This is a genomic window from Bordetella tumbae, from assembly GCF_965139195.1.
Taxonomy (GTDB): Bacteria; Pseudomonadota; Gammaproteobacteria; order Burkholderiales; family Burkholderiaceae_B; genus Bordetella_A; species Bordetella_A tumbae.
In genome coordinates, this window is record NZ_CBCSJH010000029.1 from 4,663 (window position 1) to 61,519 (window position 56,857).

General features: G+C 61.1%; 51 protein-coding genes and 1 tRNA gene (1 of these 52 cut by a window edge). 29 read left to right on the plus strand and 23 right to left on the minus strand.

Annotated features, from left to right (window positions below; translation table 11 throughout):
- Nucleotides 1–2 precede the first annotated feature (2 nt).
- Nucleotides 3–78: transfer RNA gene (locus ACNA0J_RS22465), tRNA-Ala, on the minus strand.
- Between the two features lie 245 nt (nt 79–323).
- Entirely contained in the window at nt 324–833 is a 510-nt protein-coding gene (locus ACNA0J_RS22470) for a MarR family winged helix-turn-helix transcriptional regulator (protein WP_415821087.1), read from the minus strand.
- A 400-nt stretch (nt 834–1,233) separates the two neighbouring features.
- Here ACNA0J_RS22470 and ACNA0J_RS22475 point away from each other — a divergent pair, with 400 nt between their 5' ends.
- The 11 genes from ACNA0J_RS22475 to ACNA0J_RS22525 all read left to right on the plus strand — a co-directional run bounded on the left by ACNA0J_RS22475 (nt 1,234) and on the right by ACNA0J_RS22525 (nt 12,827).
- The gene (locus ACNA0J_RS22475; RefSeq protein ID WP_415821088.1) at nt 1,234–2,490 is read left to right on the plus strand and encodes an amidohydrolase/deacetylase family metallohydrolase; all 1,257 of its coding nucleotides are present in this window, start codon (nt 1,234–1,236) and stop codon (nt 2,488–2,490) included.
- A gap of 8 nt (nt 2,491–2,498) precedes the next feature.
- Nucleotides 2,499–4,877 carry a xanthine dehydrogenase family protein molybdopterin-binding subunit gene (locus ACNA0J_RS22480; RefSeq protein WP_415821089.1) on the plus strand — a complete coding sequence of 793 codons (2,379 nt, stop codon included), beginning with the start codon at nt 2,499–2,501 and terminating at the stop codon, nt 4,875–4,877.
- Nucleotides 4,874–5,689, plus strand: coding sequence for an FAD binding domain-containing protein (locus tag ACNA0J_RS22485; RefSeq protein ID WP_415821090.1), 816 nt, complete (start codon nt 4,874–4,876; stop codon nt 5,687–5,689). The genes ACNA0J_RS22480 and ACNA0J_RS22485 overlap by 4 nt, the downstream gene beginning before the upstream one ends.
- The gene (locus ACNA0J_RS22490; RefSeq protein WP_415821091.1) at nt 5,686–6,207 is read left to right on the plus strand and encodes a (2Fe-2S)-binding protein; all 522 of its coding nucleotides are present in this window, start codon (nt 5,686–5,688) and stop codon (nt 6,205–6,207) included. Before ACNA0J_RS22485 ends, ACNA0J_RS22490 begins: the two co-directional genes overlap by 4 nt.
- A complete protein-coding gene (locus ACNA0J_RS22495; protein WP_415821092.1) occupies nt 6,197–6,925 on the plus strand; it encodes an SRPBCC family protein in 729 nt (242 codons plus the stop codon). Before ACNA0J_RS22490 ends, ACNA0J_RS22495 begins: the two co-directional genes overlap by 11 nt.
- The gene (locus ACNA0J_RS22500; protein WP_415821093.1) at nt 6,922–8,061 is read left to right on the plus strand and encodes an oxamate carbamoyltransferase subunit AllG family protein; all 1,140 of its coding nucleotides are present in this window, start codon (nt 6,922–6,924) and stop codon (nt 8,059–8,061) included. Before ACNA0J_RS22495 ends, ACNA0J_RS22500 begins: the two co-directional genes overlap by 4 nt.
- Nucleotides 8,062–8,120: 59 nt before the next feature.
- On the plus strand, nt 8,121–9,272 hold the full coding sequence (locus ACNA0J_RS22505) for an ABC transporter substrate-binding protein (RefSeq protein WP_415821094.1): 1,152 nt from the start codon (nt 8,121–8,123) through the stop codon (nt 9,270–9,272).
- A gap of 80 nt (nt 9,273–9,352) precedes the next feature.
- Nucleotides 9,353–10,213: a branched-chain amino acid ABC transporter permease gene (locus ACNA0J_RS22510; protein ID WP_415808824.1), complete on the plus strand. Its 861-nt coding sequence runs from the start codon at nt 9,353–9,355 to the stop codon at nt 10,211–10,213.
- A 1-nt stretch (nt 10,214) separates the two neighbouring features.
- A complete protein-coding gene (locus tag ACNA0J_RS22515) occupies nt 10,215–11,279 on the plus strand; it encodes a branched-chain amino acid ABC transporter permease (protein ID WP_415821095.1) in 1,065 nt (354 codons plus the stop codon).
- On the plus strand, nt 11,276–12,136 hold the full coding sequence (locus ACNA0J_RS22520) for an ABC transporter ATP-binding protein (RefSeq protein WP_415821096.1): 861 nt from the start codon (nt 11,276–11,278) through the stop codon (nt 12,134–12,136). Before ACNA0J_RS22515 ends, ACNA0J_RS22520 begins: the two co-directional genes overlap by 4 nt.
- Nucleotides 12,123–12,827 carry an ABC transporter ATP-binding protein gene (locus ACNA0J_RS22525; RefSeq protein ID WP_415821097.1) on the plus strand — a complete coding sequence of 235 codons (705 nt, stop codon included), beginning with the start codon at nt 12,123–12,125 and terminating at the stop codon, nt 12,825–12,827. Before ACNA0J_RS22520 ends, ACNA0J_RS22525 begins: the two co-directional genes overlap by 14 nt.
- 35 nt (nt 12,828–12,862) lie before the next feature.
- Here the strand turns inward: ACNA0J_RS22525 and lnt are convergent, their stop codons facing one another.
- From lnt to miaB, 5 genes are all read right to left on the minus strand, one after another.
- Nucleotides 12,863–14,497, minus strand: coding sequence for an apolipoprotein N-acyltransferase (lnt, locus tag ACNA0J_RS22530; protein WP_415821098.1), 1,635 nt, complete (start codon nt 14,495–14,497; stop codon nt 12,863–12,865).
- A gap of 120 nt (nt 14,498–14,617) precedes the next feature.
- The gene (locus tag ACNA0J_RS22535) at nt 14,618–15,520 is read right to left on the minus strand and encodes an HlyC/CorC family transporter (RefSeq protein ID WP_415821099.1); all 903 of its coding nucleotides are present in this window, start codon (nt 15,518–15,520) and stop codon (nt 14,618–14,620) included.
- Between the two features lie 149 nt (nt 15,521–15,669).
- The gene (gene ybeY / locus ACNA0J_RS22540; protein ID WP_415821145.1) at nt 15,670–16,152 is read right to left on the minus strand and encodes an rRNA maturation RNase YbeY; all 483 of its coding nucleotides are present in this window, start codon (nt 16,150–16,152) and stop codon (nt 15,670–15,672) included.
- A gap of 134 nt (nt 16,153–16,286) precedes the next feature.
- A complete protein-coding gene (locus ACNA0J_RS22545; protein ID WP_415821100.1) occupies nt 16,287–17,312 on the minus strand; it encodes a PhoH family protein in 1,026 nt (341 codons plus the stop codon).
- Between the two features lie 8 nt (nt 17,313–17,320).
- Nucleotides 17,321–18,820, minus strand: a complete 1,500-nt coding sequence (gene miaB / locus ACNA0J_RS22550; protein ID WP_415821101.1) for a tRNA (N6-isopentenyl adenosine(37)-C2)-methylthiotransferase MiaB — start codon at nt 18,818–18,820, stop codon at nt 17,321–17,323.
- A gap of 169 nt (nt 18,821–18,989) precedes the next feature.
- On the opposite strand from miaB, the gene ACNA0J_RS22555 reads away from it, so the two are divergent.
- From ACNA0J_RS22555 to ACNA0J_RS22570, 4 genes are all read left to right on the plus strand, one after another.
- Complete coding sequence (locus ACNA0J_RS22555; protein WP_415821102.1) at nt 18,990–19,769, plus strand: phosphatase PAP2 family protein; 780 nt, start codon at nt 18,990–18,992, stop codon at nt 19,767–19,769.
- Nucleotides 19,770–20,032: 263 nt separating this feature from the next.
- Nucleotides 20,033–20,731 carry a gluconate 2-dehydrogenase subunit 3 family protein gene (locus tag ACNA0J_RS22560; protein WP_415821103.1) on the plus strand — a complete coding sequence of 233 codons (699 nt, stop codon included), beginning with the start codon at nt 20,033–20,035 and terminating at the stop codon, nt 20,729–20,731.
- A gap of 3 nt (nt 20,732–20,734) precedes the next feature.
- Nucleotides 20,735–22,504, plus strand: a complete 1,770-nt coding sequence (locus ACNA0J_RS22565; RefSeq protein ID WP_415821104.1) for a GMC family oxidoreductase — start codon at nt 20,735–20,737, stop codon at nt 22,502–22,504.
- Nucleotides 22,505–22,514: 10 nt separating this feature from the next.
- Nucleotides 22,515–23,873, plus strand: a complete 1,359-nt coding sequence (locus tag ACNA0J_RS22570; RefSeq protein WP_415821105.1) for a c-type cytochrome — start codon at nt 22,515–22,517, stop codon at nt 23,871–23,873.
- A 466-nt stretch (nt 23,874–24,339) separates the two neighbouring features.
- On the opposite strand, the gene secF is transcribed toward ACNA0J_RS22570, so the two are convergent.
- The 5 genes from secF to queA form a co-directional block, all read right to left on the minus strand.
- Nucleotides 24,340–25,272: a protein translocase subunit SecF gene (gene secF / locus ACNA0J_RS22575; protein WP_415821106.1), complete on the minus strand. Its 933-nt coding sequence runs from the start codon at nt 25,270–25,272 to the stop codon at nt 24,340–24,342.
- Nucleotides 25,273–25,322: 50 nt separating this feature from the next.
- A complete protein-coding gene (gene secD, locus ACNA0J_RS22580; RefSeq protein ID WP_415821107.1) occupies nt 25,323–27,203 on the minus strand; it encodes a protein translocase subunit SecD in 1,881 nt (626 codons plus the stop codon).
- A 138-nt stretch (nt 27,204–27,341) separates the two neighbouring features.
- A complete protein-coding gene (gene yajC / locus ACNA0J_RS22585; protein ID WP_415808678.1) occupies nt 27,342–27,683 on the minus strand; it encodes a preprotein translocase subunit YajC in 342 nt (113 codons plus the stop codon).
- Between the two features lie 228 nt (nt 27,684–27,911).
- Nucleotides 27,912–29,048 (minus strand): tRNA guanosine(34) transglycosylase Tgt, encoded by a 1,137-nt coding sequence (gene tgt, locus ACNA0J_RS22590; RefSeq protein WP_415821108.1) that lies wholly within the window; start codon nt 29,046–29,048, stop codon nt 27,912–27,914.
- 2 nt (nt 29,049–29,050) lie between these two features.
- On the minus strand, nt 29,051–30,103 hold the full coding sequence (queA, locus tag ACNA0J_RS22595) for a tRNA preQ1(34) S-adenosylmethionine ribosyltransferase-isomerase QueA (RefSeq protein WP_415821109.1): 1,053 nt from the start codon (nt 30,101–30,103) through the stop codon (nt 29,051–29,053).
- A gap of 316 nt (nt 30,104–30,419) precedes the next feature.
- Here queA and dacB point away from each other — a divergent pair, with 316 nt between their 5' ends.
- Both dacB and upp read left to right on the plus strand, forming a co-directional pair.
- On the plus strand, nt 30,420–31,865 hold the full coding sequence (gene dacB, locus ACNA0J_RS22600) for a D-alanyl-D-alanine carboxypeptidase/D-alanyl-D-alanine endopeptidase (RefSeq protein WP_460490286.1): 1,446 nt from the start codon (nt 30,420–30,422) through the stop codon (nt 31,863–31,865).
- A gap of 246 nt (nt 31,866–32,111) precedes the next feature.
- Entirely contained in the window at nt 32,112–32,750 is a 639-nt protein-coding gene (gene upp / locus ACNA0J_RS22605) for a uracil phosphoribosyltransferase (RefSeq protein ID WP_415821110.1), read from the plus strand.
- 225 nt (nt 32,751–32,975) lie between these two features.
- Here the strand turns inward: upp and cysG are convergent, their stop codons facing one another.
- Nucleotides 32,976–34,391, minus strand: a complete 1,416-nt coding sequence (cysG, locus tag ACNA0J_RS22610) for a siroheme synthase CysG (protein WP_415821111.1) — start codon at nt 34,389–34,391, stop codon at nt 32,976–32,978.
- 525 nt (nt 34,392–34,916) lie between these two features.
- On the opposite strand from cysG, the gene ACNA0J_RS22615 reads away from it, so the two are divergent.
- The 4 genes from ACNA0J_RS22615 (at nt 34,917) to ACNA0J_RS22630 (ending at nt 36,960) form a co-directional block, all read left to right on the plus strand.
- Nucleotides 34,917–35,582 (plus strand): hypothetical protein, encoded by a 666-nt coding sequence (locus ACNA0J_RS22615; RefSeq protein ID WP_415821148.1) that lies wholly within the window; start codon nt 34,917–34,919, stop codon nt 35,580–35,582.
- A gap of 128 nt (nt 35,583–35,710) precedes the next feature.
- Entirely contained in the window at nt 35,711–36,028 is a 318-nt protein-coding gene (locus tag ACNA0J_RS22620; RefSeq protein ID WP_415808683.1) for an ElaB/YgaM/YqjD family protein, read from the plus strand.
- Between the two features lie 38 nt (nt 36,029–36,066).
- On the plus strand, nt 36,067–36,546 hold the full coding sequence (locus ACNA0J_RS22625) for a phage holin family protein (RefSeq protein WP_415821112.1): 480 nt from the start codon (nt 36,067–36,069) through the stop codon (nt 36,544–36,546).
- Nucleotides 36,547–36,549: 3 nt separating this feature from the next.
- Nucleotides 36,550–36,960: a hypothetical protein gene (locus ACNA0J_RS22630; RefSeq protein ID WP_415821113.1), complete on the plus strand. Its 411-nt coding sequence runs from the start codon at nt 36,550–36,552 to the stop codon at nt 36,958–36,960.
- Between the two features lie 100 nt (nt 36,961–37,060).
- Here ACNA0J_RS22630 and ubiD read toward each other — a convergent pair whose 3' ends face one another.
- Nucleotides 37,061–38,605, minus strand: coding sequence for a 4-hydroxy-3-polyprenylbenzoate decarboxylase (gene ubiD, locus ACNA0J_RS22635; RefSeq protein WP_415821114.1), 1,545 nt, complete (start codon nt 38,603–38,605; stop codon nt 37,061–37,063).
- A gap of 85 nt (nt 38,606–38,690) precedes the next feature.
- Between ubiD and ACNA0J_RS22640 the strand changes: the two genes are divergently transcribed.
- Complete coding sequence (locus ACNA0J_RS22640; RefSeq protein ID WP_415821115.1) at nt 38,691–39,524, plus strand: transglycosylase SLT domain-containing protein; 834 nt, start codon at nt 38,691–38,693, stop codon at nt 39,522–39,524.
- A gap of 14 nt (nt 39,525–39,538) precedes the next feature.
- On the opposite strand, the gene ACNA0J_RS22645 is transcribed toward ACNA0J_RS22640, so the two are convergent.
- Nucleotides 39,539–40,519, minus strand: a complete 981-nt coding sequence (locus tag ACNA0J_RS22645; RefSeq protein ID WP_415821116.1) for a Bug family tripartite tricarboxylate transporter substrate binding protein — start codon at nt 40,517–40,519, stop codon at nt 39,539–39,541.
- A gap of 229 nt (nt 40,520–40,748) precedes the next feature.
- On the opposite strand from ACNA0J_RS22645, the gene ACNA0J_RS22650 reads away from it, so the two are divergent.
- Entirely contained in the window at nt 40,749–41,732 is a 984-nt protein-coding gene (locus ACNA0J_RS22650) for a tripartite tricarboxylate transporter substrate binding protein (protein ID WP_415821117.1), read from the plus strand.
- Between the two features lie 22 nt (nt 41,733–41,754).
- Nucleotides 41,755–42,564: an aspartate/glutamate racemase family protein gene (locus tag ACNA0J_RS22655; RefSeq protein ID WP_415821118.1), complete on the plus strand. Its 810-nt coding sequence runs from the start codon at nt 41,755–41,757 to the stop codon at nt 42,562–42,564.
- Here the strand turns inward: ACNA0J_RS22655 and ACNA0J_RS22660 are convergent.
- Complete coding sequence (locus ACNA0J_RS22660; RefSeq protein WP_415821119.1) at nt 42,512–43,465, minus strand: LysR family transcriptional regulator; 954 nt, start codon at nt 43,463–43,465, stop codon at nt 42,512–42,514. The genes ACNA0J_RS22655 and ACNA0J_RS22660 overlap by 53 nt on opposite strands.
- A gap of 136 nt (nt 43,466–43,601) precedes the next feature.
- On the opposite strand from ACNA0J_RS22660, the gene ACNA0J_RS22665 reads away from it, so the two are divergent.
- Genes ACNA0J_RS22665 through ACNA0J_RS22680 form a run of 4 tightly spaced genes read left to right on the plus strand, consistent with a single transcriptional unit; the run spans nt 43,602 to nt 47,824 of the window.
- Nucleotides 43,602–45,047: an FAD-dependent oxidoreductase gene (locus ACNA0J_RS22665; protein WP_415821121.1), complete on the plus strand. Its 1,446-nt coding sequence runs from the start codon at nt 43,602–43,604 to the stop codon at nt 45,045–45,047.
- Between the two features lie 8 nt (nt 45,048–45,055).
- Entirely contained in the window at nt 45,056–46,414 is a 1,359-nt protein-coding gene (locus ACNA0J_RS22670; protein ID WP_415821122.1) for an MmgE/PrpD family protein, read from the plus strand.
- 9 nt (nt 46,415–46,423) lie between these two features.
- Nucleotides 46,424–47,188, plus strand: a complete 765-nt coding sequence (locus ACNA0J_RS22675) for an SDR family NAD(P)-dependent oxidoreductase (protein WP_415821123.1) — start codon at nt 46,424–46,426, stop codon at nt 47,186–47,188.
- Nucleotides 47,189–47,221: 33 nt separating this feature from the next.
- Complete coding sequence (locus ACNA0J_RS22680; protein WP_415821124.1) at nt 47,222–47,824, plus strand: cysteine hydrolase family protein; 603 nt, start codon at nt 47,222–47,224, stop codon at nt 47,822–47,824.
- On the opposite strand, the gene ACNA0J_RS22685 is transcribed toward ACNA0J_RS22680, so the two are convergent.
- From ACNA0J_RS22685 to ACNA0J_RS22715, 7 genes are all read right to left on the minus strand, one after another.
- Complete coding sequence (locus tag ACNA0J_RS22685; protein WP_415821125.1) at nt 47,811–48,791, minus strand: Bug family tripartite tricarboxylate transporter substrate binding protein; 981 nt, start codon at nt 48,789–48,791, stop codon at nt 47,811–47,813. The genes ACNA0J_RS22680 and ACNA0J_RS22685 overlap by 14 nt on opposite strands.
- Before the next feature lie 16 nt (nt 48,792–48,807).
- On the minus strand, nt 48,808–49,803 hold the full coding sequence (locus ACNA0J_RS22690) for a Bug family tripartite tricarboxylate transporter substrate binding protein (RefSeq protein WP_415821126.1): 996 nt from the start codon (nt 49,801–49,803) through the stop codon (nt 48,808–48,810).
- A 40-nt stretch (nt 49,804–49,843) separates the two neighbouring features.
- Nucleotides 49,844–50,827, minus strand: a complete 984-nt coding sequence (locus ACNA0J_RS22695) for an electron transfer flavoprotein subunit alpha/FixB family protein (RefSeq protein WP_415821127.1) — start codon at nt 50,825–50,827, stop codon at nt 49,844–49,846.
- Nucleotides 50,820–51,629: a hypothetical protein gene (locus ACNA0J_RS22700; protein WP_415821128.1), complete on the minus strand. Its 810-nt coding sequence runs from the start codon at nt 51,627–51,629 to the stop codon at nt 50,820–50,822. The genes ACNA0J_RS22695 and ACNA0J_RS22700 overlap by 8 nt, the downstream gene beginning before the upstream one ends.
- Nucleotides 51,630–51,634: 5 nt before the next feature.
- Nucleotides 51,635–53,035 (minus strand): FAD-dependent oxidoreductase, encoded by a 1,401-nt coding sequence (locus ACNA0J_RS22705; protein ID WP_415821129.1) that lies wholly within the window; start codon nt 53,033–53,035, stop codon nt 51,635–51,637.
- A 7-nt stretch (nt 53,036–53,042) separates the two neighbouring features.
- Nucleotides 53,043–54,521 (minus strand): FAD-dependent tricarballylate dehydrogenase TcuA, encoded by a 1,479-nt coding sequence (gene tcuA, locus ACNA0J_RS22710; protein ID WP_415821130.1) that lies wholly within the window; start codon nt 54,519–54,521, stop codon nt 53,043–53,045.
- 277 nt (nt 54,522–54,798) lie between these two features.
- Complete coding sequence (locus tag ACNA0J_RS22715; protein ID WP_415821131.1) at nt 54,799–55,953, minus strand: pyridoxal phosphate-dependent aminotransferase; 1,155 nt, start codon at nt 55,951–55,953, stop codon at nt 54,799–54,801.
- A gap of 31 nt (nt 55,954–55,984) precedes the next feature.
- Here ACNA0J_RS22715 and ACNA0J_RS22720 point away from each other — a divergent pair, with 31 nt between their 5' ends.
- A protein-coding gene (locus tag ACNA0J_RS22720; RefSeq protein WP_415821132.1) for a hypothetical protein crosses the window boundary here: on the plus strand, nt 55,985–56,857 show its 5' portion. The gene runs 249 nt beyond the window's last position; the window shows 873 of its 1,122 coding nt (coding positions 1–873); its start codon is at nt 55,985–55,987; its stop codon lies off the right edge, out of view.

Below are 56,857 nucleotides of genomic sequence, written 5' to 3' on the forward strand. Positions count from 1 at the left end.
ACTGGTGGAGGTAAGCGGGATCGAACCGCTGACCTCTTGCATGCCATGCAAGCGCTCTCCCAGCTGAGCTATACCCCCGTTTCCCTAAGGCAAAATCTGCAATTTTTGGGGTTTTTATTCCCGTCGTTGCCGGTTTTGTTTAGTGCCGTTGGCGAAGAAACGAGATTATGCACGAGTTTTTTTGTGTGTGCAAGTCACAGTGCCGGCCCTGATGATCCCGCTCCGCGTCACGGCCGCAATCCCCGTTGTGGGAGAGTGTTTGGGCCCTCGGCCACCACGTGTTTGCGGCCGCGTGAGCTTTCCCTGTATGACGGGGCAGGCCTTTAGCGTACCCGCAGTGGCGCCACGGCATGCGAGTTATTGGCTTCTACCAATCGGACCATCTGCAGCATGAACAGATCTCGGGCCTCCTCGGGCAATTGTTCGATGGTGCGGTCATGGGCCCGTTGCACGGCGGGCTGCATGCGTTTGACGAGTGTGCGGCCTTCGCGCGTCAGACGGACCAGTTTTACACGGCCGTCTTGCGGCGATTGATGCCGTTCGATCAATCCGCGCGCCTCCAGTCTGGGCAGGACTTCGGCCACGCTGCTGCGTTCCAGTCCGATATCCAAGGCCAGGGAGTTCTGGTCCAGTTCGCCCCGCTCGCGTAATGCTGTCAGGAGGCTGTATTGCACCGGCGTGATGTTGAACGCGCTGGTTTCTTCGGAAAATAGCCAGCTGTGGATTTGATGCAGCCGGCGTATCAAGAAACCGGGACGGGTGTAGAGCAGCGTGCGGTTTTGGTAGGACTGCAGTTCTGCGCGCAGGGCGGCATTCTGATTGAGATCATTCATTACTGGACTGGGCGCATATGCGCCATGCGTCAACGGGCGAATTATTAGTGTAAGTGGTACACCACGTATTTGTCATTGGCTATGCAGAATACAAAGGGATATCAGCCTCTGTTTGGGTCTGTACCTTGCACCAATATAGGTGGTGTACCACGTAAATGCGCCATGCTGGTGCCAAATGTGGTGCCGCAGTAATGCGGTATAGGTCAGCGTCGGCGCTCCAAGTGCACCGCTCTGATAGGGGGAAACGCTTGATTAGGTGGTGCACCACATATTTTAATAAAAATATAGTTTTTTTATATCAATGACTTAAGAGGATTTCAGCTAGGCTGTTCGGCTGATTTGGCATGCATATTGCTTTGTTGTCTCTCGGGGCCGGACAGGTCAGATGGGAGAAACAGTCATGGTTACAACGGTATTGTTGGGCGGGCACATCATGGATCCCGCCAACGGTGTGGATCGCGTCGGCGATCTGGTGATACGGGATGGACGGGTTGCTGGCATAGACGTGCCCTATGGCGCCGATACGGCGACAGTGGACTGCCGGGGAGACCTGGTCTTGCCGGGGCTCATCGATACGCATGCGCATGTCTATCGGTATGTCACTGGCCGATTTGGGTTGGACGCAGACACGTGCGGAATTAAAAGCGGGGTCACCACCTTGATCGATCAGGGTGGCGCCAGTTGCATCACGATTCCGGGATTCAGGCATTACGTCGCCGAGCCGGCCACGTCGCGCGTGCTGTCCTTTATCTCGGCGTATCTGGTGGGCGGGCTGGAAGGGCACTATTACCCCGAGTTGTATCGTCCGTCCTGTCTGGATGTGGATGCGACGGTCAAGGCGGCGCTGGCCAACAAAGATCTGGTGCGCGGCGTCAAGGCTCATGCCGAACTAGGCGGATTTCAGCGCTGGGGCATGGATGTCATGCGCATTGCTGCGCAGATTGGCCGCGAGGCGGATTTGCCGGTGTATATCCATTTTGGACAGTTGTGGCCGTCGCCTGATTCGGGTCTGGATATTGATCCCGATTCGATCTTTCGTGATGTGCTGGAGCTGACCAAGCCCGGCGATGTGCTGGCGCATCCGTTCAGCAGACACCCGGGCGGATTTGTTGGTACGGATGGCAAAGTGCATCCTTTGCTGGGCGAAGCGGTGGCGCGCGGGATGAAGATTGATGTGGGCCACGGCTCGCATTTCAGTTTCGATATGGCGCGCCGCGTGTTGGAGGCGGGCTTTCTGCCGGACACGCTGGGTGCGGACATGCATGGCTATAACACCAAGGTGCCGCATCCTCCGGCCACGCCCGATATCCATCCGGACGAAGGCGACCACCTATTCACCAGCGCGATCCGGTTTTCGCTGGTGTCGACGATGACCAGCATGCTGGCGCTCGGCGTGCCGCTGGAGCAGGTTGTGCCGATGGTGACGAGCGAGGCCGCGAAACTGGCAGGCATGGAGGGCGAGATCGGCCATCTCGGTGTCGGGGCGGTGGCCGATGTGTCGGTCCTGTCCGATGAGCGGGGTAAGTGGACGCTGCGCGATAACGAAGGCAATCAGGCGGTGACCTCGCGCATGCTCAACCCGCGGTTTTGCCTGCGAGAGGGAGTGCGTCACGACGCCGACGCGCCTATCCTGCCTGTCCTGAAGGCCGCCGCCTGAGCCCCGCCATGACGCAGCAACATCCTCCAATCATCGGTCAAGGCATCGGTGCGCGCTTGACTCGCAAGGAAGACGAGCGCTTTCTGCGCGGCCAGGGGCAATACGTGGGCGATATGCGTATGCCGGGTGCGCTGGACGTGGCGTTTGTACGTTCGCCGCTGGCGCATGCGCGCGTAGGCCACATTGAAAAGCCGCAGGGATACGAGCATCTAGTCTATACGATGCAGGACATGGCGGGCGTAAAACCCATCCTGGCGGCGTCGCGTTTGCCGGGTTTTCGCACCTCGGTCCAGTATCCCTTGGCAATGGAAAAGGTGCGTCATGTAGGAGAAATGGTCGCCATGTGTGTGGCGCCGTCGCGAGCGCGTGCCGAGGATCTGGCTGCGCAGGTCTGGGTCGACTATGAAGAGCTGCCAGTCATTGCCGACATGCATGACGCCGCCAACGGCGTGGCACCGCAGCGCATCCATGATGAATGGGATGGCAATGTGTTTCTGGAAACTCGGGTTGAACGCGGCGACGGGCAAACCCAGCGTCCAGGGACGGTGACGGTATCACGCAAACTATCTACCTCTCGCCAATGCATGATGCCCATGGAAGGGCGCGGGGTCTTGTGCTGGTGGGATACGCGGATGGATCAACTCGTGATGGTGAGCGCTGCACAGCTGCCGCATATCAATCGCACCGGGCTGGCGGAATGCCTGGGCCTGGACGAAGGCCGCATTCGTGTGGTCTCCCCCGACGTGGGGGGAGGGTTTGGATACAAGGGCATTCTGCTGCCTGAAGAAATCTGCTGTGCGTGGCTGGCCATGCACCTGAAGCGTCCGGTGCGCTGGCTGGAGGATCGCCGCGAGCATTTGAGCGCCAACGCGAATTGCCGCGAACATGCTTATGACATCAGTGTCAGCGTGAATGCCGATGGACGTTTGCTCGGGATCGAGTGCGATGCGATTGTGGATTCGGGCGCCTATTCCTCGTATCCGTTTTCGGCCTGTCTGGAGGCCGCGCAGATCGGTTCGATCTTGCCAGGGCCATACCGCATGGATGATTTTCTGTGCCGTACCCGCTCTGCCGCGACGAACAAGCCTCCTATCCTGCCGTATCGCGGTGTGGCGCGCACCGGTGTGTGTTTTGCATTAGAAGTGATGATGGATATGGCGGCGCGTACGCTGGGTGTGGAGCCGTATGTATTGCGTCAGCAAAGCCTGGTGCGCCCGCAGGATATGCCGTACACCAACATCACGGGAAAGACGTTCGATTCCGGGGACTATCTGTCTTGTTTGAATCGTGCGGTGGAGGGCTTGAACTGGGCGCAGTGGCGCGCGCGCCAAGCGCAGTTGCAGCCCGCGGGCGCGCGTCCGCAACGCCGCATTGGTATCGGCCTGTCGATATTCTGCGAGCAGGGCGCGCACGGCACGTCGGTGTATCACGGCTGGGGTATTCCCATGGTGCCCGGATATGAGCAATGCCATGTGCGCCTGACACCGGACGGCATCCTGGAGGTCCAGATTGGCGTGCATTCGCATGGGCAGAGTCTGGAAACCACCATGGCGCAGATTGCGAACACGGTGCTGGGCATGGATGCGGCACATGTGCGCGTACTGCATGGGGATACGGCCACGTCACCGTATTCCACTGGCACCTGGGGATCCCGCTGTGCGGTGATGGCCGGAGGCGCTGTGGGAACGGCTTGCGAGGAACTCGGGGCGCGGATGAAACGCATCGCGGCCAGCCTGCTGGAGTGTTCTGAAAACGACCTGGTGTATGTGCAGGGTGGCATCGCGCTCAAGGATGGTTCGCAGCGCGTGAGTTACGCCCAGATTGGCCACACCTGGTATCGCGCGCCGCAGAAACTGCCGGCGGATGTGAATCCTGGCGGCCTGGCGCTCACAGCGGGCTATCGCATGCAACCGGATGGCGGCACGTTCAGCTACGCCTGTCATGCTTGTGCGGTCGAGGTCGATACGGCGACGGGCTTTGTCAAATTGCTGGATTACGTGGTGTGCGAAGACGGCGGCGTATTGCTCAATCCCATGGTGGTAGAAGGACAGCTACTGGGAGGGTTGGCGCAAGGTATCGGCACGGCGTTGTATGAGGAAATGCCGTTTGATGAACAGGACCAGCCGCTGGCATCGACGTTGGCGGATTACATCGTGCCTGGTGCGGGCGAAATGCCGCGGGTGCGTATCGATCATATGCAGACGCCGAGCCCGTTTTCCAAGTTCGGGCAAAAAGGGATAGGCGAGGGCGGCGCGATCGCACCGCCGGCCGCGATCGTGAATGCGATCAATGACGCGTTGGCCGATCTGGGGGCGGAGGTACTGTGCGTGCCTGCCAGCCCGCTTCGGGTGTTGGCCGCTATCGAACGGGCGGAGGCTGTGCGATGAAAGCAGTTGCCTACGAGTTGGAGCGCGTGAGCAGCGTGAATGAAGCCCTGTGTGCGCTGGCGCGCGACGAGTTCTATAAAGCCATCGCGGGCGGGCAGTCTTTGGGCGCCATGTTGAATCTGCGATTGGCCCAGCCTGAGCGCTTGATCGACCTGGACGCGATTGCCGAACTGCGCGCCAGCGCCGCGCAGGGGGATGAGCTCGTTTTGGGAGCGATGACGACCCACGCTGCGATCGAAGATGGCAAGGTTCCCGACGTGACACATGGCATGTTGGCTCATGTCGCTCATGGTATTGCCTATCGCGCTGTGCGCAATCGGGGCACGGTGGGGGGGAGCTTATGTCATGCGGATCCCGCTGCAGACTGGGTCAGTGCCATGGCGGTCATGGGCGCTATATGTGAGGTTGTGGGGCCGCAAGGTGCGCGCATGGTGCCTGCCGAGCTGTTTGTCCGGTCGGCCTTTGAACCCGATCTCAGTCCCGGGGAAATCCTGGCCCGGATTCGGGTGCCGCGACTCAGTACGAAAGCGCGCTGGTCCTATCGCAAGCATTGCCGCAAAACCGGTGAGTTCGCATTGGCGATCGTGACTGGTGTGGTGGACCCTGATCGAGGCATCGAGCGTTTGGTGTTGGGCGCGTTGGATGGGCCCGTAAAAGTCCACAGTGGTCCGGGTCTGTATGCACGTCTGGCTGACCCTGCGGTACGAGCAGCTTTGCTGGATGCGCCGGAGTCCGGTTTGTCGTATGAGCGTCGTGCCTGGCATGGCGATCTGTTGGCCAGTGTTGTGGCTGATTTGGGAGCAAAGCAATGACGGTGCCTCTCGATTTTCCCGAGGTGAACGAGGTTGATGTCGCGTTGACGGTCAATGGGGCGCGTTATCGCATTCATTGTGAACCGCGCACGCATCTGGCTGATGCGTTGCGCGAGCATTGCGGACTGACGGGCACGCATATCGGGTGTGAGCATGGGGTGTGCGGCGCCTGTACGGTGGACGTCGACGGTGCACCGCAGCGGTCCTGCCTGCAGTCCGCTGTGCGTTTCGAAGGCAAGCACGTCACGACGGTCGAGGCGTTGGATGACGATGCGTTGACGGCGGCATTGCGTGCGGCCTTTTCAGCGCATCACGCGTTGCAGTGCGGCTATTGCACACCCGGCATGTTGATCACTGCACGCGATATTGTGCGGCGCCTGCCGCAAGCAAACGAGGCTCGAGTGCGCGATGAACTGGCTGGAAATCTATGTCGATGCACGGGATATCAAGGCATTGTCGATGCCGTGATGCACGTGTTGTCGACCTATCACACGGGGGAACAGAGACATGCAGATTGAACAGTCTTTTGACGTGGCCATGCCTTTGGCAACGGTATGGGCCGCGTTTCATGAGCCTGCGCTGCTGGTGCAATGCTTGCCAGGAGCGTCGTTGCGGGGCGAGCCCGTTGGCGATGAGTTGCCCTTGCTCTTCAAAGTGAAGCTGGGGCCGATTGCCGCTGCATTTTCGGGCCTCGGGTCGCTGTCGCTGGATGAGGCGGGGCACTCGGGTGAGATGACCGGCCAGGCCACGGATGGGAAAAGCAATAGCCGTGTCAAGGGAGCAGCCCGATTCGCCGTCGTATCGCAGGATAGCGCTGTCACCAGCGTCAATGTCACCGTGGACTTCAGCATCACCGGATCGCTGGCTCAGTTCAGCCGCGAGGGCATTGTGCGTGCATTGGGCGATCAGTTGACAAAGCAGTTCGCGCAGAATTTGCAGGCGATGTTGAGCACTCAGAGTAATACGTCGCCTGCGGATGACATTCGCAGTACGAGCTCGGTCTATGTGATCGGGTCCGAGTCAGGTGCCGTGGTGATCCCGGCGGACGGGCCCAGCGCGTCCTCGGAGAGGATGCCTAAGAACGCCGCATCGCAATCAATGGGCCAGGCTAAAACCGTGCAGCAACCCTCGGAGGCGCCTGCATTGAATTTGTTTGCTCTCGTGCTGGCCATGATGCGTGATGCCTGGAAAAAATGGATAGGCCGGGACAAGCAGGCAAAACGGAGTACGACATGATACCGGCCGCCGTCGCACCAACGCGTGATATCGGGCGCATGCTGGCGCCATTGCAGCATGCGTATTGGGTAGACGTCGTGCGCCTGCGAGATGCGTTGCCTGATCTGGATTCCCACGTGCTGTTGCATGCGGGGCCCGAGTATGCCGCCGATGCCGTGATTCCCGCGCCGGTGATGCAGGCAGCGGCACAGGCGTTGGTGTTTGAGGGGGCGGCAGCTGACGTCCCGACCGCTCTACAGCTGTTGGTGTCGGGGACCTATCGTTTTGAGCCTGCGCAAAATCACGGCGTGGTGACGCCGTTGGCCCAGGTCGTGTCTGCGCGGATGCCTATGGCGGTGGTGCGCCTGGGGGATAGGGTCCGGTATGCGCCGCTATTGGAGGCAGGCGTGCCTTCTTTGCGTTTTGGTTCACAGGATCCCTCATGCGTCATGGCATTACATGCCATCAGCCGTTTGGGGCTGGGGATACTGGCGCCCTGTCTGCGTTCAGCTTCGTTGGCCGTTGCGCCATGGCTGAGCAATGCCTTGCAGCAGGGTGACGAGTGTCATTCACGCACCGGCGTTGCCAACCAATCGATGATTGAGGCGTTGGTCACCACGTTTCCTGCGTTGAGCGACGAACTGCTTTCCACGTTGTCGAGCAATCCCAATTTCGTGCTGACGTTGATCATGGCAGCCTGCGCTTGCGTGCTGGAAACGCAGGATGGCGATATCAAGGCAGCGGGCGGCAATGGGGTGGAATTTGGCGTCCGGATGGCAGGCGAGACTCGCTGGCGCACAGTGCCTGCCACTGCACCCACTGGTTGCTTTATTCCCGGTCATGAAAACACGGTGGTTTTAGGGGCAATCGGTGATAGCGCGGTGATCGATTTTTGTGGACTGGGTGGTCAGGCATTAAGTCTGGCGCCAGCGCTGTTGAGTTTGTGGCAAGGCCAATTGCCCACGGATGTGGCCGATCGTGCCCGGCACGTGCTGAACGAGCAGACGGGGTTGGTGTGCGCGAGGTCTATCGCGCAGAGCCGGGTGTCGCCCATTGTGCATCTGGCGATGGTCGATGCGCACGGAGTGCAGGGATTGGCGGGGCGGGGATTTTATGCGCCACCAGTGTCTTTATTTACGTCGTTGTTGCAGGGTTAGGGCCACGAACGCATACGTGGGTGGTCATCGTTTCGCAATTGCTCATTTTGGAGTGTTCCATGTTTACGAAATACCGGCTTTATGCCCTGATCGCAGCAGGCACGTTGTTGGCAGCGCCTGCGTTGGCGCAGGAAACCATCAAGATTGGCGTCTCGCAGCCGTTGACTGGCCCAGTGGCGGCGGCTGGCACCTATGTCGCCAACGGCGCGAGACTGGCTGCAGAGCAGTTGAACGCGCAAGGCGGCGTGCTGGGCAAGAAAATCGAATTGATTGTCGAAGACAACAAGTCCAATCCGCGTGAGGCCGTGAATACGGCAGAGAAACTGATATTGCGTGACAAGGTACCCGTGATGATAGGCGCGTGGGGATCGACGTTCACACTGGCGACCATGCCTAAACTGCAGGAGTACGGCGTCCCCATGGTGGTAGAAACCGCGTCGTCGTCCAAGATCACGACGGCGGGCAATCCCTGGGTGTTTCGCATCAGTCCCACCTCGCGCATGGAGGCGCTGGCATTCGCGAAGCAGCTGCAATCCTTTTCGCCAGCGATCAAGAAAGTCGATTTTCTGGCGGTGAACAATGATTGGGGATTGGGCGCCACGACGGAATTCAAGAATGTGTTTGCACAGCACGGTATCGAGGTCGGCCGCGTAGAAACGATGTCGCCTGATGCAACCGACTTGTCGGCGCAGCTGGCAGCGTTGCGCGAAACGGGCAGCGATACCTTGATCGTGACATCCGGTGTCGAGCAGTTGACGCTGGCCATTCGGCAAGCGTCTGAACAACGGTTGAAGCAGCGCATCATCACCACGGGCGGCTCGTTTCCCGAGCCTCTGATCCAGAATCCGGGGCCGAAGGGTTATGTCAGCACGCATCTGCTGTTTTTCTCGCCATGGACGGCCGACAAGGCCTTGCACCCGGAAATCGCGAAGGCCTATATGGATGGCTGGAAGCAAAAAGGCTATCCGTTTCCAGGCCTGACGGAAGGGTTTCGCGGTTATGACGCGGTGCTGACGGTAGCCGACGCGATCAAGCGTGCAGGCAAGGCCGAGCCTGAAGCGATCCGCCAAGCGCTGTGGGAAACCAAGGTCGCAGGGGTGAACGGCGATGTCTCGTTTATCAAGGATGGCCCGGCAGGAAAGGAAAGCGGCCAGAACGAACCCAATATCTACATCGTGCAGTTAAAGGATGGCGTCGTGTCGGCGCAGTAAGGGTTGGCGCTGTTGCCGCGGCCGTTGCAGGGCCGCGGCGCGTAGAGCAAGCACACAGGAGTTCTGTCTTGGATCAAATCATGCAACACGCCGTCAACGGCCTGGTGCTGGGCGCGACCTACGCGCTGCTGGGTATAGGGTTGACATTGGTGTTCGGCATCATGCGTGTGGTCAATTTCGCGCACGGGGAACTGTATGCATTAGGCGCCTATGTCGCCTATGCGCTGGTGTCATTGTTGGGATTGGATTTTTTCAGTGCCTTGCTGTTTTCGGCTGTCGCCGGGTTTCTGATTGGCAGTGTGATCGAGTTTGTCCTGCTGCGCCGCTGCAAACTGGAAAATATAGATGAGGTCATGCTGATCATGATCGGTGTGATGATCATCATGCAGAACGCAGAGCTGATGTTATGGGGCGGTGTGGCCAAGGTAGTGCCCACCCCGTTTTCGCAAGAGCCGTTGATATGGGGCGGCGTGGCATTGTCGCCGACACGGCTGTTCGTATTGTGTGCCGCCGCGGTGTTGTTGCTGGTGTTTTATCTGGTGATCGAACGGTCCAGATTGGGGATGGCCATGCGGGCCACGTTCCAGGACAAGGATGCGGCAAAGATCGTGGGAGTAAATGTCTCGAGCATTTATACGCTGACATTCGCGTTGGGCTCGTGCCTGGCGGCGGTGACGGGGGCGCTGTTGGCTCCTATCTTTGTGGTCAGTCCCACGATGGGTGATCTGGCCAGCCTGAAGGCATTTGCGATCGTGATTCTGGGCGGCTTGGGCAATATCGGCGGCGCCGCGTTGGGGGGATTTGCATTGGCAATGATAGAGGAGTTCGGCGCCAGTTATATCTCGACCTCGTATCGCGATGCGTTGGGGTTCATCGTGATTCTGATCGTGATGGTCATGCGTCCGCAAGGCCTGTTTGCGGTCAAGGAAAGGGTGGGTTGACGTGAAACGTATCGTGTTTCTGATTTGTGTGGCGGCGCTCGCACTGCTGCCTCTGGTGTGGTCCGATCCGTACATGTTGTCGGTGGTCTCGGCGGCCGGCATCATGATTGTGGCAGCCATCAGTCTGAATCTGCTGTTGGGTTTCACGGGCCAGCTCAGTCTGGGGCATGCCGCGTTTTTCGGCATAGGCGCCTATACCAGCGCGCTGCTGTCCTTGGGTTTCGATGTGGATCTGGGGTGGGGCCCCGTGGTGGTTGATCCTAAACCCGTATGGCTTGCTTTTGTGATGGGCATGGTGGTTGCCGGCCTGGCTGGATGGCTGGTGGGCAAGCTGGCTTTTCGCGTGCGCGGCGCCTATTTCGTGATTGTCACGATCAGTTTTGCCCAGGTGATGCGCATGGTGGCGTTGAATTGGGTGGACTTGACCGAGGGGCCCATGGCGCTGACTGCCATTCCTGCGCTGACATTCTGGCTGCCAGGACAAGGCGTGATTGAACTGGTCAGCAAGGCTGCCACGTATTGGCTGGTGCTCGCCGCTGGCGTGGTGGCGTATGTGCTGGTGGCGCGGTTGGTGCACAGCCGCGCGGGACGCGCGGTGATGGCATTGCGCGAGAACGAAACCCTGGCTAAATCCATCGGCATTCCCGTGACGCGATATCTCGTGATCGCGTCGGTGTTGTCGGCTGCTATTGCGGGCGCAGCGGGCGGGTTGTACGCGCACACGGTGCGCATTATCGATCCCGATGTGTTCTTGTTCGTCTATACGATCACGATGGTGATCATGGTGGTGGCTGGCGGCAAAGGAACCTTGGCCGGCCCGGTCGTAGGGGGAGTGATCTTCGGTCTGATGCCCGAGGTCCTGCGCGGTGTGGTGCCGCCAGAAGTCCAATGGATGTTGTACGGCGCGTTGATGATTCTGATTCTGTTGTTCCTGCCTAAAGGCATTGTGCCTGCCGGTGCCCGCGTTGTGCAATCGTTCAAAAGCCGGGGCAGGGCAGATACGGTGGTTGATGCAAAGTCTGCGATCGCGGTGCGAACCGCTGTATCAGAAGGAGGGCGAGCATGAGTGTGGTGATGTCGCATAGCGCAGCGCCGGGCAGGGCGATGGGTAATATCGCGTCTGGCATGCCGCAGCCGTCTCTGGATCGACCGGTCTTGTCATTGCATGACATTACGGTGCGTATTTCGGGCCTGGTGGCACTGAACAATGTCAGCTTCGATGTGATGCCGGGGCAGATCGTCAGCCTGATTGGCCCCAACGGCGCTGGCAAGACAACGGCATTCAACGTGATATCGGGCTACATGAAGCCGACCTCGGGCCGCGTGGTGTTGTTTGGTGACGATATGGTGGGCATGAGCCCGAACCAGATTGCTGCCCGTGGGCTGGTGCGCAGTTTTCAACGCACCAGCGTGTTCGGGCAATGTTCTGTGGCGGACAATATTTTGATGGCATTGCACATGCAGGGGCGTGCAGGATTGCTGTCGTCACTGTTGCGCTTGCCGTCTTTCAAGCGCGAGGAACTCGCGTTGCAGGATCGGGTGCATGACGTCTTGACGTTTGTGGGCCTGACGCATCGCGCGGCAGACATCGCCGCGAATCTCTCGTACGGAGAGCAACGCCTGTTGGGTGTGGGGATCGCCCTGGCGGCGAGGCCCCGGCTGCTGCTGCTGGACGAGCCGGCAGCGGGATTGAATCCCTCGGAAACGGAAGACTTCAAGGCCATGATCCGCCGCATCGGCGACAGCGGCGTCACGATTCTCTTGGTCGAGCATGACATGCATATGGTCATGTCGATCTCGGATTACATCGTCGTGTTGAACCAGGGAGTGCGTATCGCCGACGGCGGACCGCGCGAGATCCAGGAACATCCCGAAGTCATACGCGCTTATCTAGGATCAGGACTGAAACGTGCTAAAGGTTGATGACATCGTTGTGCATTATGGCGCCACACGCGCCGTGGACCACGTATCGCTGAGTGTGGAAGAAGGCGAGTTCGTGACTTTGATCGGCTCGAATGGTGCGGGTAAATCCAGTACCTTGCGAGCGATCAGCGGGCTGGAGCCGGTGGTGTCAGGATCCATCACGTTCGATGGTTATCCGATCGCGCAGGCGAGCGCGCAGAATATTATCGAGCGCGGCATCGCGCATTGCCCGGAAGGCCGGCGCGTGTTTGCGCAGCTGACGGTGCGCGAGAACCTGGAAATGGGCGCCTATCGGCGCAACGACCGGCAGCGGATCCGTGATGATATCGAACGCATGTTCGACAAGTTTCCGCGTTTACGTGAACGGGTTGCACAACCTGCCGGGACCTTGTCGGGAGGCGAGCAGCAAATGCTGGCTATCGCGCGTGCGCTGATGTCGCGGCCACGGTTGGTGATGTTTGACGAACCGTCGTTAGGATTGGCACCGAATTTCGTCGAACAGGTATTCGAGCTCGTTGCGGATATCCGCAAAAGCGGCACCACGGTGCTGATGGTGGAACAGAATGCCTATGCCGCACTGGAACTGTGCGACCGGTCGTATTTGCTGGAGACCGGCCGCGTGGTTTTTCATGGATCTGCGCAGCAGATGCTGGACAACCCGGATATACGGAAAGCCTATCTGGGTGGTTAGTAGCCCACCTATGCAGCCTCGGTGCTGCACTGCATTTATTTCCTGCGTCCCAGTGCCGCCGCGGCGATGAGGATCAGAGCGATGATGACGAGTACGGGCTTGTCACCAAAACGTGCGTAAGGCGTCAGGCCTGTCATGCCTTGGACGGAGACGGGCAGAATGCCGGCTTGGTGTGCCGGCAGTTGCGCGGCGACAGCGCCATGTGCGTCGATGGCTGCCGTGATGCCTGTGTTGGTTGCCGCCAGCATCGGACGGGCGGTTTCCAGGGTACGCAAGCGGCCGATTTGCAGATGCTGACGCAATGCCCAGGTATCACCGAACCAGCCCAGATTGCTGACATTGACCAGGATGGTGGCACCGGGCTCGCCATTGGCGCCGGGATGCAGCGCGGGCAGGAGTTCGACGCCGAACAGGTCCTCGTAGCAGATGTTGAAGGCGACGTGTTGGTCGCGTACGTGAAACGGTGCTTGCCGTGGTCCACCACGATCGAAATCGCCCAGGGGGATGCTGAGCATGTCGACAAACCAATGGAATCCGGGAGGGACGTATTCTCCCCAGGGCACGAGATGGTGCTTGTCATAGCGCTGTTCCGTAGTGCCCAGGCGCAGTTGTTCCAATGGGGTGTCGGCATCAAAGCCGATGACGCTGTTGGTGTAGCTGTCGTTGCCGTCGGTGCCCTTGGTACGCAGCGGGACGCCCATGGCGATGGTGGCCGAGTTGCGTGCAGCCAGGGTGCGCCAGGCTTCCCAGACGGCAGGGTCCAGACGGTCTTGAAAAATGGGCAGTACGGTTTCGGGCAGGATGATCAGTTCTGCGGGAGGGGCCGGCAACGCTGCCAGCTCGAGGTGACGGCGTATGCCCAGCTCCAGCAGCTGAGGATCGAACTTTTGAGATTGTTCGACGTTGCCTTGTATGAGCCGAACTTGCAGTGGCGACCCGCTGGGCTGCGACCAGTTGACGCCACTTAAGGGCCAACCTGCAATGACTAACAAGAGCGCCAGCGCGCAGGCCAGATTGCGGCGTGCATCTCCGGTTTTGATGTTGCCGCGGGCCGAGCGCAGGGCTTGCCACAACCCCGCCAGGGCGGCGGCGGCAAAGGCTGCCAGTAACGCCATGCCGTGAATGCCCAGTACGGGGGCCCAGCCGGCAAGCGGACTATCGACGTGGGCGTAGCCGATATTCAGCCACGGAAACCCCGTCAGGACGGTGGCGCGGATCCATTCGAGCAAGGCCCAGGCCGCTGCCCAGGCTGCGGCCGTGATCAATAGCCGACGGGCAGGGGAGGGATTGGGTTCGCCAGGGGCTACTGGCGGGCACAGCCAGCGCGCCAGCATGCAAGCCGCAGCAGGAAAAAGGGCGAGAAAGGCCGACAAGGCCAGCACGCCAGCGACGGCCAGTGGCGCGGCCAAGCCGCCGTAGTAATGCAGGCTGACGAAAATCCAGTACAACCCGAGCGAGTAGCTGGCAAAGTTAAACAGCCAGCCTCGCAGCAGGCTCTGGCGCAGGCTGGCCGCTCGCAAGGTGGCGTGCGCCGCGCAGGCCAGCGCCAGGATTTGTACCAGTGCCAGGGCCCACGCAGGTAAGGGGCCTGGCGCGAAGGTCAAGGCATGTACAGCGCCTGCGGCCACCAGGCCCAGTACTGCCCAGCGAGGGGCGCGGCCGAACGTCATCCGTTGTTGCTCCGAGAAACCCCGGTATTGATGCCGGGGAGGAAAGAGATACTGCAGCAGGGCTGCACCAGGGGGCTGATCACGGTCTGCGAAAACCCTCGCCAATCGTGGCCAGGGCAATCAAGGGGCGGGCGAGGCCGCGTCAGCAGTGCTGTTCGCATCAGCGTCCGGGACGCGTTTGGCGCGCAGCCATAGTGCACGGCGCGCGTCGGCCCGTATGACCTCGATCATCATATCGCCGTGCGAGGCGCTGTCGCCTCGGCGCGGGATGCGTCCCAGTTGGCCGCCCAGCCACCCGCCTACGCTGTCGTATTCGTCGTCGGGCAAGTCCGTCGCAAAGGCTTCGTTGAAGTGGCTGATTTCGGTGGTGGCCATCAGGCGCCACTGATTTTCGCCTTCGGGGAAAATGCTTTGCTCGTCTTCTTCGTCGAATTCGTCTTCGATGTCGCCGACGATCTGTTCGAGGACGTCTTCCATGGTGACCAGGCCCGAGATCCCGCCGTGTTCGTCGATGACGATGGCCAGGTGGTTGTGACTGGCACGGAACTCGCGCAGCAGTACGTTCAGGCGTTTGGCTTCAGGGATAAAGACGGCCGGCCGGATGAGCGAACGCAATTCCATATCCGCGTCCAGCATGCCGCGCAGTAGGTCTTTGGCCAGCAAAATCCCGATGATGTTGTCGCGATCGTCTTCGTAGACCGGAAAACGCGAGTGCGCAGTATCGATGATAAAAGCCAGCTGTTGCGGCAGGGGCAGGGATACGTCAAGCAAATCCATGCGCGAGCGCGGCACCATGATGTCGGCGACCGTGCGTTCGGAGACGGCCAACGCGCCTTTGATCATGCCGTACGATTCGACGTCCAGCAGGTCTCGATCGTGGGCGGCATCCAGGACGGCTTTAATGCCCTCGCGGTCCTCGGGCTCGCGCCGGACGAGGGCCAGAATGCGGTCTAGCAGGGATTTCGTTGCGGTTTTGGGCGCGCGGGCGGCGTTCGCCTCGGTGGTAGGGTAAGGGTCAGACATCGTCCTAGCGGACAAGTTATAGAAAGGTCAGCATAACCGAATATCGGCTGCAAATTTGTTACGAGGGCAGGGATGCTAGGGGAAACGAGAACGGATTGCGCGGCGGATGAGGCCTGCTTACGGGCCCGTCCTCGCCCGAGGACCGTGCCTCAGGCGTATGGATCGGCAATGCGCATGCCGGCCAGAATCTCGGTTTCGAGGGTTTCCATGCGGCGGGCGTCGCGGGCCTTGATGTGGTCGTAGCCCAGCGCGTGCAAGACGCCATGTACGGTCAGGTGGGCGGCGTGGTCCAGCAAGGTTTTGCCCTGTTCGCGAGCCTCGCGTACGAGCACGGGGATACAGATCACGATATCGCCGCGGGCAGTGCCGAGCGGATCGGTGCCGTATTCGAAAGTGAGCACGTTGGTGGCGTAGTCCTTTTCGCGATAGGCGTGGTTGAGCTTGCGGCCCTCTGCCTGGCCTACCAGACGCAGGCTGAACTCTGCCCGAGTGCAGTCGATCAGGCCGTCTTGCGCGGCGCCATCCAGCGCGCGGCGCGCCCAGCGGCGCAGGCGCCAGCGCGGCAGGCGCGGCTCGGCGATGCCGTATTGCACGGAGAGGGAAAGTTCGGGCAGAGTCAGCTCGGCGTTCATGGTGGTGGTGTGAGCGGCAGGCGTGGACCGGTTGGCGTTCATGTTCTTTTGCGGGCGGCCGCAAGGGCCGGATGCGTTGGCCGGCTTGTTAAGGCACCGTTTTTTGTCGGCGCGTTGCCAGGCTGGCGGGACGCTCAGGATTCTTCTTCGGCGGCTTTGTCGTAGGCGTCCACAATACGGGCGACCAGCGGGTGGCGCACCACGTCGCGGCTCGTAAAGCGGGTGGTCGCGATGCCTTGGACGTCTTCGAGTACTCGCACGGCATGCGCCAGGCCGCTCTGCTGGCCACGGGGCAGGTCGACCTGCGACGGGTCGCCGGTAATCACGGCTTTGCTGCCAAACCCGATGCGGGTCAGGAACATTTTCATCTGCTCGGGCGTGGTGTTCTGCGCTTCGTCCAGGATCACAAAGGCGTGATTCAAGGTGCGGCCACGCATATAGGCCAGCGGAGCGATTTCGATGGTCTGTTTTTCGAACAGCCGCTGGACTTTGTCAAAGCCCATCAGGTCGTACAAGGCATCGTAGAGCGGACGCAGGTACGGGTCGACTTTTTGTGCCAGATCGCCGGGCAGAAAACCCAGGCGTTCGCCTGCCTCGACCGCGGGGCGGGTCAGCACCAGCCGTTGCACTGAATCGCGCTCCATGGCGTCAATGGCGCAGGCAACGGCCAGCCATGTTTTGCCCGTACCGGCAGGGCCGATCCCGAAGGTGATGTCGTGTTTGAGAATGTTTTCGAGGTATTCCCGCTGCCGAGGGGTGCGCGGGCGCAGATCGCTGCGCCGGGTCCGCAAGGCGATGCCGCCGTCTTCGCTGGCGGCGGGCGGGGCGGCGGGCTCGATGCCGCGCGGGTCTGCCGCCGGCTGCGGCTCGTTGCGGCCCACGCCCATTTCGACCAGGCCGAGCTGGATATCATCGACCGACAGGGCGCGATGCACGGCCTGTTCGTGAAAGCGTCGCAGGGCGCGGCCGGCTAGTTCGGCGCGTTCGCCCTCGAGGGTGACGCGGTCGCCGCGGCGTGCCAGGGTGACACCCATGCCATCGGCGAGCTGACGGAGATTTTCGTCGAGCGGGCCGCAGAGATTGGCCAAATGGGTGTTGTCGCCTTCCAGGTTGACGATGGTCGGCATGGTGCGTCGGGTGCGGCTGCGTGGTGCGGGCATTCGTGGCCTTAAATTGGGCTGTGTGCAGAGTGTTGCGCGGCGGGTGCCGATACGTCGTGATCCGGGCCGTCGACGTCCGCGACGCGGGCGCGCAGCGAGTTGGGATAGGCTTCGGTGATGATGACATCCACCATCTGGCCGATCAGCCGGGCCGGCGCGGGGAAGTTGACGATCCGGTTGTTTTCCGTGCGGCCCATCATCTCGTTAGGGTCGCGCCGAGACGGGCTTTCTACCAGGATGCGTTGGCGCGTGCCCACCATGGATTGAGCGATGGCGGCGGCCTGTTGGTTGATCAGGGCTTGCAGCTGTTGCAGGCGGCGCAGTTTGACGTCCTGGGGGGTGTCGTCGGTCAGGTCGGCGGCAGGGGTGCCGGGGCGGCGCGAATAGACGAATGAGAACGAGGTGTCAAAACCCACGTCCTCGATGAGTTTCATCGTTTTCTGGAAGTCTTCTTCGGTTTCGCCCGGAAAGCCCACGATGAAGTCCGATGACAGGGTCAGGCCGGGGCGCGCCGCGCGCAGGCGCCGCACCACGGATTTGAATTCCAGCGCGGTATAGCCGCGTTTCATGCCAGCCAGCACGCGGTCGCTGCCGGCTTGTACGGGCAGGTGCAGGAAGGACACGAGCTTGGGCAGGCGAGCGTAGGCATCGACCATGCGCTGCGTCATTTCCTTGGGGTGCGAGGTGGTGTAGCGGATGCGCTCGATGCCGGGGATTTCGTGCACGTATTCCAGCAGCATCGCAAAATCGGCGATTTCGCCCGAGTCGCCCATGGGGCCGCGGTAGGCGTTGACGTTTTGGCCCAGCAGGGTGACCTCTTTCACGCCCTGATCGGCCAGATCGGCAACCTCGATCAGCACGTCGTCAAAGGGACGGGAGACCTCGACGCCACGCGTATAGGGCACGACACAGAAGCTGCAGTATTTGCTACAGCCTTCCATGATGGAGACGAAGGCCGAGGCGCCGTCCACCCGAGGGGGCGGCAGTGCGTCGAACTTTTCGATTTCGGGAAAACTGATGTCGACCTGGGAGGCCCCGGAATCGCGGCGGCGCTGGATGAGCTCGGGCAGGCGGTGCAAGGTCTGCGGGCCGAACACGACGTCGACGTAGGGCGCACGCTTGACGATGGCCGCGCCTTCCTGGCTGGCCACGCAGCCGCCCACGCCAATCACCAGATTGGGGTTGGCTTTTTTCAGGTGCTGCACGCGGCCCAGGTCGGAGAACACCTTTTCCTGCGCCTTTTCACGCACCGAACAGGTGTTGAACAGGATGACGTCGGCGTCTTCGGGGTTGTTGGTGAGCTCCAGGCCCTGGTCGCCACGCAATACGTCGGCCATTTTGTCCGAGTCGTACTCGTTCATCTGGCAGCCAAAGGTGCGGATGTAGAGCTTGCGGACCCCGGACGGGGTTGCCGTGATGCCGCTGTCGGGCACTGGGGAATTCGAGGTGGCGGGGGCGGATGCCGCGGGCGCAGGGGCGCCAGCGCGCTTGAGTGAGGTTTCTTGCATGATGTGCGCCGTGACGGGTGTAGATCCCGGGGGCGAAAGGAAAAGAAACAATCATTTTACCGCGTGCGGGTATTTCAGTCTTGGTCTGGAGACAATTGGCGTATACGATGTGGGCCGCGCGGCACTGCCTTGATGGGTCGTGAATGTGCCGCTATCTACTCTTATCCCCATGACATCTACTCAAGGTTTGCCTCCTGTCTCCCCCGTGGAGGCGATTCCGACGACCGAGGCCGAGGTCGTCGCGGCCCCTCATGTGACTTCTCATGCTATGGCACATTTTCCGCGCAGACCTTTTCGTGGCGTGTTGTTGACCGCGTGTCTTGCGCTGCTGCTGCTATTGATGAGCCGCTGGGTCGATCAGCCGTTGACCCTGGCTATCGAAAGGCATATGTCGCCGGTGGTCAATGAGGTGTTTGACTACATTGGTTATCTAGGCGATAGCGAGGTGTATTTGTTCGCGGCGCTGTTTGTCTACGTGGGGTCGCTGATCGGTATTCGCCGCGGCTGGGTTTGCCCGGTCCGAGCGGGTTTTGAGCGGTTGGCTCGCTATGGCATGCTGGTGATCAGCTCGATGGCAGTGGGCGGTTTGATTACGCTCATTCTCAAAAAACTGGTCGCGCGCACGCGGCCCGAGGTGTTGCTCGAAGATGGGTGGCACGGTCTGGTTGAGCCGTTTACTCGGGGCCATGACTACACTTCTTTTCCGTCCAGCCACACGCTGGCGGCGTTCGCGGTCGCTGCTGCTATCGGTGAATTCGCGCCGCGTTGGCGGATGCCGGCGTTGTTGTTGGCTGCCTTGGTGGCGATCAGCCGTGTGATCAATCGGGATCACTTTCTTTCGGATGTCACGGCCGCCGCGGCGATTGGCATCATGGTGGCGCATTATCTGGCGCCTTATGTGTTGGATGAGCGGCATCGTTGGATGCTGCGCAAGCCCTGGCGGAAGTAACTTTTCTGCTGGCTGGCTCAGGGGCCGAGAGGGATTCAAGCTCGGCCGAACGCTCCTTCTTCCGCATCGTTTTCAGATCCCGTCAACCGGTCCGCTCAGAGCGCGGACGACATACTCCTGCCTGTAACGCTAAAATACAGGTGCTCCTTTGCAGTCTGCCACAAAGCGTTCTCTGCAGAGCAGTGCGGGTAATCTGACACAAAAAAGCAAAGATTTAAACGGGGGGATCATTTCACGGTGGTCTCTGGAAGAAGGAATTCAATATGCCTGACTCGCGTCCTCACAGCCGCAGAACTTTTCTGCTCGCCTCCAGTGCCGGCATGGCACTCACTGGCTTGGCCATGCCTCTGCGTGCCAATGCCAAAGAAGCCGCAGTTCAGCTTGATAAGTACAAGCCTGTGTATTTCACACCCGAAGAATGGGGGTTCGTGCTTGCGGCCACCGCTCGGCTGATCCCCTCTGAGGGCGACGGTCCTGGCGCACTGGAAGCGCACGTTCCGGTGTTTATCGATCGTGAATTGGCGGGCGAGTATGGCAGCGCCAAGGATTGGTATATGCAGGGTCCGCATGACCCTGCTGCGAGCGCTGACCGAGGCTGGCAAAGCCCGCTGAATCCTGCGGAACTCTACCGTAAGGCGATACCCGCGTTTAACGCCTGGTGTGAGTCGCGCTGGAGCAAAGATTTCAAAAGCCTGACCCCCGAACAGCAGGACGAGGCGCTCACCGCGCTGCAAAAAGGCGAAGCAAAGCTGGCGCCGGAGCTCAGCTTCTTCTTTGCTACGTTGTTGAGCAACACCAAAGAAGGTTATTTCGCCGATCCCATGTATGGCGGCAACTATGGCATGCAAGCCTGGAGCTATATCGGTTTTCCGGGCGCACGCGCCGGTTTTACGGAGTGGGTGGACCAGCACAACGTGAAGTATCCGCTGGGTCCGGTTTCCATCAAAGGCGAAAGGGCTTGAACCATGGCACGCACTGAAAAAAAGAAAGACGTGGTGATCGTCGGCTTGGGCTGGACGGGTTCCATCGCAGGCATTGAACTGGCCGCTGAAGGGCTGGAAATCGTGGCACTGGAGCGTGGCCGCGACCAGAACACTGTGCCTGAGTTCAAGTATCCCAACCAGATTGATGAGCTGAAGTATGGTGTGCGGCTCAAGAACATGCAGCATCCCAGCCAGCAGACGGTGACGGTTCGCCGTCGCGATTCGGAAGTCGCTTTGCCGTATCGTTCCATGGGCTCATTTTTGCCCGCCAATGGCGTGGGCGGTGCCGGTACTCACTGGAACGGTCTGCTGTGGCGGCCGCAGCCTGAAGAAATCCAGTTGCGCAGCTACGTGAAAGCGAAATGGGGCGAGTCCATTATTCCAGAGGGAATGAACTTGATGGACTACCCGGTGACCTACGATGAGCTGGAGCCGTTTTTCACGCGGTTTGACCACGTCGCCGGCATTTCTGGCAAGGCAGGTAACCTCAAAGGCAAGATCCAGGAAGGCGGGAATCCATTCGAAGGCTGGCGCTCGGAGGACTATCCCATGCCGCCCCTGCCGCGTACCTACGACTCGACCAAGTTCGAGGCCGCCTGTAAGGCCATGGGCTATCACCCGTTCCCCGCGCCGGCAGGGGTCGCGTCTACCGCCTATGTGAACCCGTATGGCATGCAGATGGCGCCCTGTAATTTCTGTGGTTTCTGCGAACGCTTTGGGTGTTATCAGTATTCGAAGTCCTCGCCGCAGACCGCTATCCTGGACGCGCTCAAGCGCAAGCCGAATTTCACCTATCGCACGCATGCCGAGGTGTTGCGTGTAGAAATCGCAGCCGATGGCAAGACGGCCACGGGCGTGACTTACTTCGATGCCATCAATCAAGAAGAAGTCTTTCAGCCTGCCGATCTGGTGATTCTGTCTGCGTACCAGCTGAACAACGTGCACCTGTTGCTGGTGTCGGGCATTGGCAAACCCTATGACCCTGCCACGAATGAAGGCGTGACGGGCAAGAACTACGCCTATCAGATGAACGGTGGCGTGACCATGTTCTTCAAGGATGCCAATTTCAATCCCTTTATCGGGCACGGTTCGAACGGCATCTGCATCGACGACTTCAGCGTCAACCAGAACGATTTTGGCAAGCTGGGCTTTATCGGCGGCGCCTACTGGCGCTCGGGTACCTTCAATGGACAGCCCATTCGCTCCATGAGTTTGCCCAGCGGTACGCCCACCTGGGGCGGGAAATGGAAGGAAGCCATCAAAGAATATTATGGCCGCTCCATGTCGATCGGCTCGCACGGTTCGCATATGTCGTACCGCGCCAATCACTTGGATTTGGACCCGACTTACAAGGACCCGCATGGCCGCCCGTTGATGCGCATGACCTTCAATTGGCAGGAAAACGATCTCAAGATGAACCAGTACATGAAGCTCAAGGCCGCAGAGGTGGGACGCGCGATGAAGCCGGACCTGATGCAGCTGGGATTCAAGGATATCGGCGCGCAGTACGACGTGCGCCCCTATCAGACTACGCACAACACGGGCGGTCACATCATGTCCGACAGCCCGCTCGAAGGGGTGGTGAACCGCTATTGCCAGGCCTGGGACAAGCACAATGTGTTCGTCATGGGCGCAGGCAATTTTGTGCAGAACACGCAGTACAACCCGACCGGTATGGTCGGTGGCTTGGCCTACTGGACGGTGAACGCCATCCGTACGCTGTACCTGCGCAACCCACGTCCCCTGGTTTGAGGAGAATGCAATGAAAAAAATGCTCCGCATTCTGGGTGTCTTGGTGGTACTGGCGATTGTCGGTCTGCTGGCCTTTATCTACGTCCCTGTCCAAACCACGCCGCCCAAGGAGATCTTGGCGGCCGACGGGAAAATCGAACCTGGCCGTGGCGAGTATGTCATGCGCGCTGGGGACTGTATGGCGTGTCATACGGCGACTGGCGGCTCGCCCTTGGCCGGTGGCCGGGGCATCGAGAGCCCCATGGGCACTATCTGGTCGTCCAACATCACTCCCGACAAGGAAACCGGTATCGGTAACTGGACGCTGGATCAGTTCCGCTCGGCGATGGTCGATGGCGTGGTCAATGGGAAGCACCTGTACCCGGCCATGCCCTACGAGAACTATCGTTTCATGAGCGAGAGTGATATCCAGGCTTTGTACACGTACTTGATGAACGATGTGAAGCCGGTGAAGAACGAGGTGCAAGCTACGGAGCTGGCATTCCCGTTCAATTTGCGCTTTGGTATCCGGGCCTGGAACTGGTTGGCTTTGAGCGGCGATTCGTCCTTCAAACCGATGGAGGGCGGCAATGATCAGCAGCTCCGAGGCCAGTATCTGGTTGAAGGCGCGGGTCACTGCGCGGCCTGCCATAGTCCGCGTACGGCTTTCATGGCACAGGATGGCACGCGCTTGGGTGATGCCAATTTCCTGACGGGTGGCGAGCTCGAGGGCTGGAGTGTTCCTGCACTGCGTGGTCCTAACTCGGGCATTGAGAAATGGTCTGTTGCGGATCTGGCGGCGTATCTGGGCACGGGGCGTAACGTGCACGCTATCGCGAACGGGGAAATGGCATTGGCGGTCGAGCATTCGTTGCAGTATCTGAATGATCAAGACTTGAATGCCATGGCGGTTTTCCTCAAGTCTGCGGATGGTCAGTCTGTGCAAGAGGCGCCCAAGCAGGTGGCCGCGCCTGGTCCTCGCCCGATGCCGGCGGCGCCGGCCGATGAGGCTGGGCAAGCGACGGCCAAAATGCTGACGGCTGCTTCGCCTGATATGCCTCTGGGGGCGCGTCTGTACCTGGACAATTGCGCTGCTTGCCACTTTGTTACTGGCAAGGGGGCTCCGGAGATATTCCCCGAGCTCCAAGGCAATGCGATGGTCCAGGGAAAGGATCCTAGTCCGCTGCTGTCAGTCATTCTGAATGGGACCTCTGTTCCGTCGACGGATCGCCGCCCTATGCATCTGGTGATGCAGGGGTATTCGGATCGTTTGAACGATGAGGAAGTTGCGGCGCTGGCTAGCTTTGTGCGTTCTGGATGGGGCAACAAGGGCGGTGAGGTGTCCGCGGATCAGGTGGCTAAGGTTCGCTCGGCAGCTGTTCAGCATTGAGGGTGAGGGGGCTGGCTTTGCTGTGTTCACAGTTAGGCCGGACTGCATGTTTGGGGTTGTGTGAGCTGGGTTCTTGAGCCGTTTGCCGCAGCCGGGTAGGTGTGGTGGGCGGGCCTGGTCGGCTGACTCGTCCCCTCTACGGGGACTCGACCTTCGCCCGCGCACCATCGGCGGGCCGGGGGGCCAAACTCGCTTCGCTCAAACATGGCCCCCGGACTGCCCCCGCCGATGGTTCACGGACTCGGCAGCCTCCNACAGGCCCACCCNCCACACCTACCCGGCTGCGGCAAACTCACGGTCAATGAGGTGCCAACAGTCTTGGTAGATGTGTGTTTTGCTTTTAAAGGCGTTGAGGCGTGTGGGCGTTGACGTTTAGTGGCAAATGCGGCTTGCGTTTCCTCGAAAAAAATCGGGCACCTGAGTTCAGGTGCCCGATTTTTTTGCGGGGTGAGAGATCAATCAGCGATCAGGCGATCTCTGCGTCGCCCTCTTTTTTGACCGGCTTGACCAGGTCTTCACGCTTGACGCCCATCCACATGGCCAGTGCGGCGGCCACGAAGACTGAGGAGTAGATACCGAACCAGATGCCGATTGTCAGCGCCATGGCGAAGTAGTGGAGCGACGGGCCGCCGAAGAACAGCATGGCCAGCACCATCATCTGGGTGGAACCGTGGGTAATGATGGTCCGTGAGATGGTCTGGGTAATGGCGCTGTTGATCACCTCGTGCACGTCCGCTTTACGGTATTTGCGGAAGTTTTCGCGGATCCGATCCATGATCACCACGGATTCGTTCACGGAGTAGCCGAGTACCGCCAATACGCCAGCCAGCACCGATAGGGAGAATTCCCACTGAAAGAACGCGAAAAAACCCAGGATGATCACCACGTCATGCAGGTTGGCGATCACCCCGGCCACTGCGAATTTCCATTCGAAGCGTATGCCCAGGTAAATCATGATGCCCAGCACGACGAAGAGCAGTGCCATCAGGCCGTTGTGCAAGAGCTCCTGGCCGACCTGAGGGCCGACGAATTCGACACGGCGCAGGTTCGCCGAGGCGTCCGCTGCCTTGAGGGCGCCCATGACGGTTTCGCTTTGCGTTGCCGAGGTTTGACCCTCGGTCAACGGCAGACGAATCATGACGTCGTGCGAGGTGCCGAAGTTCTGTACCTGGAAATCAGAGTAGCCGAGCTTGGATACGGCAGTACGCACGCTGTCCAACTGCGCAGTCTGCGCGTAGTTGACTTCCATGACCGTGCCGCCGGTGAATTCGATCGACAGGTGAAAGCCGCGGGTGATGATAAAGAACACCGCCGCCACGAATGTGACCAGGCTGATGATGTTCAGCACCAGCGCGTGGCGCATGAACGGTATGGTGCGATGGATACGGAAAAATTCCATGTTTCGCCTTGATTTTTATCGATGTTGGGCGGCAGGGCCNCCCAACCAGGTCAGTTTGCCTTGGGTTTCCAGACGGTGCCGATGGACAGGCTCGCGAGTTTTTTCTTGCGGCCGTACCACAGGTTGGCCAGCGCACGTACGCCTACCACCGAGGTGAACATCGAGGTCACGATACCCAGGCAGTGCACCACGGCGAAGCCGCGGATGGGGCCGGAGCCGAAAGCCAGCAATGCCAGGCCCACGATCAATGTCGTCAGGTTCGAGTCCAGAATCGTGCCCCAGGCGCGTTCGAAACCGTGGTGAATGGCCTGCTGTGGCGAGGCGCCGTTACGCAGTTCTTCGCGGATCCGTTCGTTGATGAGTACGTTCGAGTCGATGGCCATGCCGAGGGTCAGCGCAATAGCGGCAATACCAGGCAGGGTGAGCGTGGCTTGCAGCATCGACAGCAGCGCCAGCAGCAGCAACACGTTCATCGTGAGGCCAATTGTCGAGAAGACCCCGAACAAGTGGTAGTACAGAATGATGAACACGGCGATGGCCAGGAAGCCGTACAGCGTGGAGTGGAAACCCTTGGAGATGTTGTCTGCCCCGAGGCTCGGGCCGATGGTGCGTTCTTCGATGATGGACATCGGTGCAGCCAGGGCGCCGGCGCGCAGCAGCAAAGCGGTGTCGGCGGCTTCTTCGGCGGTCATGCTGCCGGAAATCTGCACTTGGCCGCCTGCGATTTCGCTGCGGATGACCGGTGCGGTGACGACTTCGCCTTTGCCGTTTTCGAACAACAGGATCGCCATGCGCTTGCCGACGTTGTCACGCGTGACATCGCGGAAAATGCGGGCGCCCTTGCCATCGAGGGTCAGGTGCACTGCAGCCTGCTGGGTCTGCGAGTCGCGGCCGGGTTGGGCGTCCTGGAGGTTTTCGCCGGTCAGGACGACTTGGCGGCGCACCAGCAGGGGACGGCCATCGCGGTCGGTGTAGCGTTCCAAGCCAAAGGGCACTGTGCCGCCCATCAGGGCGGTCTGCGCGGCCGGGGAGTCGTCCACCATGCGGATTTCCAGCGTGGCGGTACGGCCCAGCAGTTCTTTGGCTTTGGCGACGTCTTGCACGCCAGGCAGTTGGACGATGATGCGATCCGAACCTTGTTGTTGGATGACGGGTTCGGCTACGCCCAACTCGTTGATACGGTTGTGCAGTGTGTTGATGTTTTGCTTGAGCGCGGAATCCTGGACGCGGGTGACGGCCGCCGGGCTGAGCATGCCGGTCAGCGTTGCGCGATTGCCGTCTTCGCCGGTGGTGAATTCCAGGTCCGGCAGGCGGCCGCGCAGAACGCTCTGAGCACGGTCGCGCTCGTTGGCATTGCTGAACGTGGCGATGACGGACGAGCCGGAGCGTTCGACCCCTTGGCTGGGGACTTTTTCATCGCGTAGCGAGGTGCGTACGTCGGCGGCCAGCGAATCGTAGCGGGCTTGCAGTGCGCCTTGCATGTCGACTTGCAGCAGGAAATGCACGCCGCCACGCAAATCCAGGCCCAGATACATGGGTTTGGGCTCGAACCAGCCCAGCGCACGCATCCAGGGCGGCGAGGCGGGCAGGAGGTTCAGCGCCACGGTGTATTGTGGGTCGCCGGGAGTGGTGTTCAGGGATCTGTCGAGCAGGTCGCGTGCTTGCAGTTGCACGTCGGTGGAGGGCAGTCGGGCGCGGATGGTGCCCAGCGTACCGTTTTGTTCGTAGTAGACGCTGGAGACGGGAATATTGCCGGCAGTCAGTATTTGTTCGACTCGGCCGAGCATGGCTTCGTCGACTTTGATCGTGGCTTTGGCGCTGGAGACCTGCACGGCGGGGGATTCGCCGTAGAAATTGGGCAGGGTATACAGCAGGCCAATAATGACCGCGACCAGCACCGTGATGTACTTCCAGAGGGGATAGCGGTTCATTGGCGGCTAGTTCATGCGAGATAACGGAAAATGCCCCTGTGCTGCGCCTTTGGCTTGTAGCCCCATGCGAGGGGCTTTTGCTTTGGGGCGGCCCGGTGGCAAAAAGGCCCCCTTAGGTGAGGGGGCCAGATGAGACGCTTACAGGGCCTTGATGGTTCCCTTGGGCAGCACGGTCGAGACCGAGGTTTTTTGCATCAGGACTTCAACGGGCTTGTCAGCCAGGTCGGCGATTTCGACGGTGATGTAGGTGTCGGTGACCTTGGATACTTTGCCCAGCATGCCGCCGGCGGTCAGGACTTCGTCGCCTTTGGCGAGGTTGGCCACCAGGTTGCGGTGTTCTTTCTGGCGCTTCATCTGCGGACGGATCATCAGGAAATAGAGGATCACGAACATCAGCACGATGGGCAGCATGCCCATCAGCGCGCTGCCTTCGGGGGCGGCCTGGGCCAGAACGATGCCGGCGGTATCGATAACGGACATGGTAAATCTCCTGAATGAGGTGTTCGGGTCGAATTATGAAAGGTTTTTGTAGCGCCCGTCCCCGCGCGAGCCTTGGACAGGGCAAGCCGACTATTGTAGCGAGGTTATGTGGTCGGCAGGGTCAGGCGGAAAATCCAGGGTGTTACGGGGCCGTACAAGGCCCGATCTGAGCAGGCCCGAAACGTCCCCGAGGCGGCTTTGGGACAATATTGGGGACGCCAGGAATCGCTACTCAATCCCGCGTGCCCGGTCAGCCGCGAACTTGGCGCGCCAGGCCTGGAATGTGCCTGCGGCGATGGCTTCGCGCATTTCGCCCATGATGGTCAGGTAGAAATGCAGGTTATGCAGCGTGTTCAGGCGTGCGCCGGTGATTTCGTTGGCCCGCTGCAGATGATGCAGATAGGCGCGCGAGAAATGGGCGCAGGTGTGGCAGGCGCAGCTCGGGTCCAGCGGCCGGGTGTCGTCACGGTATTTGGCGTTGCGGATTTTGATGTCGCCGTAACGAGTAAAGAGCCAGCCATTGCGGGCGTTGCGCGTAGGCATGACGCAATCGAACATGTCGACGCCACGCGATACGCCCTCGACCAGGTCCTCGGGGGTACCTACGCCCATCAGGTAGCGTGGTGCGTGTGTGGGCAGGCGCGGGGTGACGTGCGCCAGGATGCGCATCATGTCTTCCTTGGGCTCGCCTACCGACAGGCCGCCGATGGCGTAGCCATGGAAACCGATATCTGTCAGGCCGGCCAGAGACTCGTCGCGCAACGATTCGTACATGCCACCCTGCACAATGCCGAACAGAGCATTGGGATTTTCGAGGCGGTCGAATTCCTCGCGCGAGCGGCGTGCCCAGCGCAAGGACATGCGCATCGAGCGGGCGGCTTCTTCGGTCGTGGCGGGACGGCCATCGATCTGGTAGGGCGTGCACTCGTCGAACACCATGACGATGTCAGAGTTCAGCGAGCGCTGAATCCGCATGGATTCTTCGGGCGTCAGGAACAGCTTGGCGCCGTCGATGGGCGAGGCGAATTTCACGCCTTCTTCGGTGATTTTGCGCATGCCCTGCAGGCTGAACACCTGGAAACCGCCCGAATCGGTCAGGATCGGCTTGTCCCATTGCATGAATCCGTGCAGGCCGCCGTGACGATCCAGGATGTCTGTCCCAGGGCGCAGCCACAGGTGAAAGGTGTTGCCCAGCACGATTTGCGCGCCGATTTCCTTGAGCTCGTGCGGCAGCATGGCTTTGACGCTGCCGTAGGTGCCCACCGGCATAAAAATGGGGGTCTCGACTACCCCGTGGTTCAGGGTGACGCGGCCGCGGCGGGCTTGGCCGTCGGTCGCCAGGAGTTCGAAATTCAGTCCAGTCATGGTCAGGCAGAGGGGGATTCGATGAACATTGCGTCGCCATAGCTGAAAAAGCGATAGCGTTGGGCGACGGCATGGGTATAGGCGCGGCGGATGGGCTCGACGCCGGCCAAGGCGGACACCAGCATGAGCAGTGTCGATTGCGGCAAATGGAAATTGGTGACGAGCGCGTCCACGACCCGATAGCGATAGCCCGGGGTGATGAACAGGCGGGTGTCGCCCTGAATGGGGGCCAATGGCGCGTCGGGACCGGCCGGGTTCTGGGCGGCGGCGGACTCCAGGGCGCGCACGCTGGTAGTGCCTACGGCGATCACGCGCCCGCCCTGGGCACGAGTACGTGCAATGGCGTCAATCACAGGTTGGCCGACGGTGTACCACTCGGCATGCATGATGTGATCGGTCAGGTTCTCGACACGCACGGGCTGAAACGTGCCGGCGCCGACGTGCAGTGTGACAAAGGCGCGGTCGACGCCCAGTTCCGCGACGCGGTCCAGCATGGCCTGGTCAAAGTGCAGCCCGGCCGTTGGCGCGGCGACAGCCCCCGGTTCGCGGGCATAGACGGTCTGATAGCGGTCTTCGTCGGTGGCGTCGGCTGCGTGGGTGATGTAGGGCGGCAGGGGCGTAGCGCCGTGGGCGTCCAGCAAGTCCAGGACGGGAGCCGGAAATTGCAGGTCAAAGAGCTCGCCCTCCCGGCCCAGCACCGTTACATCAAAGGCATCGGCCAGACGTAGCGTCGTGCCTGGCCCAGGCGATTTGCTGGCGCGCACGTGGGCCAGCGCACGCTGTGGTTCGACGATGCGCTCGACCAGGACCTCGACTTTGCCGCCGGTGGCCTTTTGGCCAGTCAGCCGGGCCTTGATGACGCGGGTGTCGTTGAACACCAGCAGGTCGTTCGGGCGCAGCAAATCGGCCAGATCGAGGAACTGGCGATCATGGAGCGCGCCTGTTGCATCCAAATGGAGCAGGCGGCTGCCGTCGCGCTGTGCCGCAGGCGTCTGGGCAATCAGCTCGGGCGGTAATTCGTAATCGAAGTCGGAAACAGTGAGGGTCGAGGACACGCGATGCAATTCAAGTAAAGCGCCAGGGATCGCCGCCCGATTGGGGGGGCGGAGGGCGCGGACAGGGCCATATTGTAAGTGCCTGGCCGCGCATCCTCTAATGGCGCCATCCCGCCGGCCCTTTCGTGGTTCATCCGCTGTGCACTGATCGCGGGCCGGTCGCACGTTCTTTTCGTCGGTGGTCGAGTGCTCGAGTCTCTATTCTGTTGCTGCCACCCCACCAGATCGCATGGACGCGCTGACGCTACAGCCACTTGTCAATCAGGTTCGGTATGCTTGCGTTTTTGAACATCATCGGCATGGCGGCGGGCACAGCATGACAGGACAGGCGGACAAGCGACACGGGCGACTCAAACGATGGTTCGTGGCGTGCGCACTGTTGGGGGCGGCGGCCATGGCGCAGGCGCAGGATGTCATGCCCGATGATCTGACGCGAGCCTGGAAAGCATCGGGGTTGCCCGGCACCTCACTGTCGTTGGTCGTGCAAGAGCTCGGCGGCCAGCGCATGGTGGCGATCAACGCCAACGAGCCACGCAATCCCGCATCGGTTATGAAGCTGGTGACTACCTGGTCCGCCTTGTCGGAACTGGGGCCGAATTATGTCTGGCGTACGGATTTTCTGTTGGAGCCAGGCGCCGGGCCGGATACCCATGGCGCGTTGCGTGGTCCCCTGTATTTGCGGGCGGGGGGAGACCCGTATTTGCTGATACAGGATATGTGGACGCTATTGCGGGAGCTGCGCCTGCGCGGGGTCAAACAGATCGGCGATCTGGTGATCGACCGCAGTATTTTTGGCAACGTGGCGACGGATCCCGGCGCCTTTGACGGTGCGCCGGATCGTGCTTATAACGCCAGTCCCGATGCGCTGATGGTGGGATTCGGCGCCTTGCGCCTGCTGTTCACGCCCGACCAGGCGGCCCAGAAATGGGTGCCGATCATCGATCCTCCGTTGCCGGGCATACGGCTGGAAGGACAGGTGGGTTGGAGCACGGCGCGCTGTCCCGGCCCTCCTGTGGTGACGACAGATCCCGTGCTGACGCAGCAAGGCGTCTCGATCCGCCTGGGCGGCACGGTGGCGGGGTCTTGCGGGGAATTCAGCTTGTACCGCTTGGCGCTGTCACAACCGGAGTTCAGCGAGTCGCTATTCCGCCAGCTGTGGCGCGAGCTGGGCGGGACTTTCAAGGGGAAAATCCGTGCCGGCACGGTGCCTGCCGATGCGGTGGTGCTGGCCTCGCACGAGTCTCCGTCGTTAGGCGAAGCCATTCGCCAGATCAATAAACGAAGCAATAACGTGATGGCCCGCACGGTGTTGCTGACCTTGGGGGCAGAGCGCGGCACGCGGCCGGCGACCACGCAGACCAGTGAGGCGGTAGCCAAATCGGTGTTGTCGTCCCAGGGGCTGAATATGCCTGAGCTGGTCATGGATAATGGGGCAGGCCTGTCGCGCGACGCGCGGGTGTCGGCCGAAAGCCTGGCATCCATGTTGACGCTGGCCTGGCAATCGCCGTTGATGCCCGAATATCTGTCTTCACTGTCGATTGCTGGCGTGGATGGCACCATGCGTCGGCGGTTGAAAGGGGAGGAAACCATCGGCATGGCTCATCTGAAGACGGGCTCGTTGCGCGACGTACGCGCCGTGGCGGGCTATGTGCTGGGCGCCAGTGGCAAGCGCTATGTCGTGGTCAGCATCGTCAATGATCCCAATGCGGCAGCGGTACGAAAATTCGATGATGCGTTGATCGCTTGGTTGGCGGCCAAATAAATCAATGGCGCCAGCCGTTGCGTCCAGTTGTATCTCTTGACCAGGTTACGCCCATCGAGCCGTCCCATTGACCGCATGATCGGCAGTGGCGTGGAGGGGGCATAGAAACGAACGGCGTCGGCTGGCAGCGGCGGCGTCATCAACAAATAGCGCACTCAGAGGCGGCAGCGCGACCTTGTAGCGCTAAAATTCATTTTGTTTTGACTTGGCCGCCTTGCTGCCCATTGTTTTTGGAGACTTCCGCACATGCCCGTGCACGAAATCCGTCATCCGCTGATTCGCCACAAGCTCGGCATCATGCGTCGTGCTGACCTCAGCACCAAGAGCTTTCGCGAGTTGTCTCAAGAAGTCGGCGCTTTGCTGACCTATGAGGCGTCCAAAGATCTGCCTTTGGCGGCCGCGACGGTCGAAGGCTGGTGCGGTACGGTCGAGGTCGAGAAAATCGCCGGCAAGAAAGTCACCGTAGTGCCGATTCTGCGTGCCGGCATCGGCATGCTGGATGGGGTGTTGAGCCTGATACCCGGCGCCAAGGTCAGTGTCGTTGGCGTTGCCCGCAACGAGGAAACGCTGCAGGCGCACACGTATCTGGAGCGCCTGGTCGGGGAATTGGATCAGCGCCTGGCGCTGATCGTCGATCCCATGTTGGCCACGGGCGGCTCGATGGTGGCGACGATCGATATGCTCAAACGCGCCGGCTGTCGCGAGATCCGCGCCTTGGTTCTGGTGGCCGCACCGACCGGTATTAAAGCGGTATTGGACCGCCATCCCGATGTGCATATCTACACTGCGTCGATCGACCAGGGATTGAACGAAAACGGCTATATCATGCCGGGCCTGGGGGATGCGGGCGACCGGATCTTTGGTACGAAGCAAAAAGCAGAATAAGAAATAGGCCGCGCCGCCGGCAGCTTCGGCGGACAGTTGGCCAGCTTGTATATCGCTGGTTCCTATCAATGACATTGGCACCCGTGACCGGTGCTGATGCCGACGCGCAGAGACGGCCCTCGCGACAGGCCACTGCCAGCCTGATTGAGGCTAGCCCAGTCGCCTTAACAAAAAAACGGCATTGGGCGAGGCGGGTGCGCTGTACCCGCACCCCCCAGCGTCATGTCAGGCCGCCAACGCCTCTCGCTGGCCTTCCTCGTAGCGGCCAAACCAATGCAATTGGCGGGCGAGTCCGGCGACTTCTCCTATCACCAACAATGCAGGCGCGCGCACGTTGTGGCTGCGTGCCACGGCGGCGAGCTCATCCAGGCGGCCGGTGATGACCCGCTGCTCGGGGCGGCTGCCGTTTTCGATCAAGGCGAATGGCGTCGCGGCAGAACGGCCGTGGCTGATCAGCCGGGTAGATAACGTTTCCAATTGCCCGACGCCCATATAGAACGCCAAGGTCTGGTGTTCGCGAGCCAGCCCGGCCCAATCCAGCGTGTCTTCGTCTTCGCGGCAATGGGCGGTGACCAGGCGTACGGATTGCGCATGGTCACGATGGGTGAGAGGGATGCCGGCATAGGCTGCACAGGCCAGCGCCGCTGTGATGCCGGGTACGACTTCGTAGCGGATGTGGTGTGCGCGCAGATATTCCAGTTCCTCACCGCCGCGTCCGAAAATGAATGCATCGCCGCCTTTGAGGCGCACGACGCGCCGGCCGGCCTGCGCATGTTTGACCAGCAGGGCATGAATACGGGATTGCGTAGCGTTGTGGTCTTCGCCGAGCAGTTTGCCCACGGAGACGCGATCGGCATCGCGACGCGCCAAGGCCAGCACAGCAGGGCTGACCAGACGGTCGTACAGGATGACATCGGCCTCGTTGAGAGCGCGTAAGGCCTTGAGGGTCAGCAGGCCAGGGTCGCCAGGACCCGCGCCGACCAGCACGACGCTGCCTTGGCTGGCAGGTTGCGGACTGTCGAGCTCGGCCTTGAGCACGCGTTCGGCTTCGGCGGGTTGTTGTTGGCGCAGCAGGCTCGCGACAGGGCCGTCCAGCAGCCAGTCATAGAACCGCCGGCGCTGTTTCAGGTCAGGGCGGCGTTCGCGGATACGCGGACGATGGCGAGCGGCCAATGCGGCCAGAGATCCCAACGAATGATCGAACAGTGACTCTATCCGTTCGCGCAGGCGGCGCGCCAGCACGGGCGCTACGCCGGACGACGAAATCGCCACGATCAAGGGGGAGCGGTCGACGATGGACGGGACTTGAAACGACGATAGCTCCGCATCGTCTACGACATTGCTGAAAATGCGGCGGGCTTCGGCAGCCTCGGACACTGCCGCATTGACTGACCGGTCGTCAGTGGCGGCAACGACCAGCCACGCCTCGTCCAGCCACGCGGGTTGAAACTCGCCCTTGAATACGCGAATGCGGCCTTGGTCGGCCAGCTCGGCCAGTTCCGGCACGAGTTCAGGCGCGCCAACCTGCACATCGGCCGATGCCTCTAACAGCACCTGGACCTTGCGCGCAGCGACTTCGCCGCCGCCGACTACCAGCACGCGGCGACCTTGTAGATCGGCAAATAAGGGGAAAAGCTTCATGAAATGATCAGCCTGGCGGGACGGACCCGCGTACATCGAGAATCATAGGGACAAGCAATACATCCCTACAACTTTTGATTTATTGGATTGATATAGCTAGAAGTGATTAGTCGTCGATATCAAGCCTCGGTTTAGCCAAAAGATGCAAGATTCATGCCATTGAGACGGGTGTGTGCCCGATTTGGCGCCTGCGCTGTCCTGGTGCATGGCTGTCCAGGAAGATGCCCCTTCGTGGGGCAATAAGCACTGCCGTGGTGCCGGAGCCGGCGCCATGTACGGTATGGGTTTGCCGCCAGCGAGATGCTGAGGGTTCAGCATGGCCGATCGGCGATAGGACAGGTTTCGGGTCCAGCAGAAGTCTTTCTCTGGTCTTGCACACAGCGCGAATTAAACACGGCTTGAAACGTGGAAATCAGACAAACGGTGTAGCATCCAGATGTCATATTTCAGTCTGGAGTCCCGGTGGCGGCACGATATCTTTCTTTCCTGATTCTGGCGGGTTGCGCCAGTCTGACGGCGCCCGCGATGGCCGGCGTGTGCGATGCGCGGTTTATGCACGACGGCGGGGCGGTGCAACTGACGGGGTCCGGCAATTTAAAACTGGGCGCCGATTTGACGTTTGCCGAAGTGTCCAAAACGGATTCGGCCAACTGCCGTGCGCGGGTGCAAGGCACGGCGTTGTTCAGCTATGCCGGTTTGCCGGCGAGCCAGTCCAAGCTGGACTATCTGATGACGATCAAACAAGGCCAGGCGAGCTTTGTGCGCTATGCCCAGGCAGGTGAACAGCCTGCGTCGCAAGGGCAATTCGATCTGCGCATGTTGGGCTTGTTTGCCTACGATGGCGCTATCACCGGGCAGGGGCAGCGCATGCCGGGCGCGACGTATCGATTGAACATCGGCAAAGAGGCGCCGGTTGGCGGGCAGCCCAGCACGGTGGTACGCATCGGCGAGAAAACTGTCGGCGCCAAATCCACGCTCGACACCGCCTTGGGGCGTCAATCATGCTGGCCGATCCGTTATACGCGCGATACCGACCCCACGATGGCGACGTTCAAGGGGCTGACCTTGCCGATACCCGGCATGAATACTACGGTCACCGATTGGTTTTGTCCCGCAGTGAATCTGGTCATGCGGCAGGACATCGATCAGGGCGGAGTGAAGTCCGCGGTGGAAATTACCCAAGTCAAATAAAAACCGGGCTTGTGAACCAAGCCATGTGCCCATAGGTATATATCGTCATGTCATAGTTGCCTGGCTGCGAGAGTCGCAACAGGCTGGTATGATGAACCTGTCATCGACCTTACTCATAGGGAGCTTTTATGCCTACACGACGTTCCGAGGAAGCCGCTAAAGAAAAACTCATCGATAGCGTGAAAAGCAGCCTGAGCGATGCCGAAGACCTGTTGCGCGAGGCAGCGTCCAGTTCCGGCGACAAGGCCTCCGAATTGCGCGACCGCGCATTGGCCTCGCTGAAACGCACGCGCGAGGCGCTGTACGACGCGCAAGACGCCGTACTGGAACGTGGCCGCAAGGCCGCACGCGCGACCGATGATTATGTGCACGACAATCCCTGGCAAGCCATCGGCGTTGCAGGCGTGACCGGCCTGCTGCTTGGTTTGCTGATCGCTCGCCGATAAAGGCACGGGCCGGCCTTCAGGCTGGCCTGGTCCTATTTATGGGCTTGCGGACTTCTGTATCCAGCGTGGCCAGCAGCCTGGTAGGGATGCTGCGCACGCGCCTGGAATTATTCTCCCTCGAGGCGGCCGAAGAAAAAACGCGGTTGATCAAGCTATTGGGCTCGGCATTTGCCGCGTTGCTGTTTTTGACGCTGGCGGTACTGGTGTTCACGGTCACCATCGCGGTGGCGTTCTGGCCTACAGAAAATCGTTATGTAGCGCTGGGGCTGTTGGCCGCGATATATGCCTTGATCGGTCTCGTATTGCTGCTGTCGATACGCCGTCAATTGCTGTTCGGCCCCATGCCTTTTGCGGCGACGGTCGAGGAGCTCGGCCGTGACGCCGAGTTGCTGGATCGTGTTCGCGCCGCACAGGATGAGGCCGAACAAGCCGAGCAAGACGAACGTGACGAGAGAGCCGAACAAGAGGCGCGCGCCTCGCGTGCCCGGCAGGCGGCGGCTCGGCGAGCACGGAGCTGACCTATGGCGAAACCCACGACTGCTGTTGACCGTGCCGTTCGCATTGAATTGCTGCGTGCCCGGGCGGCGCTCGAACGAGAGTCGCTGGCGCACGATATTGTGTCGACGACCCGCTCGCTCAGGCCCGGCAATCTGGTCAAGCGTTGGCTGCCGAGTTTGACGCAGGGCAATCTGTCCAAACTGTTATGGCAGGGCTTTACGCTGGCCCGGCGCTACCCTTTTGTCAGTTCCACGCTTTCCGCCCTGGTCATGGGACGCGGCAAGCGCTCGGGTTTGATCAAGCTGGCGGGGGGCGCGTTGTTGGGTTGGCAGGCCTTCAAGGCCTGGCGCGATTCACGTGGGACGTCATCGTCTGATGCCGAGGATCACGTCAGTCCGTCTGGTGGACGGGTGAGGCAGGACGATCAGGACTGATTTCCGATACCGGAGTGCTTGTACGCACCCGTTTTGTCGGATGATGCCGGATTCAGCCAGTGCTTTGTTGCACTGGCTCGCGCGATTCACGGTGCTGTTACTACAGCCCCAATTCACCCCATATCGCATCCACGCGTTGTTTGACGTCTTGATCCATGGTGATCGGCCGGCCCCATTCTCGGTCGGTTTCACCCGGCCATTTATTGGTGGCGTCCAGCCCCATCTTGCCACCCAGGCCGGATACCGGCGAGGCGAAATCCAGATAATCGATCGGCGTGCGCTCGACCATGACGGTATCGCGCACCGGGTCCATGCGGGTTGTGATCGCCCAGATGACCTCTTTCCAGTCGCGTACGTCGATGTCTTCGTCCACGACGACGATGAATTTGGTGTACATGAATTGGCGCAGCACGCTCCAGATGCCAAACATGATGCGCTTGGCGTGTCCGGCGTATTGCTTGCGTATCGAGACCACGGCCAATCGATAGCTGCAACCCTCTGGCGGCAGATAAAAATCGACGATTTCCGGGAATTGGCGGCGCAATAACGGCACAAAGACTTCATTCAGCGCGACCCCCAAAACCGCCGGCTCGTCCGGCGGTTTGCCCGTGTAGGTCGAGTGATAGACCGGGTTGCGGCGCATGGTGATGCGATCCACCGTAAAGACGGGGAACCAGTCTTGCTCGTTGTAGTAGCCCGTATGGTCGCCATACGGGCCCTCGAGCGCCATCTCGTAGCCCGTGTCGGGTGGCGGCGAGACCCCGTCAGGGATCGTGGGCGCAACAGCACGCGGATCCGTAGCGGGCAGCAAGTGGCCCTCCAGGACGATTTCGGCCCAGGCCGGTACCGAGAGCTCGCTGCCGATGGCTTGGGCGACTTCTGTGCGCGAGCCGCGCAGCAGGCCGGCGAATTGATATTCGGACAGGCTGTCCGGGACGGGGGTGACGGCCCCCAGGATCGTGGCCGGGTCTGCTCCCAAGGCGACCGCGACGGGAAAGGGCGTACCTGGATAGGCGCGCGCGTGCTCACGAAAATCCAGCGCGCCGCCGCGATGCGACAGCCAGCGCATGATCAATTTGTTGGGCGCGATCGGCTGTTGGCGATAGATGCCCAGATTCTGGCGCCGCGCATTCGGCCCCCGGGTGACGACCAGCCCCCAGGTCAAGAGCGGCGCTACATCGCCGGGCCAGCAGGTTTGCAGCGGCAGCCGGCTCAGGTCCACGTCCGCGCCTTCCCAGACGATTTCCTGGCAGGCCGGGCTGCGCACGCGTTTGGGCGCCATGTCCCAGAGAGCGGATTTCAGCATGGCGACTTTGCCGAAGGCGTCACGCAGGCTGCGCGGGGCCTCGGGCTCGCGTAGCGAGGCCAATAGTTCGCCGGTCTCGCGCAGGGCACTGACGTCCTCGGCCCCCATGCCCCACGCGACGCGCTTGGGCGTGCCAAACAGGTTGGCCAGCACCGGAATCTCGGCTCGCGTGCCATTGTGGACGGCATTTTCGAACAGCAAAGCAGGCCCTTCGGCGCGCAAAACGCGATCGGCGATCTCAGTTATTTCAAGATGTGTCGATACTGGCGTGGCAATGCGTTTGAGCTCACCGCGCTGCTCCAGTTGCTGTAAAAAGTCTCTCAGGTCACGGTATTTCACTACAGATCCAGGTCAATTCGTTACATTTTAAAGTCAGAACAGAGGTTAACATCCAGGCCTCTTCTTTATCACGCAGGAGGTCACCATGCCCGATGCGTCAGTGGCAGGTCTGTTCCGTCAGTCCGCCCAAGGAGTGCACCACCGTCTTGCTGAATGGTTGCGTATCTGCTGTACCTATCTGGGTATTGCCGTCATTGTCACCATAAGTATGAGCCTCGCTTTGCCCGGTTTGCGCGACCAGGCCCTGCAGGTGCACAAAGCCTTGTTGACCGCTTTAGCGCCTACATCCGTGCCGTCCGGTTCGCTAGCCGATACCAGTGACGATCCCCTCTATGACACCCCTTCAGCGGTAGCCATGGCGATTCCCGCTGCGCCGTCCAGTAATGCCACCGGCTTTCTGGGCCCACTGCGTAGCGAGCTGCCTCCGGCTCCGCCTAAAAAGGTGTTACGTACTGCCGTGTCCGGCCCGCAGGCCGAGGCGCTGCGCAACTATATCTCGCGCAAGTACCGTGTGGCCTATGACGCGACCGGTGTCTTGGTCAATACAACGTATCGTGTTGCACGCGAAAAAGATCTGGATCCGCTATTGCTGTTGGCGGTCATCGCGATCGAATCCCGCTATAACCCCTTTGCGGAAAGCTCGGTGGGCGCGCAGGGCCTGATGCAGGTCATGACGCGTGTGCACCAGGATAAATTCGATAAATTGGGCGAGGGCGCCAGCGCACTCGATCCGATCTCGAATATCCGCGTCGGCAGCACCATCCTGAAAGACTGCATCACGCGTCGCGGATCGGTGGAGGGCGGCTTGGCCTGCTATGTGGGGGCGACAGGTCCCAGCGATGGCGGCTATGGCGCCAAGGTTCAGGCCGAGCGTCGCCGGTTGGCCTTGGCTGCCGGGATCGCGTTAGCACGCGATTGATCGACGGTCTGCGCTCAGTTCGTGTCCACGCCGCCGATCTGCTGCACCAGGTTCTTCCATTTTTGGGTGTCCTCACGCAGATAGGCGTTGTAGTCCTGTGGCGTGTTCATCACCATGCGTCCGCCCTGTTTGATGATGCTTGCATTAAAGGCAGGGTCGGCGCTGGCCTGTTTCAGGGCTTGATACAGCGTGTTCACGGCGGACGCGGGTGTGCCTGCGGGCGCCAGCAGGCCAAACATGGTTCCTATCTCGATATCCAGCCCTTTTTCGGCAAAGGTAGGCACGTCGGGCTGCACCGGCAATCGCTGGTCGCTGGCGACGGCCAATGCCTTGAGCGCACCGGCGGCGAGCTGGCCCTGGGCCGAGATATACGTGGTGAACGTCATCTGCACTTGGCCGGCTAGTACGTCGGCCAGCGCCGGCGCCGCGCCCGAGTAGGGGATGTGCACCATGTCCAGCTTCGCCGCGCGCTTGAACATCTCGCCTGCCAGATGCGGCGCGCCGCCTGCCCCGCTGCTCGAGAAATTGAGCTTGCCTGGGTGGGCTTTGCCATAGTCCATCAGACCTTGCAGCGTATCGCCGGCAAAGCCTGATTTGGTCACCAGCATCATGGGCGCGAATGCCACCATGGTGATGCCGGTGAAGTCCTTTACCGGATCGTAGGGGGTGTGCGCAATGACGGCAGGGTTGAGCGTGAGGTTCGTGCTGGTAAAGAGCAGCGTGTAGCCGTCGGCCGCTGCACGCGCCGCCGCCTCGGCGCCGATATTGCCGCTGGCGCCGGCGCGGTTCTCCACGATGACAGGCTGCTTGAGCGCCTGGCTCAAGCGTTCCGCCGTACTGCGGGCCAGAATGTCGGTGCTGCCGCCGGGCGCCCAAGGAACAATGATTTTGATGGGCTTGTCGGGATAGGCAGCGTGCGCCGATGTGCCGGTAATCGTTACGCCCAGAATGGCCGCGCATAAGTACGCCAGAGTGTGGCGCCGGGTAGTTCTCATGTCGATCTCCTCCAGGGCATGGATGCCCTTGTTTATGGATGGCGTTCATTGTGCGCGGAGGGGCGTGCGATAAAGAAGGGCGCACGTTCGAATGCCGATTTCGAGAATTTCGAAAACTCCGAGGCACTGGCACTTTCAAGATTAGTGAATCCTGTCTTCATGTTCTTGCCATGTTTGACCTGCGTTGTTATGGGCAAAATGGCAAAAAATGAGGAAGGAGACATTCACTATGCATCGAATCAGTCGTGCTTTTTCGCGAATACTGCTGGTAGGCGGTTTGGTGGCGTTGTCGGCCGTGAACCCCAGCATGGCCAGCTATCCCGAAAAGCCGCTTAAATTGATTGTGGGCTTTCCCGCTGGGGGAGCGTCCGACGTGGCGGCACGCGCGGTAGCCGAGAAGATGAGCCGCTTGTTGGGCCAGCCGATCGTGGTCGAAAACAAGGCTGGTGCTGCCAGCAATATCGCGTCGGATTTCGTGGCGAAGTCGACGCCCGATGGCTATACGGTGTTGTTTGGAACGATCTCGTTGGCGGTAAATCCCAGTCTGTACCGCAGCCTCAGTTACGATCCGCTCAAGGATCTCATGGCCGTCTCGCAGGTGGCATCCACGCCTTTTATGTTGGTGACCAACACCAGCACGCCTTATCGTTCTGTCGGAGATCTTGTGGCAGCGGCCAAAGAGGCTGGCGATAAGCCTTTGCAATTCGCCAGTGCGGGCAACGGATCGGGCGCGCATCTGTTTACCGAATTATTTGCCGAGCAAGCCGGCATCAAGCTGCAGCACGTGCCATATCGTGGTGCAGCGCCAGCCATGGCTGACGTGTTGGGTGGCCATGTGCCCATCACATTTGACAATATGGTCACTACTCTGCCTCTGATCAAGAGCGGGCAACTGCGTGCGCTGGCCATTAGCACCAAGACTCGTTCATCAGCCGTGCCTGATGTACCGACGCTGGCCGAGTCGGGTGTGCCGAATTACGACGCTACGGCCTGGTTCGGTTTGTTTGTGTCCGCAGGGACACCCACTGATGTGGTGGCAAAGCTCAGCGATGCCGCTCGCCAGGCTGCGCAGGATCCCGACGTGAAAGCGAAGCTCGACAGCTTGGGCTGCGTGGCAATAGGTTCGACACCGGGCGAGTTCGACGCGTTCTTCAAGTCCGAGGTCGACAAATGGGCACAAGTGGTCAAACGGGCCAATGTGCAGCTCGATTAGCTATTCTCCGACATAGGACATCATGAAAATCTGGCATCAAAGCTTTACGGTTCTGAGTGATCTGGGCGCATACAACGACGCCCTCAAGCAGCATTTCGCTCGCGTGGCGCGCCCGGACACCGAGATTGTGATGCATGGCATGCAACCGGGCACGTATCGCAGCAACTATCCGGGCTCGGATATTCGACACGCGGCCTTTCAGTATGTACACGGTCTGCAGTTCATGGCGGCGGCGGTCAAAGCCCAGCAAGAGGGCTACGATGTGTACGCCCTGAGTACCTTGCCTGAGCCGGCGCTGCGTGAGATTCGCGCGCTGGTGGATATCCCCGTGGTGGGTTATGGCGAATCTGCCATGTTGACGGCCTGCATGCTGGGCCGGAAGTTCGGCGTGCTGTTGTTCATCGATGATATGGACGAGCTCATTACGGAGAACGCGCTGCGGCATGGGCTGGAGTCGCGCTTCGCAGGTGCGCAGCCGGTGGGGTTCACGTTCAATGATGTGCTGGCGGCCTTCGAGGATCCTTCCGAGTTGATCGAGACCTTTCGTGATTCCGCACGAAAACTGATTGCGCGTGGCGCCGATGTGATCATTCCCGGCGAGGCGCCCATGAATGTCTTGTTGGCTCGCAATGGGGTGTCCGAGGTCGATGGCGTGCCCGTGCTGGATTCGCTGGCGACATGGGTCAAGCAGGCGGAGACCTTAGGGGACCTGCATCGACTGTGCGGCATCAAGGCCTGCCGCAAGGGCTACTACCATCGCCTGCCCGATCCAGAACGGGTCAACGAGATTTTTTCGTTTTACGGTCTGAACCGATTGGAACAATCGTCTTGATATCGGGACGGCGGCGCGAGTCGAAGACTTCGAGCAGAAAGTCGACGAACGTCCGCACTTTAGGCGCCGCGAAGCGTGATTTCACCGTGACGGAGTGAAAGGTGCGCTTGGCGGTGTCCCATTCCGAAAATATGGGCGTGAGCTTGCCTTCGTCGATCAATTGGGCAACAAAAATATCCAGCACGCAGATCAATCCACGACTTTGCAGTGCGCAGTGGATCAACGACTCTGTGTTGTTAAAGCTCAATGGCCCCTGCGGGCGCACTACGACTTCTTCGTCACCTCGCGTAAAGACCCAGGGGTTGGGAGTATGGCCGCCTTCTGGAAACAGGCCCAGGCATAGCGTAGGGTCCAGATCGTTTGGCGAGACGGCATGCAGCGAGTTCACCAGTGCGGGTGTGCCGCACACGAGATACTTTGCTTCATAGATAGGGCGGCCCACCAGATCGGCGTCTTCCACCTTGTCCATGCGTATGGCCACATCGGTGGCGTGTTCAATCAGATTGTGTGGCGAGTTGGTGAGTGTCAGCGCCACCGACAACCCCGGATAACGATGCGAAAACTCGACCAATGCCGGGCAGAGCAGATTCTGGCCGATGGCGAAGGGGGCCTCCACGCGCAGGTGGCCGCTGATGTCGGCCGTACGCGTTGTGATCTCGGATTCGGCGCGCGCCACGTTGCGCAGAATTTCCTGGCAACGCGGCAGGAATAGTTGGCCTTCTTCGGTGAGGCGCAGATGGCGCGAGTTGCGCTGTATCAGCGTGGTGCCCAGGTGCTTTTCCAGATTGCGCAGGCTCGACGTGACAGTGGCATTGGCCAAGTCGAGCGACTCGGCGGCTCGAGATAGGCTGCCGCATTCCATCACTCGCACAAACACCTCCATGGCCCAAAGCTTGTCCATACGTCTCCTTTCGATTTTTTTAAATAGCGCATTAGGCGCCGATGTCTAACGCAAGCGCCGCCATAAGCCTAACCTAGCCGCTGCATTTAACGACGATGATACGGCGAAGCATCGGTATACGACAAAGGTGGAGAGCATGGAAGAACGTTTTGATGTAGTGGTGGCGGGGTGTGGCGTGGCTGGCCTGTCGGCCGCGGTGACCGCGGCGGAGCTGGGGCTGAAGGTAGCCGTGCTGGAGCGTGCCAGCCGCGAGGAGCGTGGGGGGCAAAGTCGGTATACCGAGGCCTATCTGCGGATGAAGGCGATCGACCAGGTGTCGGACGATTTCGAGACGCATCTGGCCGAGCACGCGGGCGTGTATATGGACCCGGATTTTGCGGCCGAGATGGGCGGTGATCGTGCGGGGTGGTCGCATGCGGCGCGTGCGCTGGCTTCGCCCGATCCCGAGCTCATCATGAGTTTCGCGGATCAGGTGCCCGGCACCATCGGCTGGTTGCAAGAGTTGGGTGTGAAGTTCGATTTTCTGCCCACTCAGTTCCTGACCAAGACGCAACCGCGTCTGTTGCCGGTCGGAGGCGGCGAGGCGCTGGTAGAGGCATTGGCGGCTCGCGCGGAGAGTTTGGGAGCGGTGTTTTTCTATTACACCACTGCCCGGAGTTTGTTACTCGACGAACGCGGCGAGGTGCAGGGATTGCACGCGTATCGCGCCAACGAAGGCGGTGTGCGTTTCCTGGGCAAGGTGGTGTTGGCCTGCGGTGGTTTTGAAGGCAACCCGGCCATGATGGCTCGCTATGTGGGCCCGCGTTCGGTGTATCTGCGTCCGGTGTGCAAGGGGGCGTATTTCAATCGCGGTGAAGGGATCGAGATGGCGCTGGACGCCGGCGCCGCGCCTTGCGGCGAGTTCGGCAGCTATCACGCCGAGCCGGTGGATCCGCGCTCGGGCGTGTCTGAACCCTCGATATTTATCTTCCCGTATGGGGTGTTGGTGAACAAGCGCGGCCAGCGCTTTACCGATGAGGCGCCGGGCACGGTGGATGCCTACTACGAGCGCGTGACACGGCGGATTTACGAGCAGGAAGAAGGCATTGCCTATGTGATCCTCGATCAGCGCGTCAAGGATGTGCCGAACTATCGCTTGGCCATTCGCACTGATCAACCCGCCATCGAGGCCGATAGCCTGGCAGCGCTGGGCGCGAAGCTGGGTATGCCGGCGGGCGAACTCGAAACGACGGTGGCGCGTTACAACGAGGCCTGCCCGGGTGAGGAGGGTTTCAAGCCATTGGAACTCGATGGCCTGGCGACTCGGGATTTGTCGCCCGTTAAATCGAATTGGTCGCGCCGCATTGATCAGGCACCGTTCATGGCCTATCCCATCATCTCGGCCAATGTCTTTACCTTTGGCGGCCTCAAGATCGATGCGTCGGGCCAGGTGCTGGACACCGATGGTAATCCTATGAAGAACCTCTACGCGGCAGGGGAAACCGTCGGCATGTACTACACCAACTATACCGGCGCTACATCCGTCCTCAAAGGGTTGGTGTTCGGCCGTTTGGCGGCGCAGCATATCGCGAATGCGCAATAGGGGCGGCCATGGTCGATGAGCCGATCTCGCTCAGTGCAGAACTGGCCCATGCACTGCTGCAAACATATCGGGCCGGCGTACCGGAGTCGATGCGGACCAAGACCCGTTTGCATATCGCCGACGCGATGGGGATTGGGTTGGCGGCGTGCGATACGGAGCTGGCGCGGCAAGTGGTGGCCGCGCAGCGTCTGGGTGCCGGAGACGGGCGTCATGGCTTGATCGGTGGCGGCCAGGTTTCGGCGCTGGCTGCCACGTTCGTCAACGCCGCGCTGATTCATATCCAGGATTACGACGACATTCATGACGCCGGCCGTCTGCATCCGTCCGCCTGCGTGATTCCGGCTGTGTTGGCCGCCGCCGCGTTGCGCGATGTGAATGACGAGGCAGTCATTGACGCCGTGGCGATCGGCAACGAGTTGATGTGCCGCCTCGGTACGGCATGCGCGCCGCAGGGCGAGGGCCCGGGCTCGGAATGGTTCCTCACGCAGCTATTCGGTTATCTGGGCGCGGCCATGGGAGCAGGGCTGGTACTGGGGTTGGACGCGCCAGCACTGGTGTCGTGTCTCGGGTTGGCCTATATGCAGCTTGCGGGCGGCAAGGAGGCGGGGTTCAGCACGGGCGCCACGGCGCGGGGCATCTATCCCGCCTTTGCCGCACAAGGTGGCCTGCAGGCTGCGCTGCTTGCCGAGGCTGGCGTGGCGGGGCCTGCCGGGGCGCTCGATGGCGAGGCGAGTATGTTCCGTCTTTACCTGGCGGGTGCATTGTCCAGCCGGCAGCGCCGCACGCTCTTGGATTTTTCGGTGTGGCACGCGGCGCAGGTCGATATCAAACCGTGGCCCAGTTGCCGTCTGTCGCATCCCTATGTGGCCGTGGCGTTGGCCGCGCGCGAGAGCTACGCACATCATCCGGCTGCGAGTGTTCGCGTCGCGGTAAATGCATCGGCTGGCCGATTATGCCGCCCGCTGGCTCAACGCCGGCGTCCGCGCACGCTGCAGGATGCCAAGTACAGCATCCCGTTCATGACGGCCTACGCGCTCGTGCATGGTGAACCGACTCTCAGTGGTTTTGCGCACGACGTGTTGCGCGATGGTGAGGTACTGGATGTGGCGGATCGCATCGAACTGGAGGACGGTCTGCCCGACAATCCCGGTCATCCGCAGGCTGTGCTCACGTTGATATCGGGTTCCCGGGTTTTGCATCGAGCCGTATTCGATCCGCTGGACCTGCAACTCGACACGCAGCGCGTACAAGCGAAGTTCGTCGATTGCCTGCGTCATGCAGGACGCGAGCGGGACACGCAAGCGCTGTGGCAAGCGTTGATGCAGGGCAAGGTCCAATCCGCGTTTTCATCCATTTGTGCATCATGAGAGGATTCCATGTATACGGCTGATTTATACGCTGGCAAGGTCGCGCTGGTAACGGGTGGTGCGGGTGGCATAGGCCGGACGGTGGCCGCCGCGCTGGCCGCGCATGGCGCACGCGTCGTTGCTGCCGATCTCGATGGCGCCGACCGGATCGACCCTGCATGTGTCGACGTGCAGACGCTGCGCTTGAACGTGACCCGGCGTGATGATGTGGCGCGCGTGATGGCGGACATCACCGCCACGCTGGGCCGTCTCGATATTCTGGTGAACGTGGCGGGTGTGGTGTCGATGGGCAGCGCCGAGCATTTGCAGGAGGCCGAGTGGGATCGCGTCATTGACATCAATCTCAAAGGCACTTTTCTATGCTGCCAGGCTGCCATCGAGCCTATGCGACACCAGGGCGGCGGACGCATCATCAATCTGGGGTCGGTCATCGGCAAAAATGGCGGCAACCCGCGTCCGTGGATCGATCCCGCCGAACAGGAACGCGCCAGCAACGTGGCCTATGGCGTATCCAAGGCGGGTGTGCACATCATGACTTCATTTCTGGCCAAGGAGCTGGCCACGTCGGGCATCACGGTAAACGCCGTGGCGCCTGGCCCGGTCGCCTCGGCCATGACCACTAATTTTCCGCCATCGCTCAAGAATCTGATTCCCGTGGGCCGCATGGGGGCCGCGGATGAAGTCGCTGCGGCGGTGCTGTTCCTGGCATCGCCGCAGTCGGGTTTCATCACCGGTGAGGTGCTGGACGTCAATGGCGGCATCTGGTGCGACTGATTTTTTCCTTTTCAACTGACATAGGTATTCGATATGAAAGCTCCCCGTTCCATCTATCTCGTGCTCGATATGCAGAATGATCTCGTTCACGCCGAAGGCCCCAACGGCAAGAGCCCATTGGGCGAGCAGGTACAAAGCCGTCGGATTCTGGCCAAGACGGCCAAGGCCATCGCCCAGGCGCGTGCGGCCGATGTCCTGGTGGGGTTTGTACGCGTGGGCTTTTCGGAGGGTTACCCCGAGTGCCCCGAGGGATCTCAGGTGTTCTCGGGCGCACCCAAGGCCGGCATATTCAAATTAGGCGCATGGGGGACGGAAATCCATCCCGATCTCGAACAGCGGGTCGGCGACATTCAGGTGACCAAGCACCGCGTCAGCCCGTTCTACTCCACGACGCTCGAGGCGCAATTGCGCGCCAACAACGTGCAGCGTATTTATTGCTCTGGGGTGTCTACGCAGGCCGTAGTGCAGGCTACCGTACGCGACGCTCACGACCGGGACTATGAAGTGATCGTCCTGGAGGACGCATGCGCCGCGCACAGCGAACAGGAGCATGCAAATTCCATGGGCAGCCTTGCGCGATTTTGCAAGGCTGAAACCACGGACGCGGTGAAGTTCTCCAATCCTACTCAGCTTTGATGTTGGCTGCGTGAACGGTATCGCCCCAGGCCTTGTAGTCTTCGACGAGGTAGGCGCCAAAATCTTTGGCGTTTTGTGGGGCGATTTCCAATCCGCCTTTGGTCAGGGCCTCGGCGACCCCAGGGATGGCAGTGGCCTTGATGATGGCGTCGGACAACACGTTGATGTTGTCAGCCGGTGTCCCGGTGGGCGCCAGGATGCCTATCCATGGCGACGCGATGACCTGGATGCCTTGTTCGACCATGGTGGGCACCTCGGGCGCGTCCACAAAGCGTTTGGGCGCGGCCAAGCCCATGATCAGGACCTTGCCCGCGTCGGCGTTGGGCTTGGCCAGACTCAAGGGCACGAACAAGGCATCGACTTGCCCGCCGATGAGCGCAGTCATGGCGGGCGCCGCGCCGGTATAGGGCACGTGCAACACGTCTAGCTGTTGGTTGACGTTCAGCATTTCCATGGCTACATGGCTGGAGCTGCCTACGCCCCATGAGGCATAGGTGAGTTTGCCAGGGTTCTTTTTGGCCAGGTCGATATAGCCTTGGATATCCTTGATGCCCAGGCGTGGGTTGACCACCATGGCATAAGGCAGGTAACCCACACGCGCCACGGGGACGAAGTCCTTTGGCGCGTTGTAGGGGATCTTGGGATAGACATGGGGATTGATGGTGTGCGTGTCTGACGCCGTGGCTACCAGCGTGTAGCCGTCTGGCGCGGCCTTGGCGACCATGTCCGCGCCTATCATGCCGCTGGCGCCGGGACGATTGTCGACCACGATGGATTGGTTCAGGACCTTGGAGGTGCCTTGGGCCACTGCGCGAGCCAGCACGTCGGTGCCGCCGCCCGCGTTATAGGGCACGACGAATTTGAGGGCGTGTGTGGGATAGGTCGCTGCGACTGCGCCCAGGCTGGCCGTGGTCAGGCACGCGGCCAGCAGGGTGCGCAGGGCGTATTTACCGTATTTGCTGTGCATGATTTTGTGCTCCGCTTCAGTTCATTTCCACGCCCGCGTCGCGCAGGATCTTGCCCCAGCGGGCATAGTCGTCAGCGACCTGTTTCTGGAAGGCGGCCGGAGAATCCTGTGTGACGGGAGATAGCGCGACGGCCTCCAATGCGGTCTTCACCTTGGGTTGGGTGACGGCTTTGCGCACGGCTTGATCGAGCGTGGTCAATACGCTGGCAGGTGTCTTGGCCGGGGCGAAAATACCGACCCAGTTTTCTACGTTGAAACCGGGCAGGGACTCCTGTGCGGTGGGCACTTGCGAGAGGAAACTCACGCGTTGCTCGCTGGTGACCGCCAGGGCCTTGAGCTTGCCTTCCTTGATTTGGCTGTAGAGCGGCGGCAGATCCATGACGATGCCGTCAACGTGACCCGCGAGCGTGTCGGTCAGCGCGGGACCTGCCCCCTTGTAGGGGACGTGTTCGATATTGGGCCGCACTTTCTTGAGCAACTCGATGGTCAGATGGGGCAGTCCGCCCGAGCCTGATGATGACAACGTGATGCGCTCTTTTTTGGCCAGATCGAGCAGCTCGGGCAGTGTGTTGATGCCCTGGCGTTTTGGCCCCATGGCGATGGCCTCGGGCGTGAGTGCCATCGTGTTGACAGCCGCGAAGTCCTTGAGCGTATTGAAGGGCGGCTGCTTCATGGTCTGCGGCGCCAGGATCACGGGACTCATGCTCGATAGCAGCAGGGTGTAGCCATCGGGTTCGGCCTTGGCGACATGGTCGGCGCCGATCACGCCGTTGGCGCCGGCTTTGTTCTCAACGACTACCGATACGCCCAGCAATTGGCTGAGCTCGGGAGCGATGATGCGGGCGGCGATATCGTTCGAGCCGCCGGGCGGGTAGCCGACGATCAGCCGGATCGGCTTGGAGGGGTAGGTTTCGCTGGCCAGGACGGGGCCGGCATTCAGCAATGGAGTGACGATGATGACGCCGGCTAGGGCACGTAGCGTGCGGCGGCGGATGGCGCGGTTGGGCTGCAAGGAAGTCTCCTGTGTTGTTATTAATGACGAGAGGGATGCGCTAGTGCGCGGGGGAAGTATCCAGTGCCTGAATCAGCGCGGGGATGAGGCTCTGCCATTCAGCCACGACGCCGATCTGCGCCACGTTGAAGATATTGGCGTCCGCGTCTTTATTGATGGCCACGATGCGGGTGTGCGGATCGATGCCGGCCAAATGCTGCGGCGTGCCGGAAATGCCGACGGCTACGTAGATGTGCGGGCTGACGTATTTGCCCGAGATGCCTATCTGACGGGTGACTGGCGCCCATCCCGCATCCACCGCAGGCAGACTGGCGCCCACGGCGCCGCCTACCTTGGCGGCTAGTTCGTACAGTGCGGGAAACGCCGCCTCGCCACTGCCGCGCCCGCCCGAGATGACGATGCTCGCGCCTTCCACACTCGCATGCTGTTCGGTGCGAGGCACGGTGCTCACCGGATAGGCGGCGCGCGCGTTGCAGGCCTCGAGTGCATGGATCTCGGTCGGTCTGCTGTGACCCGAGGGCAGCGCTTGGGGACGTACTGCGGCAATGGCTGGCCCGGCGTTGGCAGACAGTGTGATGTCCAAGCGATTGCCGTAGGCGCTGCGCTGCGCGGATATACCGCTTGGCTCGTCAAAGGCAAAGCCTGTACAGCGCCCTAATGGCGCACCGCCGAGCCGTGCGGCCAGCGCGCCAGCGAGAGCCTCGTTGTCCGGATTTGCGATCACCAGCACCAGCGCCTCGCGCAGGCCATCGGCCAGGCCCGGCGTCTGCAGCGCCGTGGCAAACACATCGACGTATTGATGGACTTGCAGGCCAACGGGTGTGGCAATGTGCCAGGCATGGTCCAGACCTGCGGCGCGCGCCTGGGCCAGGGCGTGCTCGGTGGCGGATCCCGCCATCACGACATGTGCATGGCCGCCGCGCTGATCGGCCAGCTTGCGAGCCTCGGCCATGAGCGCGAGTTCTGCGTCAACGTCGGTGCCGCACGCGGGGATGAGCGCGTAGATCGGACGATTGTCAGGCATGGTGGTTTTCCTGTGCGAGGGGCGCGCGCAGATAGGCGGCCAGCGCGGTGGCTTGTTCTTCCACGGATCCGGACAGCATGCGGCAGGCGTTCTCTCCACGCGCGGCGGTCTGTGGAAGTGCCGCGTCGGTCAGAGCGATGGCTGGCGCGGGTGACGCGCCGTCAGGCACCGCTTGTGAGAACGTCATCTGTTTGGCCAGCGCCACGTTTTTCATTAATGGATGACGCAGTCGATTGCTCTTGTCGTTGCTGATGCTGGCCAACGCGGGAGCGGGCAAGTGCAGCGATTCGTCGTTCAGCGCACCGCTGCGCAACAGCGTCCAGCCACCATCGGGCGAGGGTCGTACTTGCAGGGCTTGGCCTGCATACGGCAGTTGCCAGGCATCGGCCAGATAGGCGGCTGTCATGCCATCGTCCAGGTCGCCATGTTCGCGGCCGATGAGCACCAGGCTGGGCCAGGTGTCGTCTTCACGCAGCAGGCCGGCGGCGTGCGTCGCCAGCCAGGCCGGATTGCCGCGTTGGGCTTGCGGGGGATTGAGACCACGTACCGTGTCGGGCTTGAGTGCCGCCACGGCGCGCAGCAGCGTTACATCGTAGGCGCCGTCGGTGACGATGGCGGTGACTCGTGTGGCGACGCCTTGATCGCGCAGCTTGAGCGCGATTTCCAATGCGGCTTCGTCAAAGGGGCTGAGTTTGTACGAGACCGCTGTGTCGGCAGGGAGGTCGCGCCAGTTACTTGACGCAGGCTTGGGCAGCAGTTTCTTGGGATCTGCGACGCCGGCCAGTAATACGGCGATATGCATGGCGCTCAGATCCGAGTGGCGCTGCGAGCAGCGATGCGGCCGAAAATCGCGGCCTTGCCCAGCGCAGAGCCGGTCATGTATGCGGCACCGTGCAGTCCTCCCACCATTTCGCCAGCGGCATACAGGCCGGGAATCACGTCGCCATAGACATCCAGAACATGCATGGCGGCATCCACACACAAGCCGCAGTAGGTGCCATACACGGCCGCGGTGGACGGGTAGGCATAGAACGGGCCGGTCTCGATGCGCACGAGTTCGCCGTGCTGGTGCACCAAGTGCGCACGGCCAAAGTCGGGGTCATGCCCCGCGTCCACGTAGCCGTTGTAGGTGTTCACGGTGTCTATCAGCACGTGTGCTGGCACCTCAATCTGCTCGGCCAGTGCTTCAATCGTGTCGGCTTGGATCACCAGGCCTTCTTCCAGGCGCCGTTCGATGTCGAGGATGCGCACGGCGTTGTCGCCGCTTTGCATGATGGGGTGATCGAAAATCTGGAACGTGGCGCCGTACGGCTGGGTGATACACGCGTCCCCCAGGAGCTTGTACGAGATGGACTCGTCCACGTAGCGCTTACCGTCCTGATTGACGGCGATCGCGCCTTTGTAGACGGCCAGCAGGCTGTGATGGTTGGTCTCGTCGGTGGGGTGTTTGCCGTAGGTGCCCTTGATGTAGATCATGTCGCGGCAATCGGCGCCGATGAGTAACGCCATTTTCAGTCCGTCGCCGACATTGCCTTCGCCACCGATGAACACGGCGTCGTCATACTGCGGCGCGTAGCGGTGTACCAGTTCGGGGTTTTTGCAGAAACCTCCGCTGGCCAACACCACACCGTGCTTTCCCGATGCCGTGAATGTGTTGCCTTCTCGCTCGGCGCTCACGCCGACGACTGTGCCGTGCGCATCGCGAATCAGCCGCAGCGCGCTGGTGTTCAGTAACAGCCGCACCTTGCCCGTGTCCTTGGCTCGGCCCGCCAGGGCGCGCACGGTATCGGCCGGGTCTACGGTATGGACGCGCGGCACGGATTGACCCGAGGAGGTTTCCATGACGGGGCTGAATTCAACGCCTGCCTGTTTGAGCCAGTCGTAGGTCTCGAGCTGGTGGTCCACGTAGGCGCGCACCAGGGCAGGATCGTTCTCGTGCTTGCCCACCTCGATCAGGTCGGCATAGAGCAGCTCGCTGGAGTCTTCGATGCTTGCGGCTTTTTGCAGATCGGTGCCGGCAAACGCCAGGCAGCCGCCGCTCATGGCGGAGGATCCCCCGATCTCTCCGAGCTTTTCCAGCAGAATCACGTCGGCGCCGTCTTGCGCGGCTTGCAGCGCGCAAGCAAAGCCGGCCAGGCCGCCGCCCACCACGACCACGTCGGCCTGGATATCGTTGTTGTTCATGGGTGTTTGAGATTGATTGAGCATAGGGTTGTCAGGCTTGGCGAACGCGGGCGGCGGCATGAGCACCCGCCTTGCGGCCCAGCACCGAGCCAGCGGTCAATCCAATGCCGCCCGCGTATTTCACGTAATACAGGCCGCCCACCATTTCGCCAGCCGCGTACAGGTTGGGAATAGGCTGATCGGTGTCATCCAGCACCTGAGCGTGCGTGTTCACCTTGACGCCGGCGTAGGCAAATGTGATGCCGCAGGTGACGGCATAGGCCACATAGGGGCCGGTGTCGAGGGGAGACGCCCAGTTTGATTTGGGAATAGCCAGCCCACGCGTGCAACGTCCATCCTTGATAGCCGGGTTGTAGGGCACGCTTTGATCGACGGCGGCGTTGAATTCAGCCACCGTCTGCAAGAAGGCCTGCTTGTTGATGCCGTCCATCTGGTCGGCCAGGCCTTCCAATGTGTCGGACACCAGCCGTGTGGCGTGCCGCACCCGGTATTCGTCGGGCAGCAGGTTTGACGTCTTTGCGTCAAACACTTGCCAAGCCACCGCGCCGGGTTGTGACAGTACGCGTGCACCCATGCCGGAGTAGGTGTAGTTGCGGAAATCCGTGCCTTCGTCGACGAAACGTTGCCCGTCCGCATTGACGACGATGCCCAGGGTGTAATAGTTTTTTTGCTGGTTGAGCAGGTTGATATCGCCATAGGCCGGGGCGTTGAGGTCGTAGAACACGGCGTGGCAGCCGGTCCAATTGCCGTGCGCCACGGCGCCCACGCTCAGCGCCATGTCGATACCGTCGCCGGTGTTGTAGCGCGAGCCGCGCACCTTGGCGAGATCCCAGTGGGGACCCAGGTATTCTGCACGCCGCTTCAGATTGGCATGGAAACTGCCGCTGGCCAGCACCACGGCATGAGCGCGCAACGAGCTGTCCTGGCCATCTTGTTGCAGGGTTACGTTCCAGGTTTCGCCATCGCGGGCCAGGCCATGGGCGCGGGCGCCATAGCGGATGTCAATGCCGAGCTTTTCGGCGCGAGCAAAGAGCGCGTCGATCAAGCCCAACCCGCCACCCGATACCTCGACGGTGAGGCCGCCCCAATACTTATTTTTGCCATCCACCTTGAACGACTGACGGCCGTAGATCGGAATGAAGCGCACGCCGTGGCTGCGCATCCAATGCATCGTGGGCATGCTTTCCTTGACCACGACATCGAGCACGTCGGCGTCGGCGCGGTAGCCGCTCATGGTCATGCTTTCTTCGAAAAACTGCGTTTCGGTATAGGAGCTGAAATCGTTGTCGCGCAACTCTTCGGTCGACAGGTCGGGGATCAGCGTCTTGAGGTCGTCATTTCCGTCGTAGGCGATGCGGAATGCACCACCCGCGAACGCGGAGTTGCCTCCGCGGGTTTCTCTGGGCGCGCGTTCGATCAGCACGACGCGGGCACCGGATTCGTGGGCCGAAATGGCCGCACACAAGGCCGCGTTGCCACCACCGATGATGGCTACATCAAAAGTTTCCACGCTTCGTCTCCTGATAGCTGGCGTTGCGTTGCGCCGGCTTGTCGGTATGAGTGCCAGTTCACACTGGACAACAGATCAGAGACGATTGTGCGGGGTGGTGTTTCTGTGGGGAATCCCGACTAGTCGAAAGCTTTTTTCGATTTAATTGAACTTAGTCGGTCAAGTTGATGCAGATGGGATGAGCTGGACTGGGCAGCGCTGGGCTGGGTAGAGCGGGGCCCGGGTGCATGGGAGGAAAGGGCATGCCCGTTTGAATGAGCAGCCCTGCGCTCGACATCTACAGCACGGTGCCTATGCGTCGCACGGCCTCTTGCAGGCGGTCCAATCCCGTGGCGTACGAGAATCGCATCGTGTGGTGACCATGCGCCGGACCGAAATCCAGACCGGGCACTGCTGCGACGCCTGCGTCGTGCAGCAGCCGGTGAGCGAAAGCCGAGCTGTCAACGCCCATCGCGGCAATGTCCGCATAGATATAAAACGCACCATCCGGTTTGACAGGCACATGCAGGCCCAGCCGTTCGAACTCGGGCAGCAAATAGTCGCGGCGTTGTTTAAAGGCCTCGCGGCGGTGTTCGTAGATCTTGAGCGTGTCGGGCGCAAAGCAGGCGAGGGCGGCATGCTGCGCCAGTGTGGGCGCGCAGATCGCCAGACTGGCGGCCATTTTTTCGATGGGGCCGGCCAGGCGTTCGGGCACGATCATCCAGCCGAGCCGCCATCCCGTCATGTGGAAGTATTTTGAGAAACTGTTGATGACGATGATGTCATCATCCAGCGTCAACGCCGAGCGCGCTTCGTTTTCGTAACTGAGTCCCAGATAGATTTCGTCGACGATGGCAAAGCCCTGGCGCTCGCGCACGGCATGCAGCAAGGCGGCCAACTCGTCGCGCGCGATGCTGGTGCCGGTCGGATTGCTGGGCGAGGCAACCAGCACGCCGCGTGTTGCGGGCGTCCAGTGGTCCCGTACGTCTTGCGCCGATAGCTGAAACCGTTTTTCCGCCGCGCTGGGGATCAGGCGGGGACGGCCGCCGGCGGCCAGAATGAAATTGCTATTTGCCGGGTACGAGGGGTCGGGCATCAGGACTTCCGCGCCGGTATCCACCATGGCGGCGCACGCGAGCGACAGGGCGCCGGACGCGCCAGCGGTGACGATGACGCGCGCGGGGTCGATCTTGGCGCCGAACTCAGTTGCGTAGAATTGGGCAATGGCCTCGCGCAATCCGGCCAGGCCGGCGGGGGCGCTGTATCCGCTCAGGCCGGCTCGCGCGGCGCGGTCCAGGGCTTCCACGACCTGCGCGGGCGCGGTAAAGTCCGGCTCGCCTATCCCGAGGCTGACGATGTCACGGCCGGCGGCTTGCAATGCCTGGGCCTCTTTAAAGACTTCGACGGCGTGAAAGGTCAGGAATTCTTGGGCGCGTGAGGCAAGGCGCGACATGGCAGTTCTCGTAACGAAAAAGGAATTGTAGATGCAGCCATCGCGGCGCGCATTTCTGTTTGGCCGGCAAACGCCACGCACGCCCTGGGACGCTTTTTTGCAGCGTCTGGGGCGGCTGGTGCAAGGGCAGGTGCGCAATCTCCGGACTGAGGCGCCTCAGCAAGGGCGGACGCACAATCCCGGGGCTCAGGCGTCGGGACCCACTCTCACGGCGGAGACACCGGCGCATGGTCCAGGCGTCGAGCCGCCGAATCGCGCCCGTCTGATACCTGTACATCGCGACGACGTGCGGCAAGCGCGAGCGCTCTGTGCCGAATACGGCGTGGTGTTGCAACTCGCTGGCCTGACCGGCGGCACGCGTCCCTCGACGCCGAAGGCGGGTGACCCGCACGATGCGCTTGATCATCGTCCGCCTGATGAGCCAGGGCAGGAATACACCGATGCACTGATCCAGGGAGATGTGCTGGAGGTCGATCCGTCAAGCCTGGACACGTTTACCCATGATCCCGAGACAGGCCAGTGGGTAGCGCAGCCGGGATGCCGGGTCGGCGAGCTGGCGGCATCCGGGCTGCCGCAATTTCGTGAGGCGCCGCCTGATTGGACCTTGGCCGCCTGGTTGGCGAAATCTCACGCTTGGATGCCCGGGGGCACTGCCATGAGCGGCGTAGTGGAGGCCGAATTGTTGTTTTCCGACGGCACGACCGAGACGCTGGGGCCATTTGGCGCCGCCGGGGTGAGGCCCTTGCGCTCCGCGATGGTGCAGCGCCTGGTACCCGCGCTGTTTCAATTGTCGTCGTCTCCAGATGCGGTGATGTGCCGCGAGGCTCCTCAGTGGCCGTGTCGTTATCGATTGGATGCGTTGCAGCCAGCGGCGCCTGCAGAGGTCAACCTCGCTCAATTGTTA

Excerpts from the sequence above, each read along its gene's own strand:
- secD (WP_415821107.1), bottom strand. The coding sequence starts at position 27,203 with ATGAACCGCTATCCCCTCTGGAAGTACATCACGGTGCTGGTCGCGGTC.
- ACNA0J_RS22680 (WP_415821124.1), top strand. The coding sequence starts at position 47,222 with ATGAAAGCTCCCCGTTCCATCTATCTCGTGCTCGATATGCAGAATGAT.
- ybeY (WP_415821145.1), bottom strand. The coding sequence starts at position 16,152 with ATGAACGCCGAGCTGACTCTGCCCGAACTTTCCCTCTCCGTGCAATAC.
- ACNA0J_RS22490 (WP_415821091.1), top strand. The coding sequence starts at position 5,686 with ATGACGGTGCCTCTCGATTTTCCCGAGGTGAACGAGGTTGATGTCGCG.
- ACNA0J_RS22700 (WP_415821128.1), bottom strand. The coding sequence starts at position 51,629 with ATGCATATCGCCGTATTACTGGCCGGCGTCGCAGATCCCAAGAAACTG.
- tgt (WP_415821108.1), bottom strand. The coding sequence starts at position 29,048 with ATGACTGGACTGAATTTCGAACTCCTGGCGACCGACGGCCAAGCCCGC.
- ACNA0J_RS22520 (WP_415821096.1), top strand. The coding sequence starts at position 11,276 with ATGAGTGTGGTGATGTCGCATAGCGCAGCGCCGGGCAGGGCGATGGGT.
- ACNA0J_RS22480 (WP_415821089.1), top strand. The coding sequence starts at position 2,499 with ATGACGCAGCAACATCCTCCAATCATCGGTCAAGGCATCGGTGCGCGC.
- ACNA0J_RS22705 (WP_415821129.1), bottom strand. The coding sequence starts at position 53,035 with ATGCTCAATCAATCTCAAACACCCATGAACAACAACGATATCCAGGCC.
- ACNA0J_RS22555 (WP_415821102.1), top strand. The coding sequence starts at position 18,990 with ATGACATCTACTCAAGGTTTGCCTCCTGTCTCCCCCGTGGAGGCGATT.
- ACNA0J_RS22670 (WP_415821122.1), top strand. The coding sequence starts at position 45,056 with ATGGTCGATGAGCCGATCTCGCTCAGTGCAGAACTGGCCCATGCACTG.
- ACNA0J_RS22510 (WP_415808824.1), top strand. The coding sequence starts at position 9,353 with ATGCAACACGCCGTCAACGGCCTGGTGCTGGGCGCGACCTACGCGCTG.
- ACNA0J_RS22495 (WP_415821092.1), top strand. The coding sequence starts at position 6,197 with ATGCAGATTGAACAGTCTTTTGACGTGGCCATGCCTTTGGCAACGGTA.
- ACNA0J_RS22500 (WP_415821093.1), top strand. The coding sequence starts at position 6,922 with ATGATACCGGCCGCCGTCGCACCAACGCGTGATATCGGGCGCATGCTG.
- ACNA0J_RS22640 (WP_415821115.1), top strand. The coding sequence starts at position 38,691 with ATGCCCGATGCGTCAGTGGCAGGTCTGTTCCGTCAGTCCGCCCAAGGA.
- ACNA0J_RS22545 (WP_415821100.1), bottom strand. The coding sequence starts at position 17,312 with ATGCCCGCACCACGCAGCCGCACCCGACGCACCATGCCGACCATCGTC.
- ACNA0J_RS22615 (WP_415821148.1), top strand. The coding sequence starts at position 34,917 with ATGGCCGGCGTGTGCGATGCGCGGTTTATGCACGACGGCGGGGCGGTG.
- ACNA0J_RS22485 (WP_415821090.1), top strand. The coding sequence starts at position 4,874 with ATGAAAGCAGTTGCCTACGAGTTGGAGCGCGTGAGCAGCGTGAATGAA.
- secF (WP_415821106.1), bottom strand. The coding sequence starts at position 25,272 with ATGGAATTTTTCCGTATCCATCGCACCATACCGTTCATGCGCCACGCG.
- cysG (WP_415821111.1), bottom strand. The coding sequence starts at position 34,391 with ATGAAGCTTTTCCCCTTATTTGCCGATCTACAAGGTCGCCGCGTGCTG.
- yajC (WP_415808678.1), bottom strand. The coding sequence starts at position 27,683 with ATGTCCGTTATCGATACCGCCGGCATCGTTCTGGCCCAGGCCGCCCCC.
- ACNA0J_RS22645 (WP_415821116.1), bottom strand. The coding sequence starts at position 40,519 with ATGAGAACTACCCGGCGCCACACTCTGGCGTACTTATGCGCGGCCATT.
- ACNA0J_RS22650 (WP_415821117.1), top strand. The coding sequence starts at position 40,749 with ATGCATCGAATCAGTCGTGCTTTTTCGCGAATACTGCTGGTAGGCGGT.
- ACNA0J_RS22630 (WP_415821113.1), top strand. The coding sequence starts at position 36,550 with ATGGCGAAACCCACGACTGCTGTTGACCGTGCCGTTCGCATTGAATTG.
- ACNA0J_RS22715 (WP_415821131.1), bottom strand. The coding sequence starts at position 55,953 with ATGTCGCGCCTTGCCTCACGCGCCCAAGAATTCCTGACCTTTCACGCC.
- ACNA0J_RS22505 (WP_415821094.1), top strand. The coding sequence starts at position 8,121 with ATGTTTACGAAATACCGGCTTTATGCCCTGATCGCAGCAGGCACGTTG.
- ACNA0J_RS22560 (WP_415821103.1), top strand. The coding sequence starts at position 20,033 with ATGCCTGACTCGCGTCCTCACAGCCGCAGAACTTTTCTGCTCGCCTCC.
- ACNA0J_RS22665 (WP_415821121.1), top strand. The coding sequence starts at position 43,602 with ATGGAAGAACGTTTTGATGTAGTGGTGGCGGGGTGTGGCGTGGCTGGC.
- ACNA0J_RS22625 (WP_415821112.1), top strand. The coding sequence starts at position 36,067 with ATGGGCTTGCGGACTTCTGTATCCAGCGTGGCCAGCAGCCTGGTAGGG.
- ACNA0J_RS22695 (WP_415821127.1), bottom strand. The coding sequence starts at position 50,827 with ATGCCTGACAATCGTCCGATCTACGCGCTCATCCCCGCGTGCGGCACC.
- upp (WP_415821110.1), top strand. The coding sequence starts at position 32,112 with ATGCCCGTGCACGAAATCCGTCATCCGCTGATTCGCCACAAGCTCGGC.
- ACNA0J_RS22675 (WP_415821123.1), top strand. The coding sequence starts at position 46,424 with ATGTATACGGCTGATTTATACGCTGGCAAGGTCGCGCTGGTAACGGGT.
- ACNA0J_RS22660 (WP_415821119.1), bottom strand. The coding sequence starts at position 43,465 with ATGGACAAGCTTTGGGCCATGGAGGTGTTTGTGCGAGTGATGGAATGC.
- ACNA0J_RS22475 (WP_415821088.1), top strand. The coding sequence starts at position 1,234 with ATGGTTACAACGGTATTGTTGGGCGGGCACATCATGGATCCCGCCAAC.
- ACNA0J_RS22655 (WP_415821118.1), top strand. The coding sequence starts at position 41,755 with ATGAAAATCTGGCATCAAAGCTTTACGGTTCTGAGTGATCTGGGCGCA.
- ACNA0J_RS22570 (WP_415821105.1), top strand. The coding sequence starts at position 22,515 with ATGAAAAAAATGCTCCGCATTCTGGGTGTCTTGGTGGTACTGGCGATT.
- ACNA0J_RS22620 (WP_415808683.1), top strand. The coding sequence starts at position 35,711 with ATGCCTACACGACGTTCCGAGGAAGCCGCTAAAGAAAAACTCATCGAT.
- dacB (WP_460490286.1), top strand. The coding sequence starts at position 30,420 with ATGACAGGACAGGCGGACAAGCGACACGGGCGACTCAAACGATGGTTC.
- ACNA0J_RS22685 (WP_415821125.1), bottom strand. The coding sequence starts at position 48,791 with ATGCACAGCAAATACGGTAAATACGCCCTGCGCACCCTGCTGGCCGCG.
- lnt (WP_415821098.1), bottom strand. The coding sequence starts at position 14,497 with ATGACGTTCGGCCGCGCCCCTCGCTGGGCAGTACTGGGCCTGGTGGCC.
- ACNA0J_RS22565 (WP_415821104.1), top strand. The coding sequence starts at position 20,735 with ATGGCACGCACTGAAAAAAAGAAAGACGTGGTGATCGTCGGCTTGGGC.
- ACNA0J_RS22535 (WP_415821099.1), bottom strand. The coding sequence starts at position 15,520 with ATGTCTGACCCTTACCCTACCACCGAGGCGAACGCCGCCCGCGCGCCC.
- miaB (WP_415821101.1), bottom strand. The coding sequence starts at position 18,820 with ATGCAAGAAACCTCACTCAAGCGCGCTGGCGCCCCTGCGCCCGCGGCA.
- ACNA0J_RS22470 (WP_415821087.1), bottom strand. The coding sequence starts at position 833 with ATGAATGATCTCAATCAGAATGCCGCCCTGCGCGCAGAACTGCAGTCC.